The 57,538-nt window shown below is 55.7% G+C and carries 52 protein-coding genes (1 of these 52 cut by a window edge); 13 read left to right on the top strand and 39 right to left on the bottom strand.

The genetic code is table 11. The annotated features are described in order from the left end of the window. From ACOT1A_RS21605 to soxR, 4 genes are all read right to left on the bottom strand, one after another. A protein-coding gene (locus ACOT1A_RS21605) for a Na+/H+ antiporter (protein ID WP_022646758.1) crosses the window boundary here: on the bottom strand, window positions 1-1,240 show its 5' portion. Its footprint begins 407 nt before the window's first position; only the first 1,240 of its 1,647 coding nucleotides appear in the window; the start codon lies at window positions 1,238-1,240; the stop codon falls past the left edge of the window. 153 nt (window positions 1,241-1,393) lie between these two features. After that, on the bottom strand, window positions 1,394-2,743 hold the full coding sequence (ghxP, locus tag ACOT1A_RS21600; protein WP_022646757.1) for a guanine/hypoxanthine transporter GhxP: 1,350 nt from the start codon (window positions 2,741-2,743) through the stop codon (window positions 1,394-1,396). A 297-nt stretch (window positions 2,744-3,040) separates the two neighbouring features. Next, window positions 3,041-3,712, bottom strand: a complete 672-nt coding sequence (locus tag ACOT1A_RS21595) for a glutathione S-transferase family protein (protein WP_276170365.1) — start codon at window positions 3,710-3,712, stop codon at window positions 3,041-3,043. Between the two features lie 310 nt (window positions 3,713-4,022). Next, a complete protein-coding gene (gene soxR / locus ACOT1A_RS21590; protein WP_003860275.1) occupies window positions 4,023-4,481 on the bottom strand; it encodes a redox-sensitive transcriptional activator SoxR in 459 nt (152 codons plus the stop codon). Window positions 4,482-4,579: 98 nt separating this feature from the next. Here soxR and soxS point away from each other — a divergent pair, with 98 nt between their 5' ends. Further along, entirely contained in the window at window positions 4,580-4,906 is a 327-nt protein-coding gene (gene soxS / locus ACOT1A_RS21585) for a superoxide response transcriptional regulator SoxS (protein ID WP_003860277.1), read from the top strand. A gap of 6 nt (window positions 4,907-4,912) precedes the next feature. Here the strand turns inward: soxS and ACOT1A_RS21580 are convergent, their stop codons facing one another. Both ACOT1A_RS21580 and ACOT1A_RS21575 read right to left on the bottom strand, forming a co-directional pair. Continuing rightward, the gene (locus ACOT1A_RS21580; protein ID WP_063147067.1) at window positions 4,913-6,478 is read right to left on the bottom strand and encodes an EAL domain-containing protein; all 1,566 of its coding nucleotides are present in this window, start codon (window positions 6,476-6,478) and stop codon (window positions 4,913-4,915) included. A gap of 265 nt (window positions 6,479-6,743) precedes the next feature. Then, window positions 6,744-8,144, bottom strand: a complete 1,401-nt coding sequence (locus ACOT1A_RS21575; RefSeq protein WP_276170364.1) for a sensor domain-containing diguanylate cyclase — start codon at window positions 8,142-8,144, stop codon at window positions 6,744-6,746. A 440-nt stretch (window positions 8,145-8,584) separates the two neighbouring features. Between ACOT1A_RS21575 and ACOT1A_RS21570 the strand changes: the two genes are divergently transcribed. Continuing rightward, complete coding sequence (locus ACOT1A_RS21570) at window positions 8,585-8,866, top strand: YjcB family protein (RefSeq protein ID WP_022646751.1); 282 nt, start codon at window positions 8,585-8,587, stop codon at window positions 8,864-8,866. 61 nt (window positions 8,867-8,927) lie between these two features. Here the strand turns inward: ACOT1A_RS21570 and ssb1 are convergent, their stop codons facing one another. Continuing rightward, a complete protein-coding gene (gene ssb1, locus ACOT1A_RS21565; RefSeq protein WP_003860284.1) occupies window positions 8,928-9,452 on the bottom strand; it encodes a single-stranded DNA-binding protein SSB1 in 525 nt (174 codons plus the stop codon). A 251-nt stretch (window positions 9,453-9,703) separates the two neighbouring features. Between ssb1 and uvrA the strand changes: the two genes are divergently transcribed. Further along, on the top strand, window positions 9,704-12,526 hold the full coding sequence (gene uvrA / locus ACOT1A_RS21560) for an excinuclease ABC subunit UvrA (RefSeq protein ID WP_003860287.1): 2,823 nt from the start codon (window positions 9,704-9,706) through the stop codon (window positions 12,524-12,526). Window positions 12,527-12,529: 3 nt separating this feature from the next. On the opposite strand, the gene ACOT1A_RS21555 is transcribed toward uvrA, so the two are convergent. The 8 genes from ACOT1A_RS21555 to dnaB all read right to left on the bottom strand — a co-directional run bounded on the left by ACOT1A_RS21555 (window position 12,530) and on the right by dnaB (window position 19,748). Further along, window positions 12,530-12,883: an MmcQ/YjbR family DNA-binding protein gene (locus ACOT1A_RS21555; protein ID WP_108368014.1), complete on the bottom strand. Its 354-nt coding sequence runs from the start codon at window positions 12,881-12,883 to the stop codon at window positions 12,530-12,532. A gap of 2 nt (window positions 12,884-12,885) precedes the next feature. After that, entirely contained in the window at window positions 12,886-13,302 is a 417-nt protein-coding gene (locus ACOT1A_RS21550) for a secondary thiamine-phosphate synthase enzyme YjbQ (RefSeq protein WP_023299095.1), read from the bottom strand. Between the two features lie 111 nt (window positions 13,303-13,413). Next, the gene (gene aphA / locus ACOT1A_RS21545; protein WP_003860292.1) at window positions 13,414-14,127 is read right to left on the bottom strand and encodes an acid phosphatase AphA; all 714 of its coding nucleotides are present in this window, start codon (window positions 14,125-14,127) and stop codon (window positions 13,414-13,416) included. A gap of 258 nt (window positions 14,128-14,385) precedes the next feature. Further along, entirely contained in the window at window positions 14,386-15,579 is a 1,194-nt protein-coding gene (tyrB, locus tag ACOT1A_RS21540; protein ID WP_022646748.1) for an aromatic amino acid transaminase, read from the bottom strand. Between the two features lie 71 nt (window positions 15,580-15,650). Further along, complete coding sequence (locus ACOT1A_RS21535; protein WP_063150899.1) at window positions 15,651-16,664, bottom strand: AAA family ATPase; 1,014 nt, start codon at window positions 16,662-16,664, stop codon at window positions 15,651-15,653. Further along, a complete protein-coding gene (gene pnuC, locus ACOT1A_RS21530) occupies window positions 16,661-17,218 on the bottom strand; it encodes a nicotinamide riboside transporter PnuC (protein WP_038415071.1) in 558 nt (185 codons plus the stop codon). Before pnuC ends, ACOT1A_RS21535 begins: the two co-directional genes overlap by 4 nt. A gap of 21 nt (window positions 17,219-17,239) precedes the next feature. Continuing rightward, complete coding sequence (alr, locus tag ACOT1A_RS21525) at window positions 17,240-18,319, bottom strand: alanine racemase (protein ID WP_063150901.1); 1,080 nt, start codon at window positions 18,317-18,319, stop codon at window positions 17,240-17,242. Window positions 18,320-18,335: 16 nt separating this feature from the next. Beyond that, complete coding sequence (gene dnaB, locus ACOT1A_RS21520; protein ID WP_003860298.1) at window positions 18,336-19,748, bottom strand: replicative DNA helicase; 1,413 nt, start codon at window positions 19,746-19,748, stop codon at window positions 18,336-18,338. A 66-nt stretch (window positions 19,749-19,814) separates the two neighbouring features. Here dnaB and ACOT1A_RS21515 point away from each other — a divergent pair, with 66 nt between their 5' ends. Then, window positions 19,815-20,798 carry a quinone oxidoreductase gene (locus tag ACOT1A_RS21515; RefSeq protein ID WP_022646744.1) on the top strand — a complete coding sequence of 328 codons (984 nt, stop codon included), beginning with the start codon at window positions 19,815-19,817 and terminating at the stop codon, window positions 20,796-20,798. A gap of 185 nt (window positions 20,799-20,983) precedes the next feature. Here the strand turns inward: ACOT1A_RS21515 and pspG are convergent, their stop codons facing one another. The 4 genes from pspG to ACOT1A_RS21495 all read right to left on the bottom strand — a co-directional run bounded on the left by pspG (window position 20,984) and on the right by ACOT1A_RS21495 (window position 24,408). After that, the gene (pspG, locus tag ACOT1A_RS21510) at window positions 20,984-21,226 is read right to left on the bottom strand and encodes an envelope stress response protein PspG (protein WP_017382623.1); all 243 of its coding nucleotides are present in this window, start codon (window positions 21,224-21,226) and stop codon (window positions 20,984-20,986) included. A gap of 136 nt (window positions 21,227-21,362) precedes the next feature. Next, window positions 21,363-22,358, bottom strand: a complete 996-nt coding sequence (gene dusA, locus ACOT1A_RS21505) for a tRNA dihydrouridine(20/20a) synthase DusA (RefSeq protein WP_003860304.1) — start codon at window positions 22,356-22,358, stop codon at window positions 21,363-21,365. Between the two features lie 82 nt (window positions 22,359-22,440). Continuing rightward, on the bottom strand, window positions 22,441-23,727 hold the full coding sequence (gene traF / locus ACOT1A_RS21500; protein WP_400174399.1) for a conjugal transfer protein TraF: 1,287 nt from the start codon (window positions 23,725-23,727) through the stop codon (window positions 22,441-22,443). 192 nt (window positions 23,728-23,919) lie between these two features. Next, on the bottom strand, window positions 23,920-24,408 hold the full coding sequence (locus ACOT1A_RS21495) for a cupin domain-containing protein (protein ID WP_022646741.1): 489 nt from the start codon (window positions 24,406-24,408) through the stop codon (window positions 23,920-23,922). Window positions 24,409-24,525: 117 nt separating this feature from the next. On the opposite strand from ACOT1A_RS21495, the gene zur reads away from it, so the two are divergent. Further along, entirely contained in the window at window positions 24,526-25,038 is a 513-nt protein-coding gene (gene zur, locus ACOT1A_RS21490) for a zinc uptake transcriptional repressor Zur (protein WP_006810484.1), read from the top strand. A gap of 47 nt (window positions 25,039-25,085) precedes the next feature. Here zur and ACOT1A_RS21485 read toward each other — a convergent pair whose 3' ends face one another. The 4 genes from ACOT1A_RS21485 to ACOT1A_RS21470 all read right to left on the bottom strand — a co-directional run bounded on the left by ACOT1A_RS21485 (window position 25,086) and on the right by ACOT1A_RS21470 (window position 27,901). Continuing rightward, window positions 25,086-25,295: a CsbD family protein gene (locus ACOT1A_RS21485; RefSeq protein WP_003860314.1), complete on the bottom strand. Its 210-nt coding sequence runs from the start codon at window positions 25,293-25,295 to the stop codon at window positions 25,086-25,088. A 119-nt stretch (window positions 25,296-25,414) separates the two neighbouring features. Beyond that, the gene (gene dinF / locus ACOT1A_RS21480; RefSeq protein ID WP_276170362.1) at window positions 25,415-26,752 is read right to left on the bottom strand and encodes an MATE family efflux transporter DinF; all 1,338 of its coding nucleotides are present in this window, start codon (window positions 26,750-26,752) and stop codon (window positions 25,415-25,417) included. A gap of 63 nt (window positions 26,753-26,815) precedes the next feature. Next, window positions 26,816-27,424 (bottom strand): transcriptional repressor LexA, encoded by a 609-nt coding sequence (gene lexA / locus ACOT1A_RS21475; protein WP_003860318.1) that lies wholly within the window; start codon window positions 27,422-27,424, stop codon window positions 26,816-26,818. Between the two features lie 108 nt (window positions 27,425-27,532). After that, window positions 27,533-27,901 (bottom strand): diacylglycerol kinase, encoded by a 369-nt coding sequence (locus tag ACOT1A_RS21470; RefSeq protein WP_006810487.1) that lies wholly within the window; start codon window positions 27,899-27,901, stop codon window positions 27,533-27,535. Between the two features lie 154 nt (window positions 27,902-28,055). Here ACOT1A_RS21470 and plsB point away from each other — a divergent pair, with 154 nt between their 5' ends. After that, window positions 28,056-30,476 carry a glycerol-3-phosphate 1-O-acyltransferase PlsB gene (gene plsB, locus ACOT1A_RS21465; RefSeq protein ID WP_023299088.1) on the top strand — a complete coding sequence of 807 codons (2,421 nt, stop codon included), beginning with the start codon at window positions 28,056-28,058 and terminating at the stop codon, window positions 30,474-30,476. An 89-nt stretch (window positions 30,477-30,565) separates the two neighbouring features. On the opposite strand, the gene ubiA is transcribed toward plsB, so the two are convergent. From ubiA to malK, 5 genes are all read right to left on the bottom strand, one after another. Further along, window positions 30,566-31,435 carry a 4-hydroxybenzoate octaprenyltransferase gene (gene ubiA / locus ACOT1A_RS21460; RefSeq protein ID WP_022646737.1) on the bottom strand — a complete coding sequence of 290 codons (870 nt, stop codon included), beginning with the start codon at window positions 31,433-31,435 and terminating at the stop codon, window positions 30,566-30,568. Window positions 31,436-31,447: 12 nt separating this feature from the next. After that, complete coding sequence (gene ubiC / locus ACOT1A_RS21455) at window positions 31,448-31,945, bottom strand: chorismate lyase (protein WP_276170361.1); 498 nt, start codon at window positions 31,943-31,945, stop codon at window positions 31,448-31,450. 172 nt (window positions 31,946-32,117) lie between these two features. After that, window positions 32,118-33,056: a maltose operon protein MalM gene (malM, locus tag ACOT1A_RS21450; protein WP_063152840.1), complete on the bottom strand. Its 939-nt coding sequence runs from the start codon at window positions 33,054-33,056 to the stop codon at window positions 32,118-32,120. A gap of 111 nt (window positions 33,057-33,167) precedes the next feature. Then, on the bottom strand, window positions 33,168-34,535 hold the full coding sequence (locus ACOT1A_RS21445; RefSeq protein WP_032621777.1) for a maltoporin: 1,368 nt from the start codon (window positions 34,533-34,535) through the stop codon (window positions 33,168-33,170). A gap of 42 nt (window positions 34,536-34,577) precedes the next feature. Next, a complete protein-coding gene (malK, locus tag ACOT1A_RS21440; protein ID WP_063449869.1) occupies window positions 34,578-35,687 on the bottom strand; it encodes a maltose/maltodextrin ABC transporter ATP-binding protein MalK in 1,110 nt (369 codons plus the stop codon). A 371-nt stretch (window positions 35,688-36,058) separates the two neighbouring features. Between malK and malE the strand changes: the two genes are divergently transcribed. The 3 genes from malE (at window position 36,059) to malG (ending at window position 39,820) form a co-directional block, all read left to right on the top strand. Beyond that, entirely contained in the window at window positions 36,059-37,249 is a 1,191-nt protein-coding gene (gene malE / locus ACOT1A_RS21435) for a maltose/maltodextrin ABC transporter substrate-binding protein MalE (RefSeq protein WP_022646733.1), read from the top strand. 121 nt (window positions 37,250-37,370) lie between these two features. Next, a complete protein-coding gene (malF, locus tag ACOT1A_RS21430) occupies window positions 37,371-38,915 on the top strand; it encodes a maltose ABC transporter permease MalF (RefSeq protein ID WP_023299085.1) in 1,545 nt (514 codons plus the stop codon). Between the two features lie 14 nt (window positions 38,916-38,929). Next, window positions 38,930-39,820 carry a maltose ABC transporter permease MalG gene (malG, locus tag ACOT1A_RS21425; protein ID WP_003860332.1) on the top strand — a complete coding sequence of 297 codons (891 nt, stop codon included), beginning with the start codon at window positions 38,930-38,932 and terminating at the stop codon, window positions 39,818-39,820. A gap of 96 nt (window positions 39,821-39,916) precedes the next feature. On the opposite strand, the gene psiE is transcribed toward malG, so the two are convergent. From psiE to pgi, 6 genes are all read right to left on the bottom strand, one after another. Next, window positions 39,917-40,327, bottom strand: coding sequence for a phosphate-starvation-inducible protein PsiE (gene psiE / locus ACOT1A_RS21420; protein WP_000202963.1), 411 nt, complete (start codon window positions 40,325-40,327; stop codon window positions 39,917-39,919). A gap of 178 nt (window positions 40,328-40,505) precedes the next feature. Further along, complete coding sequence (locus ACOT1A_RS21415; RefSeq protein ID WP_023299084.1) at window positions 40,506-42,602, bottom strand: YjbH domain-containing protein; 2,097 nt, start codon at window positions 42,600-42,602, stop codon at window positions 40,506-40,508. Next, a complete protein-coding gene (locus tag ACOT1A_RS21410) occupies window positions 42,602-43,339 on the bottom strand; it encodes a capsule biosynthesis GfcC D2 domain-containing protein (protein WP_048966223.1) in 738 nt (245 codons plus the stop codon). Before ACOT1A_RS21410 ends, ACOT1A_RS21415 begins: the two co-directional genes overlap by 1 nt. Further along, on the bottom strand, window positions 43,336-43,974 hold the full coding sequence (locus tag ACOT1A_RS21405; protein ID WP_003860339.1) for a YjbF family lipoprotein: 639 nt from the start codon (window positions 43,972-43,974) through the stop codon (window positions 43,336-43,338). The genes ACOT1A_RS21410 and ACOT1A_RS21405 overlap by 4 nt, the downstream gene beginning before the upstream one ends. Before the next feature lie 63 nt (window positions 43,975-44,037). Next, window positions 44,038-44,280, bottom strand: coding sequence for an exopolysaccharide production protein YjbE (yjbE, locus tag ACOT1A_RS21400; protein WP_003860341.1), 243 nt, complete (start codon window positions 44,278-44,280; stop codon window positions 44,038-44,040). Window positions 44,281-44,646: 366 nt separating this feature from the next. Then, window positions 44,647-46,296 (bottom strand): glucose-6-phosphate isomerase, encoded by a 1,650-nt coding sequence (pgi, locus tag ACOT1A_RS21395; protein ID WP_022646728.1) that lies wholly within the window; start codon window positions 46,294-46,296, stop codon window positions 44,647-44,649. 374 nt (window positions 46,297-46,670) lie between these two features. Between pgi and lysC the strand changes: the two genes are divergently transcribed. The 3 genes from lysC to ACOT1A_RS21380 all read left to right on the top strand — a co-directional run bounded on the left by lysC (window position 46,671) and on the right by ACOT1A_RS21380 (window position 49,381). Further along, window positions 46,671-48,020 carry a lysine-sensitive aspartokinase 3 gene (gene lysC, locus ACOT1A_RS21390; protein ID WP_105322909.1) on the top strand — a complete coding sequence of 450 codons (1,350 nt, stop codon included), beginning with the start codon at window positions 46,671-46,673 and terminating at the stop codon, window positions 48,018-48,020. A 93-nt stretch (window positions 48,021-48,113) separates the two neighbouring features. Next, window positions 48,114-49,058, top strand: coding sequence for a ketopantoate/pantoate/pantothenate transporter PanS (gene panS / locus ACOT1A_RS21385; protein WP_023295757.1), 945 nt, complete (start codon window positions 48,114-48,116; stop codon window positions 49,056-49,058). A 50-nt stretch (window positions 49,059-49,108) separates the two neighbouring features. Continuing rightward, entirely contained in the window at window positions 49,109-49,381 is a 273-nt protein-coding gene (locus tag ACOT1A_RS21380) for a DUF3811 domain-containing protein (RefSeq protein ID WP_017382612.1), read from the top strand. Here the strand turns inward: ACOT1A_RS21380 and rluF are convergent, their stop codons facing one another. From rluF to metH, 5 genes are all read right to left on the bottom strand, one after another. Further along, a complete protein-coding gene (gene rluF, locus ACOT1A_RS21375; RefSeq protein WP_022646725.1) occupies window positions 49,382-50,254 on the bottom strand; it encodes a 23S rRNA pseudouridine(2604) synthase RluF in 873 nt (290 codons plus the stop codon). Between the two features lie 54 nt (window positions 50,255-50,308). Then, complete coding sequence (locus ACOT1A_RS21370; RefSeq protein WP_105322908.1) at window positions 50,309-50,482, bottom strand: CcdB family protein; 174 nt, start codon at window positions 50,480-50,482, stop codon at window positions 50,309-50,311. Beyond that, window positions 50,482-50,775: a type II toxin-antitoxin system CcdA family antitoxin gene (locus ACOT1A_RS21365; protein WP_105322907.1), complete on the bottom strand. Its 294-nt coding sequence runs from the start codon at window positions 50,773-50,775 to the stop codon at window positions 50,482-50,484. The genes ACOT1A_RS21370 and ACOT1A_RS21365 overlap by 1 nt, the downstream gene beginning before the upstream one ends. A gap of 95 nt (window positions 50,776-50,870) precedes the next feature. After that, window positions 50,871-52,502 (bottom strand): Na/Pi cotransporter family protein, encoded by a 1,632-nt coding sequence (locus ACOT1A_RS21360; RefSeq protein ID WP_022646722.1) that lies wholly within the window; start codon window positions 52,500-52,502, stop codon window positions 50,871-50,873. A gap of 217 nt (window positions 52,503-52,719) precedes the next feature. After that, on the bottom strand, window positions 52,720-56,403 hold the full coding sequence (gene metH / locus ACOT1A_RS21355) for a methionine synthase (protein WP_105322906.1): 3,684 nt from the start codon (window positions 56,401-56,403) through the stop codon (window positions 52,720-52,722). A gap of 193 nt (window positions 56,404-56,596) precedes the next feature. On the opposite strand from metH, the gene iclR reads away from it, so the two are divergent. After that, entirely contained in the window at window positions 56,597-57,424 is an 828-nt protein-coding gene (gene iclR / locus ACOT1A_RS21350; RefSeq protein ID WP_022646720.1) for a glyoxylate bypass operon transcriptional repressor IclR, read from the top strand. Window positions 57,425-57,538 lie beyond the last annotated feature (114 nt).

The raw sequence follows: 57,538 nt of genomic DNA, 5'->3' as shown, positions 1-57,538 counted from the left end.
TTACGCCGACAAACAGGGAGAAGAGGATCACGCCCGCCGCCAGGAACACCAGCTCGTAGCGCGCCGGGAAGACGTCGCCCGTCGGCAGAAGCAGAGGAATGGAGAGCACACCAGCAAGGGTGATCGCCCCGCGAACGCCCGCGAAAGAGGCAATCAGCAGCTCGCGCGTGGTCCAGGAGCCGAACTCCATCGGCTTTTTGGTCAGGAAGCGAACGCTGAACTTCTTCATCGTCCACAGCCAGCCGAAACGCACCAGCATCAGCGAAAGGTAGATGAGTACGATATCGGTAAACAGCATCCACACTTCAACGTTTGGATCCGCTTCGGCCGCGATCAGCGAAGATTCCATAATGCCCGGCAGTTGCAGGCCCAACAGCAGGAACACCATGCCGTTAAAGACAAACTCGAGCATCGCCCAGGTACTGTTCGCGCGAAGACGCATCGCCAGCGGCGCCCGGCGCATCACGCCGGAACGGGTGATGGTCATCCCCGCGGCTACCGCCGCCAGAATGCCCGACACGCCGATATGTTCGGCAATCAGGTAAGAGGCGAACGGCAGCAGGAACAGCAGGACGATCTGCGTCGCCGGTTCATCGCCGCCCCAGCGGCTGAGGAAGCGCAGCGAACGACCGTACAGCCAGCTTACAACAAAGCCTGCGAGGATACCGCCAATCGCCACCTTGAAGAATTCGAGGGTTGCACCGCCGACGGTAAAGACCATGGTGCCCATGGCTACCGCCACGGCAAACTTCAGGGCGACCAGGCCGGAAGCGTCGTTCATCAGCGCCTCGCCCTGCAAAATGCCCATGATTTTCTTAGGAATGCGCCCTTCTCCCACAATGCCGGACAGCGCCACGGCGTCGGTCGGCGACAGCACGGCAGCCAGCGCAAAGGCGGGTATAAGCGGGATCCCCGGTACGGCCCAGTAGATCAGGAAACCAATCCCGACCACGGTAACGACCACCAGCGCCAGCGCCAGACCGAAGATCTCTCGCCCGTGCTCAAGAAATTCGCGCGTCGGCGTTTTCCAGCCATCGGCAAACAGCAGCGGCGGGATAAACAGCACGAGGAACAGTTCCGGATCGAACTCCACGTGCAGACCGAACGTCGGCCACGCCAGCAGCGCGCCGATAGCTATTTGCATTAAAGGCAGGGGGACCTGGAAGGGCAGTACGCGTGTAACCACCCCGGATAATGAGACCACAAGGGTCATGATGAGTATTGTGAAGAAAATTTCCATGCGTTCCCTGTTTGCTGTGTTTCTTTTTAAGCCAAACCTGAGGCATCGTGCCTCTTATTCTATCCTCTCCAGAGTAACGTAAAAGACAACGGGATGAGTCCTGAAAATAAAAACGGGCGGCCTGAGCCACCCGTTTTCGCATCAATGGATAACTTAAATTGCCCAGCCGCCCGCGTAGAACGCCACCAGCGCAACGGCGATGACAACGGTACCGATGTTCAGCTTGCGCCACTCACCGGAGACCAGACGCCCAATCACCAGCGAGGCGAAACCGATCATAATGCCGGTCACGATGTTACAGGTCAGCACGATAAAGACCGCGGTGATCAGACCGGACATGGCATCAACAAAGTCAGCAAAGTCGATTTTCGCCACGTTGCTCAGCATCAGCAGGCCGACGTACATCAGCGCAGGTGCGGTCGCGTAAGCTGGCACCAGATAAGAGAGCGGAGAGAGGAACAGGATCAGCAGGAACAGTACGCCAACGGTAATAGCCGTCAGGCCGGTTTTGCCGCCTGCCGCCGTACCCGCTGCGGACTCAATGTACACTGCCGCTGGCGCTGCACCCACCAGGCCAGAGAAAACGCTGCTCAGGGAGTCGGTGGTCAGCGCTTTGCCGCCGTCAATGATCTGGCCGTCTTTGTCCAGCAGGTTAGCCTGCCCCGCCACCGCGCGGATGGTGCCCGTGGCGTCAAACACCGCGGTCATTACCAGCGCCAGCACGCTTGGCAGGATCACCGGGTTCAGCGCGCCCACAATATCCAGGCTGCCAATCAGGGAGTTACCGTTGTCATCGCTCAGCGACGGCATGGCGAAAATCCCGGAGAAATGAACGGACGGGTCGAAAATCAGGCCGACGATGGACACGCCGATAATGGTCAGCAGAATGCCGCCCGGCACTTTCAATTTTTCCAGGCCAATGATCACCGCCAGCCCCACCAGCGACATAATTACCGGGAAGCTCGCGAAGTTACCCAGCGCAACCGGCAGGCCGTCCAGCGGGTTCTTGATGACCAGACCCACGCCGTTGGCGGCGATCAGCAGCAGGAACAGGCCGATGCCGATACCGGTGCCGTGCGCCACGCCCTGCGGCAGGTTGCGCAAAATCCAGCTACGGATGCCGGTAGCAGAGATCACGGTGAACAGTACACCCATCAGGAACACCGCGCCGAGCGCTACCGGGACGCTGATATGCTGGCCCAGCACCAGGCTGAAGGCGGTAAACGCGGTCAGGGAGATGGCGCACCCGATCGCCAGCGGCAGGTTCGCCCACAGGCCCATCACAATCGAACCCACACCCGCAACCAGGCAGGTGGCAACGAAGACCGCCGCTGGCGGGAAACCGGCTTTGCCGAGCATGCCCGGCACCACGATGACGGAGTACACCATCGCCAGAAACGTCGTCAGACCGGCAACAACTTCCTGGCGCACGGTGCTGCCGCGAGCAGAAATTTTAAACATGGCGTCAAGTGAACCGCCGGTACGCGCAGATGGCGTAGACATAGAAAACATCCCCTGAAAATTTTTATTGAAAGTCCGTAAGCGTGGTGGAGACTCCACTGCCAGCGAAACGTCAAATCCTTGTGCTGCGTTTGCGACGAAAGGGGCGTCACAAAAAAAGCAAACGTTTAGCTCCGCGCTTACAAAACGGGTGGTCAAATGTAGGCAAACGATTATCTAGCCTAATACCCGCCCTTTTCAACTGAACTTTCTCGTTTTTCGCTAAAATTTCCTCATGACGATGAAGAATTAAGCAGAGGATGCGCAAACGTTATCGTCCATGCGCAATTTCGTTACATTTCATCCCCCGCCGGGTATCGTCAGCGGGCCGCCTTTCGCAAGCGTTGTCTGCCAGCCCGGACGTGCCTCCACTCTCTGTTTCCACGCCGCTATGTGGTCGAGATTGTCGATGCCGCCTCTCGCCAGCAGGGCGAAGAGGGGAAAACTCATCTGGATGTCCGCCATGGTCAGCGTGTCGCCGGCAAACCAGCTGTTTTCGGCAAGATGATCGTTAATAAAGCGCGCATGCGTTTCCAGCTGGCGGTTGAGATACGCTTTTTGCACCCCCTGCCCCAGCGCCTTACCCAGCGTGCGCAGGCCAAACGGGACGGGGGGTTTGTCGAGGCTGTTAAATACCAGCTTCATTAACAGCAGCGGCATCAAGGACCCTTCGGCGTAATGCAGCCAGAAGCGATACTGCACTTTATGGGCGGGATCTAACGGTTTGAATCGTAACGCCGAATCGTACGTTTCCTGAAGATATTCCAGAATCGCGCCTGATTCAGCCAGAACCAGTCCGTTATCTTCCAGTACCGGGGATTTTCCCAGCGGATGCACTTTTTTGAGCGCGTCTGGTGCGAGCATGGTTTTTTCGCGCTGGTAGCGCACAATCTCATATGTCAGACCCAGTTCTTCCAGCGCCCAGAGGACGCGATGGGAACGAGACTGGTTAAGGTGGTGGACCGTTAGCATGATGTTCTCCGGTGATTCATACTTTTTAACTATAGAAAACTGAACAACTTCACGAAAAAAATTCGGCTAAAATCTCATCATCTCCGGTGGCAAAAACGGCGGCCGGGCATAGAATTAAAGTGTCAGTACAAACCGGAACCTCCTCCACAAGCTCGACACGAGGAGTACTGATGTCGGGGGAAACCCTCCCGTGAGCCAGCGGGATAGAGAGAAAGACAAAGACCGGAAAAAACTAAAGCGCCCTTAGTGGCGCTTTAGTTCTTTATGCTTGTTGCCGGGTGGCGGCTGCGCCTTACCCGGCAAACACCTTTCAATCCTCCTCCAGCAACCGCGCCCCTGTTCCCTGCTCGCCCAGCCTGTCACCCGGGTTACGCAGCGGACAATCGCTACGTGATAAACACCCGCAACCAATGCAGCCATCCAGTTCATCGCGCAGGGCCACCAGCGTGTGAATACGACGATCCAGTTCTTCTCGCCACTGGGACGACAGCTGCTTCCACTCTTTCGCGCTCAGCGAGTGTCCTTCAGGCAATACGCCGAACGCGTCGCCGATGGTAGCCAGGGGGATGCCGATACGTTGCGCAATTTTGATAATCGCCACGTAGCGGAGCACATCGCGGGTATAGCGCCGCTGGTTTCCGGCGTTACGGATACTTTTTATTAACCCTTTGCTTTCATAGAAGTGGAGCGCCGACACCGCCACGCCGCTTCGTTTCGCCACTTCACCGGGGGTTAACAGCGCTTTGATGCGCGGTAATCTCTTTTCCATAAAACCTCTTTACCTCAAGTTAACTTGAGGAATTATACTCCCCCGCAGAGAAAACGACGAATCAACTAGGACAGATGTCTCCACAGAGGGGTAACCTTATGTCGCATCAGCAAATTATTCAGACGCTTATTGAATGGATTGATGAACATATCGACCAGCCGTTGAACATTGATGTGGTCGCTAAGAAGTCGGGCTATTCGAAATGGTATTTACAGAGAATGTTCCGCACCGTAATGCATCAAACGCTGGGTGACTACATTCGCCAGCGCAGGCTCCTGCTGGCGGCGCAGGCGTTACGCTCAACGCAGCGGCCCATTTTTGATATCGCAATGGATCTGGGCTATGTGTCGCAGCAGACCTTTTCCCGCGTCTTCCGCCGCGAGTTTGACCGTACGCCGAGCGACTACCGCCATCAGCTAAATTAATGCGTGTTAACGCAAGGGTTGCTGCTGCCAGGCCATAAATGCCTGGGGCGGCATCGCTTTCGCGAAGTGCCATCCCTGACAATACTGCACGCCACGCTTCAGCAGCCAGCTCACCTGCTCCCCCGTCTCGACCCCTTCCGCAATGGTTTTCAGCCGCAGGCTTTGCGCCATCTCAATGATGTGCTCGGCAATCAGGTGGCTGGTGCTGTTGGTGGTTAAGGTATCGATAAAAGATTTGTCGATTTTCAGGATATCGACGTTCAGCGAATAGAGGTTATGCAGGTTAGAGTAGCCGGTTCCGAAATCATCAATCGCCACTTCATACCCCGCCTGGCGAAACGCCTGAATGACCGGCGTGGTTTTCGGCACGTCAATAAACCCCCGCTCCGTCACCTCAATTTTTATTTGCTGCGCGCGAACCGAGTAAAAGCGGGCTTTGTCGGAGATCAGGGCGATAAGACGCGAAGAGTGAAAATCCGACGCCGACAGGTTAATCGAGACATACAGATCGGGGTGAGCGGCAAGAAAATGGCCCAGATCGGTGAACACCTCCTCCACGACGTAATCCGTAATGCGCTCAATCATCCCCTCTTTTTCGGCCAGGGGAATAAATTCCGCCGGGCTCATAACCTGACCGTTGAATCCTGGCCAGCGCAACAACGCCTCTGCTCCCACGCACTGGTTATTTTTTATATCAATAATGGGCTGATAATGGACGCACAGCTGGCGTTTATTCAGCGCCCGGTGCAGAAGTCGGCCAGGCGAATTGAATTCACGGTGTGTTCGCGACCACACCAGCAAAATAATAATGCTGCAAATCATCCCCAGCGGTAGCGTCAGAGTAGCCTGATGATAAAGCGTTTTATAAAAACGGGCATTGGACGTTGAAACAATAGCCGCAATGGGACGCTGCTCAGATTTCACGATCGTATAAAAACGGTCATCTTTCTGAAAAGTCGTTTCCTGATGTCGGAGCATCGAATGCAATAAAGAAATATCGGCTTTCTGGCTAACAGAAAAGAATGCATTGCTGACGGTGTCATACACTCCCCACGACAGGGAACGATCGTCTGACATCACCTCACTGTACGAAAGCGGGTTGACCACTGCGACATAATTTCCGCGCTGCATATATATCATTTTATAACCATTAAAAAATGGCGTATCGCGAAAATAATAGATAGCAACGTCGGGTTTACGTGTGTAATTGGCAGCGGGGATGATGTAAGGATGATCCGGCGTAAAAAGGGTCGAGCAGAGAAAGTCCTGGCCTTCAGCATAAATTAAATCGGCAACAAAAAGGCGACCGCGGGAAACGTTCAACATATATTGACGATGCTCCGGCGTACACACTTTACCCTGATATTTTTCCGCGTCTTCCCGGGCCATATCAACCTGTTGAATAACCCGTTCAGTTTTGTTTAAAGCAAGTTCAGCAAACGTGCGCAGCTGAGCGCTGATTTCCGACACGGCTCTAAGCTGGGCAAACCATAGCGCAAGCATCACCGGCAGCATAACTACCATGATAATCCCGACCGCTTTGAGCATTTTGCGCCGCGCGCTACGATTCATTTCCCGCTCTGTATCCCTGCATGTTGTACGCCTGTAGCAATGAAGACCGGCTGCTTTGATAAACAGGTGATTACGTTGCATGAATCATGGGAAGTTAGCAACTGACTTTTGGTATTAAAAATCCTAAAATTCGTGATGCCGATAATATTTTCCCGTAAGCCAAACTAAAAGTATTCATTTCGTTTCTGATAAGGATAATAATTACCCGCGACAGGTGTGGAAAATTCGTTGGCTGAAATAGCCTGCTCTTTGTTCTTATGCTGATTTATAAATAATCAGACGCCAGAACCGTTTTTCCTCTTCCCGTACGCTTGGCGTCATATAATGCCTGATCGGCACGCATCAGTATGGCAGAAGTATCCCGTTGCCCGTGACAGACTTCAACCACCCCGGCGCTGAAAGAGAGTACCAGCGTTTTATCGCCCACACGCAGCGGTTTTGAGATCAGCGCGGCACGCAGCCGGGAAGAGAGCAACGTAGCGGCCATACCATCCGTACGCGCCAGCAGAAGAACAAACTCTTCGCCCCCTACCCGTCCCAGTGCCGACCCGGCCGGGCTCACTTCGCGAATACGGTCGCAAAAGTGAATCAATGCCGCATCGCCAACCTGATGTCCCCACCGATCGTTGATCTGCTTGAAATAATCGAGATCGAACATCAGGAGACAGAAATGGCTACTGACATCCTGCGGCGAACTGGCTGCCAGCGCCATTTTGAGCCGCTGTAAAATTGTCGAGCGATTCAGACAGCCCGTCAGATCGTCCGTGGTGGCTTTGACGGTCAGCTGCTGTTCTGCTTTTTTACGTTCGGTGATATCGAGGCCAATATTGAGAATGGAGTTATCCGGTAAAAGGATGTTTGACCAGAGGATGGTTAACGGCGTCCCGTCTTTACGCACCGGGTGCCATTCGTACATATCCTTAAGTGGTGCGAAACGAACCGACTCCTGCACGCGCTGTCGCTCCTCGGGATCCGGGTAAAACAGGGCCAGCGGATCGGGGTGCTCGCCGATTTCAGTCATACTCCAGCCAAAGACTTTTTCGCATTCGGCGTTCCACAATACACACCGGTTATGTCTGTCAAAGGCGTTCATCAATACCGGAGCACGTTCAAATAAAGTTTTATATTGCGTGACGACGCGCTGCATCTCTTGCGCTGTTTTTTCCCGCACGATGATGTCATCAAAATAATCTTTTAGCTTCTCGACCAATACCACCACGATATTTTTCAATATCGGCAACGAGGTCAGTTTTTCATTAAAAGCCAAAAAGAAATAACCACTGCACTGTCTGCCATGCGCTGAGAGTTTACACAGCACGCCGCTTTGCAGCCGCGCATAGCCCGGGTGCTGAGGGGAAAATACCGCCCGGCCAATATGCTCTTTCCAGTAGATAACGCGCCAGGCGCGGTGATGCCGTTGCAACAGGGTGTTGGCAAGAAAATCCGCCACGTTGAAGGCGTGACACGTCACGTCGCCGGCACAAACCACGCGCGGCCCGTCTGCGGATTCGACACTGACCCACGAGAGATTTGCCCCCAGTGCGCTGTTGATGATTTCCAGCATTTCAACCGGCGAACACTGCGCGTTGAGTTGTGGCATCAGCTTCGCCAGGGCGTGCAGAGCCTGCATGCTGTCGTTAATAATCTCGCGTCTTTTTTCTTTCATTATCTTTTCGCAGGTCATTAATCGAGAGAGCAACCGCAATAACTCATATCTGAATAAAAGAATAAGACCACGAAATCAAAGAGTATGCTGAGTGTTAAAAAAGAATAAAAATCCAAAAAAACCAAATAATTCAATGTGATGAATTATTTTTGCGGGTACATTTATTGTTCCACACAAGCATAATCCATAGACATACTGCTGTAAACGCTATACAGCCGAGGGTGTTTTGCAAAGGTTCTGCTATCTGAATGAATTAAAAATAAAAATTCCGGCTAAGCGCCGATCTGAGCGAGTACGATATATTTTCCCCGGTTATAAACCCACTTTTACCTCATACGATACTGGCGAATAAAACAGCGAGTGTGATATAGTTCACACATCTTATGTAACGAGAAACATTGTTTCATTCCAATTCGTCTGTTTTGTCGAGGATGGGTTTTATGGCAACCATTACCACCAGCATGGTGCTCCTGCGCTGGCCGTTGTTGAGCGCGGTTTTGATGTTCCTGGCCAGCACGTTAAACATTCAGTTCCGAAAGTCCGACTACGCAGGTCTTGCTGTGATTAGCACCCTGTTAGGGTTGGGTGCCGCATGCTGGTTCGCGACAGGTTTGCTCGGCATTACGCTGGTGGATATGGCCGCCGTCTGGGAAAACATTAAAGTGGTGATGGTTGAAGCCATGAGCCACACTCCGCCAGACTGGCCGATGGTGATTACCTGATAGCCTGTTATAAAAAAACCCAGACATTGTCTGGGTTTTTTGTGTTTCACGCGTCTGGATATCAGAACGGGATATCGTCGTCGAAGTCCATTGGCGGTTCGTTAGACGGTGCCGGAGCAGACTGCTGCTGAGGACGAGACTGCGCGCCGCCGCTGAACTGATTGCCGCCCTGAGGCTGTTGAGGCTGACCCCAACCGCCCTGCTGCTGGCCGCCACCTGCCGGTGCGCCACCGCCCTGACGACCACCCAGCATCTGCATGGTGCCGCCTACGTTGACCACCACTTCCGTGGTGTATTTTTCCTGACCGGATTGATCGGTCCATTTGCGGGTACGCAGCTGGCCTTCGATATAGACCTGAGAACCCTTACGCAGATACTCACCGGCCACTTCAGCCAGTTTGCCAAACAGCACAACGCGGTGCCATTCGGTCTGCTCTTTCATTTCACCGGTCGCTTTATCACGCCAGGATTCGGAAGTAGCCAGCGTAATGTTGGCAACTGCGCCACCACTCGGCATGTAGCGTACTTCCGGGTCCTGGCCCAGATTACCGACGAGAATCACCTTGTTTACGCCTCTGCTGGCCATGTTCGTGTCTCCTGAATACGTTTCTTAATAGTGTAAACGCGCGAGTGTACCATTTCCATGCGACACTTTGATAGTTGCGTAGCATGTTCCAGAGTTCTCTCGCGGACTCGACATTGTTACACAGTGAATCAGAAAATGCATTCCAATACTGTATATTCAAACAGGTCATTTTGTGTCATAATTAGCCGTTTCTGACAGCCGTTTGTCCTTCAAACAAATCAGGCAATCCGTGTTCCAACCGGGAAAGGTGAATGGATAAGATCGAAGTTCGGGGCGCCCGCACCCACAATCTCAAGAATATCAACCTCATAATCCCTCGCGACAAACTCATCGTCGTGACCGGGCTTTCGGGGTCTGGCAAATCCTCACTGGCTTTCGACACTTTGTATGCCGAAGGACAGCGTCGTTACGTTGAATCGCTCTCGGCGTACGCGCGTCAGTTCCTGTCGCTGATGGAAAAACCGGATGTCGACCACATTGAAGGGTTGTCTCCTGCTATCTCCATTGAGCAGAAATCCACATCGCATAACCCGCGTTCTACGGTCGGTACCATTACCGAAATCCATGACTACCTGCGTCTGCTGTATGCGCGCGTGGGCGAGCCGCGTTGTCCGGATCATGACGTTCCGCTGGCGGCCCAGACCGTCAGCCAGATGGTGGATAACGTGCTGTCTCAGCCGGAAGGCAAACGCCTGATGCTGCTGGCGCCAATCATTAAAGAGCGTAAGGGTGAACACACCAAAACGCTGGAAAACCTGGCAAGCCAGGGCTATATCCGCGCCCGTATCGATGGCGAAGTGTGTGACCTGTCCGATCCGCCAAAGCTGGAGCTGCAAAAGAAACACACCATCGAAGTGGTGATTGACCGCTTTAAGGTACGTGAAGATCTGGCGACGCGTCTGGCGGAATCCTTTGAAACGGCGCTGGAACTGTCGGGCGGCACGGCGGTGGTGTCAGACATGGACGATGCGAAAGCGGAAGAGCTGCTCTTCTCCGCCAACTTCGCCTGCCCGATTTGCGGCTACAGCATGCGCGAGCTGGAACCGCGTCTGTTCTCGTTCAACAACCCGGCGGGCGCGTGTCCGACCTGTGACGGCCTCGGCGTTCAGCAATATTTCGACCCGGACCGCGTGATCCAGAACCCGGAGCTGTCGCTGGCGGGTGGCGCCATTCGCGGCTGGGATAAGCGTAATTTTTACTACTTCCAGATGCTGAAATCGCTGGCAGAGCACTATAAGTTCGACGTTGAAGCCCCGTGGGCCAGCCTGAGCGCGAACGTACATAAAGTGATCCTGTTCGGTTCCGGCAAAGAGAACATCGAGTTCAAGTACATGAACGATCGCGGTGACACTTCCGTGCGTCGCCACCCGTTCGAAGGGGTGCTGCACAACATGGAGCGCCGCTACAAAGAGACCGAATCCAGCGCGGTGCGCGAGGAGCTGGCGAAGTTCATCAGCAACCGCTCCTGCGCCACCTGCGAGGGTACACGTCTGCGTCGCGAAGCGCGTCACGTGTTTGTCGAAAACACGGCGCTGCCGACCATCTCAGACATGAGCATCGGCCACGCGATGGACTTCTTCAACAACCTGAAGCTCTCCGGCCAGCGCGCGAAAATCGCCGAAAAAGTGCTGAAAGAGATCGGCGATCGCCTCAAGTTCCTCGTGAACGTCGGCCTGAACTACCTGACGCTTTCCCGATCGGCTGAAACGCTCTCCGGCGGTGAAGCCCAGCGTATCCGCCTGGCGAGCCAGATTGGCGCGGGCTTAGTCGGCGTGATGTACGTGCTGGATGAGCCGTCTATCGGCCTGCACCAGCGCGACAACGAACGCCTGCTCGGCACGCTGGTTCACCTGCGTAACCTTGGCAACACGGTGATTGTGGTTGAGCACGACGAAGACGCCATTCGCGCCGCAGACCACGTGATCGACATCGGCCCGGGCGCTGGCGTGCACGGCGGACAGGTGGTGGCAGAAGGGACGCTGAAAGACATTATGGCGGTGCCCGAGTCGCTGACCGGCCAGTACATGAGCGGCAAGCGCAAAATTGAAGTGCCAAAACAGCGCGTGGCGGCGAACCCGGAAAAAGTGCTGAAGCTAACCGGGGCGCGCGGCAACAACCTGAAAGACGTGACCCTGACGCTGCCTGTCGGGCTGTTTACCTGCATCACCGGCGTGTCCGGTTCCGGTAAATCGACGCTGATCAACGATACGCTGTTCCCGATTGCGCAGACGGCGCTGAACGGCGCGACGCTGGCCGAGCCTGCACCGTACCGCGACATTCAGGGGCTGGAGCATTTCGACAAGGTTATCGATATCGATCAGAGCCCGATTGGCCGCACCCCACGTTCCAACCCGGCGACCTATACTGGCGTCTTTACGCCCGTCCGTGAACTCTTCGCGGGTGTACCGGAAGCGCGTTCGCGCGGCTACACGCCAGGACGTTTCAGCTTTAACGTGCGCGGCGGCCGCTGTGAAGCGTGCCAGGGCGACGGCGTAATCAAGGTTGAGATGCACTTCCTGCCGGATATCTACGTGCCGTGCGACCAGTGCAAAGGCAAGCGCTATAACCGCGAAACGCTGGAGATTAAGTACAAAGGCAAGACCATCCACGAAGTGCTGGATATGACCATCGAAGAGGCGCGCGAGTTCTTTGACGCCGTCCCTGCGCTGGCGCGTAAGCTGCAAACCCTGATGGATGTGGGTCTGACCTATATTCGTCTGGGGCAGTCAGCGACAACGCTGTCCGGCGGTGAAGCGCAGCGCGTGAAGCTGGCGCGTGAGCTGTCCAAACGCGGTACCGGTCAGACGCTGTACATTCTGGACGAGCCGACCACCGGCCTGCATTTTGCGGATATCCAGCAGCTGCTGGACGTGCTGCACCAGTTGCGCGATCAGGGCAACACCATCGTGGTGATTGAGCACAACCTGGACGTGATTAAAACCGCGGACTGGATTGTCGATCTCGGCCCGGAAGGCGGCAGCGGCGGCGGTGAAATCCTCGTCTCCGGTACGCCAGAGACCGTTGCAGAGTGCGAAGCCTCGCACACCGCGCGCTTCCTCAAACCGTTGCTGTAATCGTTACACGGAGAGCTGCTGTCGGATCGTTTCCGGCAGCAGTTCTACCGCCTGTTGATACGACGCATCTACCAGGTAGTAAATTTGCGAATCTGGCAGCGAGCCGTCGAGAATCACCGTACTCCAGTGTGCTTTATTCAGATGCTTGCTTGGCCTGACATCATCGTGCTGCTGGCGCAGTAAGTCGGCCAGTTCAGGACTGGTTTTCAGCGATGCCGCAGGACGTCCCTCAACCTCTTTTACCATCGCGAACAACACATCACCCACTTTGATCTGCGTGGCTTTCCAGTCGCTGTGAACGCTCTGTTCTGCGCCCGGCTTGCTCATGCAGTACTGAAGTATCTCCGAAATTGTCATCTTTATTCCCCTTGTAGCGTTGCGATAATTTTACGCGAACCACCGTGAATGCGATGTTCTCCCAGCCAGATCCCCTGCCACGTTCCCAGCAGTAGCCGTCCGTTGTGGACCGGCAGCATCAACGAGACCCCCAGCAAAGAGGATTTGATGTGCGAAGGCATATCATCCGCCCCCTCGTAATCATGGTCATACGGGGCGTTATCCGGGACGGTTTTCAGAAAATGCCGCTCCATGTCAGACCGGACGGTGGGATCGCAATTTTCATTGAGCGTGAGAGAAGCAGACGTGTGCTGAAGCAGCAGATGCAGCAAACCCGTTTTGACGCGCGGCAGGTCGCGGATTTGCCCGATGACTTCGTCCGTCACCAGGTGAAATCCGCGTGGTTTTGCGCTTAAGGTCAGGGTCTGTTGATACCACATGTGCTGCTCCGTGTTGAAAGATGAATCTTTCTAAGTGTGCAGCAAGAAAGCGAAAGGTAAAACCCGCGCGGCGAGATTTGCTTAAAAAAGCATTCACCCCGCGTTAATGCATCAGTATTCGGAGTTAACGATCACCTCTTCACCAAATTTACCGGCCATTGGCAGCGGTCGGTAGGTGGAGTTCGAGGCGCGTAACACCCGGATGCCTCTTGCTCCCACGTCGTGCGCCGCGGTGATGTCGTTATCTGAATCACCGTAGAACACCTTGATATTTTTCTTTTCCAGCCACTGGGTTTTGGTGTTTTGCCCTTCCTGGTCCCCGGCAAAAATGACCGGATTCATGCTGGCCGCCGGGATCAGAAAATCATCCTGTAGCGTTTTCGAGACGGTTTCGGTTTTGGTCTGGCTACGTCCTGTCACGAAGTAAATGCTGTCGCCGCGCTTTACGTGCATGGCGATCAGCGCGCGGGCAACCTCTTTCGGGATACTGAACTCATCCCAGCCGTTGTTCATCTTTTCCCAGAATTCCGGGTTTTTCAGATAGGCTTCGCTGTCCGGGGAGTACGTTTTTTTGCCGCGCCAGAAACCGGGGCTGGAGAAGAGAACGGTATCGTCAATATCGAAGCCCACGGCCATCGGCGGGCGACCCGTCAGGCTGTTTTCGATTTGTGCCACTGAAACCCAATGAATGGGGGCCTGTTCGGCAAGAATGGCGGCGGTGGTTCCGGTGTAAAGCGGCGTGGGTGCAGAAGCCCGCGCAACAACGGTACTATTAAGCGAGAACAATAAGCAGGCGGCGCTGAGCGCCAGTGTGATCTTGCGCATGTTTTCCCCTGAATATTCAGTTTGTTATCTTTTTATTTTGAGCGAATGGTCAAAAACTATCCGACCATAACCCCAGCGGGAGGGGAAGAAAAGGAGTTTTTGCTTATGAAGCTGAATAAAAAGAAGACGATCACAAAGTGTGGATGAGTGATGTAGGCCCGGTAAGGCGCAGCCGCCACCGGGCAAGATTTTCTGCGGCCTGATGCCCTCACCCCAGCCCTCTCCCACAGGGAGAGGGAGATAATAAGTAGTGAGTACTTACATCACAGCTGCAAACGCCTGCGCCACGCGCTGGACGTTGCCAGCATTCAGCCCCGCCACACACATACGGCCGCTGGCGATCAGGTAGACACCGAACTCTTCCCGCAGGCGATCGACCTGCGCCGCGCTCAGTCCGGTATAGCTGAACATCCCGCGCTGCTTGAGAAGATAATCAAAGTTATGTCCAGGCACGGCTTCTTTCAGAACGTTAACCAGCTCCTGACGCATCGACAGGATGCGCTTACGCATGCCTTCCACTTCCGCAAGCCAGGTGGCTTTCAGCTGATCATCGCCCAGTACGGTCGCGACCACCTGCGCACCAAAGTTCGGCGGGCTGGAGTAAATACGGCGGACCGTCGCTTTCAGCTGACCGAGTACGCGTCCCGCGGCTTCGGCGTCTTCACACACCACGGACAGACCGCCGACGCGCTCGCCGTAGAGGGAGAAGATTTTTGAGAAAGAGTTGCTGACCAGCGCAGGCAGACCCGCGCTGGCAATCGCGCGAATGGCGTAGGCGTCCTCCTCCATGCCCGCCCCAAAGCCCTGATAGGCGATGTCGAGGAACGGGATCAGGTTACGCGCCTTCAGTACCTCGATCACCGCATCCCACTGGGCATTGGTGAGGTCCGCACCGGTCGGGTTATGGCAGCACGGATGCAGCAATACGATACTGCGCTCCGGCAGGGTGTTCAGTTTTTCCAGCAGCGCATCAACGCGTACTCCGTTGGTTTCGCTGTCGAACCATGGATAGGTCGCAACCTTAAAGCCCGCGCCTTCAAAGATGGCCACGTGGTTTTCCCACGTCGGGTCGCTGACCCACACGCCGGAATCCGGGAAGTACTTTTTCAGGAAATCTGCGCCTACCTTCAGCGCACCCGAGCCACCCAGCGTCTGGATAGTCGCTACACGCTTTTGCGCGAGCACCGCGTGATCCGCACCAAACAGCAGCGGCGCAATGGTATTACGGTAGGTATTTAACCCTTCCATCGGCAGATAAAGCGAAGCCCCGTGCGGGGTTGCGTTAAGACGCGCTTCGGCTTCGGCAACGGCTTTCAGTTGAGGAATGATGCCGTCCTCGTTGTAATAAAGACCGATGCTGAGGTTCACTTTGTCGCTGCGAGGATCTTCTTTGAAACGCTCCATCAAGGAGAGGATAGGGTCGCCGGCGTAGGCGTCTACTTTCTGAAACACGCGATGTTCTCCGGATTGTTATGAGGCAGGATTTTCAACAATAAACCGGAAGCAGGAGAAGGTCGAGAAGGTTATGAAAACCGTTTCTGGATATGCCCACGAATTTGTTCGATACGCTCAGACGTCGACCCTGTGACGCGTAAATACGGGATGTTTCGGCGCGCCAGTTCAGCGATATACCACGACTGCTGCCTGCGGCGAAACGCCGCGCCTTGCCTGGTACCGTCCTGTACAAAGGGAAATTCATCGCCGCACAGTACAACCAGCGAATAGTCCCGCCCGGCTAAGTCGTGCAGCGCCTGAGGCGCCGAGCCATACTGGTCGAGGGTATAAAACAGCGTGGTTAAGGGCGACGTATCACAAATCAGATAAGGCGCCGTGCTGGCTGCGTCCTCACGCCGCACCTGCTCGCGCGCAATATGCAGGAGATCGTCGCATTCCAGTACTCCGTTCTTTTCTTCCCAGTATTCGCGCCCGAACTCAGCGACATAGGGCGCGTTAAGCGCTGCTGCCAACGCCTGGGAAAGCGTGCTTTTGCCCGTCGACTCGCCGCCCAATAAGCAAATTCGAAAGACAAAACTCCGGTAAACCTCCGCCGAGAGCATCTCGCGGTAGCGATGAACATCAGAGCGAATAAGCGTGCCTGAGGGCGCATCAGGGCCCTCCGGGCGCTGAAGCCGCACGTGCGTGACCGGTTTGCCAAAACGCTGGCTTAATACGCGGGCAAAGCCATCGCCGTAATCCTCCGCAGTGAATACGGCGTCCGGTCGGCAGTGAAAGAAGCGTTCGCACAGGGTAGCCACGTAGTGTCGGTGGCGATCGGCATCTGCGTCGTTGGGCGGCGGCGGTTCAATATCATGGCCCGCCGCGATCTCTGGCGAAAACACCAGGTGACGACACCGCGGGAAACGCGTCTGTAGCCACTGAAGGCGCTTTTCGGGTTCGCACCCCGGCATTTCCGGTAGCGAATAGCTGATGATAAATACCGTCTCGCACCGGGCAAGCGCAGCGTTGATAAGCAATTCATGTCCTGCGTGTAAGGGCGCGAACTTGCCGACAATCAGACCCTCTGCGTAAGGTTTCATCGCGCGCGGATCTCCTTACGCCATTGATATAAACCGTGCCAGGCGTTAAACCAGAACACCAAATACAGAACCGCGGTCAAATGCAGGCCCCTCATCGCATACAGCGGCACGGCAAGGGTATTGACGGCAAGCCAGACGTACCAGTTCTCCAGGCGTCGGCCCATTAGCATGAACTGCGCCAGGATGCTGAAGGTTAAAATAATGGAGTCCAGCCAGGGCGCCCAGGCGTTGGTATACCGATGCAATAAAAGCCCGTACAGCGCCGCTACTGCCACGGCACAGGCCAGCAGAAGGAGAAAATGTCTGGGGCGGGTTCGCCGCACCGGCAATACCTCTCCCCGGTTTCCTTTCAGCCAGTGCACCCAACCCGTTATGCTCGTGATAATGAAAAAGAGCTGTAGGGTAACATCGGCATAGAGCTGCACTGAATAGAAGACCCAGGCGTATAGCCCGCTGCCGAGAATACCGATCCACCACGTGTTGATATTATTTCTGGCCGCCAGCCAGACAGAGAGCGCATAGGCCAGACAAGCAGCCATTTCAGATGGTGACATATCCCTTCCCGGATACTGTGATTAGTCGACGTATTTCATCGCTACCCTTGAGGTAAGGCGCGTAATAAGTTCGTAAGCACTCACTTTTGTTATTTCAGCAATACGCTCTACCGGCAGGCCTTCGCCCCACATCACCGCATCGTCCCCCGCTTTATCCTGCGCGTCGGGTCCCAGATCGACACAAATCATGTCCATCGCCACACGGCCGACAATCTTCACTTCGCGACCATTGACCAGTACCGGCGTACCCGTTGGCGCGGCGCGCGGATAGCCGTCGCCGTAGCCCATCGCTACCACGCCAAGCCGCGTGTCGCGCTCACTCGTCCAGGTGCCGCCGTAACCTACCGGCTCGCCTGCTTTGTGCTCACGCACGGCAATCAGCTTTGAAACCAGCGACATCACCGGCTTAAAGCCGAAGTCCGGTCCCCAGGGTTTGTTCTCAAGCGGGGAAACGCCATACAGGATAATCCCCGGACGCGCCCAGTCGAAGTGCGACTGCGGCCACAGCAGAAGGCCGCCGGACGCCGCAATGGAGCGCATCCCCGGTTTGCCTTCGCAGAAGGTGGTGAAGATATCAAGCTGCTGTTCCGTTGCGCCGCATTCAGGCTCATCGGCGCGGGCAAAGTGGCTGACGATATTCACCGGCTGACGCACGTTCTTGCACTGGCACAACCGCTGATAAAACGCTTCGGCATTCTCCGGGCGCACGCCCAGGCGGTGCATGCCCGTGTCGAGCTTCATCCACACGGTGACCGGCTCGCTCAGTTCGGCCGTTTCCAGCGCGGCCAGCTGTTCTTCGTTATGCACCGCCGTCTGCAGGTGCTGATCGGCAATGGTCGGCAGGTCCGAGGCTTCAAAAAAGCCTTCGAGGAGCAGAATCGGTTGCGTAATTCCACCTGCGCGCAGGCGGAGAGCTTCTTCGAGACGGGCGACGCCAAAAGCGTCGGCATCGGGGAGCGTTCGCGCGGTCTCAAGAAGACCGTGTCCGTAAGCGTTCGCTTTCACGACTGCAACGAGCTTACTGGCGGGCGCCAGTTCTCGCAGACGTTGCAGGTTGTGTCGCAGAGCGCGGCGGTTAATCACAACAGTTGCCGCTTGCATTTGAATTCCTTAGAAATTACTCATCATCATATTGAGGACCGGCATAGTTGTCGAAACGCGACCACTGGCCGTTAAAGGTCAGACGTACCGTACCGATGGGGCCGTTACGTTGCTTACCAATAATAATTTCGGCGATCCCTTTCAGATCGCTGTTCTCGTGATAAACCTCATCACGGTAGATGAACATGATTAAGTCGGCATCCTGCTCGATGGAGCCGGATTCACGCAGGTCGGAGTTGACCGGTCGCTTGTCTGCACGTTGTTCCAGAGAACGGTTTAGCTGCGACAGCGCCACCACCGGCACGTGCAGCTCTTTGGCTAACGCTTTGAGCGAGCGGGAAATTTCGGCAATCTCCAGCGTACGGTTGTCGGAAAGCGACGGAACGCGCATCAGCTGAAGGTAGTCGATCATGATGAGACCGATACCACCGTGTTCACGGGCGATACGGCGCGCGCGGGAGCGCACTTCCGTCGGCGTCAGGCCGGAGGAGTCATCAATATAGATGTTCCGTTTTTCCAGCAAAATCCCCATGGTGCCGGAGATCCGCGCCCAGTCCTCATCGTCGAGCTGACCGGTACGGATGCGGGTCTGATCCACACGCGACAGGGATGCCAGAGAACGCATCATGATCTGTTCTGAGGGCATCTCAAGACTGAAGATAAGAACCGGTTTATCCTGCAACATCGCCGCGTTTTCGACGAGGTTCATCGCAAATGTCGTTTTACCCATCGACGGACGCGCCGCGACGATAATCAAATCCGATGGCTGAAGACCTGCCGTTTTCTTGTTGAGATCGTCATAACCGGTGTTCACCCCCGTCACGCCATCGTGCGGCTGCTGGAAAAGCTGCTCAATACGCGCAACGGTGGCGTCGAGCACATCGGCGATGTTTTTCGGGCCTTCGTCTTTGTTCGCACGGCTTTCGGCGATTTTAAAGACGCGGGACTCGGCAAGATCAAGTAGATCTTCGCTGGTACGCCCCTGGGGATCGAAACCGGCCTCGGCGATCTCATTCGCCACCGAGATCATCTCGCGGACAACGGCACGTTCACGGACGATATCAGCGTAAGCGCTGATGTTCGCGGCACTTGGCGTGTTTTTTGACAGTTCTGCCAGATAGGCAAACCCGCCGACACTGTCGAGCTGTCCCAGACGCTCCAGCGATTCTGCGAGTGTAATCAGGTCGATCGGGCTGCCCGACTCCTGCAAACGCGCCATTTCAGTAAAGATGTGGCGGTGCGGGCGGGTATAGAAGTCTTCCGCAACAACGCGCTCGGCGACGTCGTCCCAGCGTTCGTTATCCAGCATTAAACCGCCCAACACCGACTGTTCCGCTTCAATCGAGTGCGGCGGGACTTTTAACCCGGCGACCTGATAATCACGTTCACGGGGTTCAGTCTGTTTGTTGAAGGGTTTGTTTCCTGCCATAGTGAATGGAGTTACCGAGATAAAGAGTGGGTCGAAAGATTACCATAATTTTCTAACGGAGGGAGCATGGCAACACGCATTGAGTTCCAGAAACATGGCGGGCCAGACGTACTGCAAGCCGTGGAGTTTACCCCCACGGCACCTGGCGAGAACGAAATCCAGGTTGAAAACAAAGCGATCGGCATTAACTACATCGATACCTATATTCGCGGCGGTCTCTATCCGCCTCCGTCGATGCCGAGCGGACTGGGCACCGAGGCGGCCGGTATCGTCAGCAAAGTGGGCAGCGCGGTTAAGCACATTAAGGAAGGCGATCGCGTGGTGTACGCGCAGTCGGCGCTGGGCGCTTACAGCTCCATCCATAACGTTCCGGCCGAGAAAGCGGCGCTTTTGCCAAATGCGATCGGCTTCGAGCAGGCTGCCGCCTCATTCCTGAAAGGGCTGACGGTCTATTATCTGCTGCGCAAAACCTACGAAATTAAGCCTGACGAGCAATTCCTGTTTCACGCAGCCGCAGGTGGCGTAGGGCTGATTGCCTGCCAGTGGGCGAAAGCCCTGGGGGCGAAGCTGATCGGCACCACAGGCAGCGCGCAAAAAGCGCAGCGCGCGCTGGACGCGGGCGCATGGCAGGTGATCAACTACCGGGAAGAGAGCATCGTTGAGCGGCTGAAAGAGATCACTGGTGGCAAAAAGGTACGCGTGGTGTATGACTCGGTGGGGAAAGACACCTGGGAATCTTCGCTGGACTGCCTGCAACGTCGCGGGCTGATGGTGAGCTTCGGTAACGCCTCCGGGGCTGTCACCGGCGTGAACCTGGGCATTCTGAATCAGAAAGGGTCACTGTATGTCACCCGCCCTTCCCTGCAAGGTTACATCACTAATCGGGAAGAACTTGAGGAAGCCAGCAACGAGCTGTTCTCGCTGATCGCCAGCGGGGTGATCAAAGTGGATGTGGCAGAAGCGCAGAAATATCCGCTGACCGATGCGCAACGTGCGCATGAGGTGCTGGAGAGCCGGGCAACCCAGGGCTCAAGTCTGTTAATTCCCTGAGCCATAAAAAGAAATTGGGCTTCCCATGGGAAGCCCTTTCTTTTTTTTAGTTCGGCTGTATGTAGGGTACAGCTCGATGAATTCTTTAGCGGCAGCCATAGTGACAGATTCGATAAGTAAATCCTATTCTGTTCTAAAGATTGCTGCCGGAAAAGTTGCAGGTATGTGACGTACCCCTCAATACCTTAGTAACGGAAGCGGTTATTACGCTGATAAGTCGGCAGTTTTGGTGATTTAATCGCCCGTATGGCCCATACCACCGCAATCGCCAGAAGTAACCACGGCAAGAGTTTAATCGTCAGGGCAAATAAACCGCCGACAAACATCACCACCGTGGCCACAACGAGCGCGGCCAGAATACCGAGCAGCGACACGCCCGTGACCATCAGCATGATAAAGAAGCCAATCACAAAAAGTAGTTCCAGCATGGTGCTCTCCCACGAGTTCCCGAATGATGCTGCGATCATTACAAGAATCATGCCAAAAATAAGTTGTTGTTCTGAAAGCAAAACGCCCCGCAATGTGTTGCAGGGCGTGGCGTATTTGACCATCTTTTAGCGAAATTTAACGTTTATCCGCAACCAGACGCAGCGCGTGTTCCAGTACCTCAATATCCGCACCGGCTTTATGCGCGTTCTCGCTGAGATAACGACGCCACTGGCGCGCACCAGGAATGCCCTGGAACAGGCCAAGCATATGGCGGGTAATGTGGCCCAGATACGTACCATGACTCAGCTCGCGCTCAATGTACGGATACATGGCGCGCACTACGGCCACGGGATCGGTGTCAGCACCCTCAACGCCAAAGATTTCCCGGTCAACCGTCGCCAGAATGCCCGGATTCTGATACGCCTCGCGTCCGACCATCACGCCATCCATATGTTCGAGGTGCGCTTTGGCCTCGTCCAGCGACTTAATACCGCCATTGATCGACATGGTCAGGTGTGGGAAGTCGCGTTTCAGCTGGTACACGCGCGGGTAGTCCAGCGGCGGGATCTCGCGGTTTTCTTTCGGGCTGAGGCCTGAGAGCCAGGCTTTACGGGCGTGGATGATAAACATCTCGCATTCACCCTTCCCTGATACCGTGTTGATGAAATCACACAGAAACTCATAGCTATCCTGGTCGTCTATGCCGATACGGGTTTTGACCGTGACCGGGATAGAGACGACGTCGCGCATCGCTTTGATGCAGTCCGCCACCAGGTGCGCATTTCCCATCAGACACGCGCCGAACATGCCGTTTTGCACACGGTCGGACGGACAACCGACGTTGAGGTTAATCTCGTCATAGCCGCGTTCTTCGGCCAGCTTCGCGCACTGCGCCAGCGCAGCCGGATCGCTGCCACCGAGTTGCAGCGCAACCGGATGCTCCTCTTCGCTGTACGCCAGATAGTCGCCTTTGCCGTGAATAATTGCGCCGGTAGTGACCATTTCGGTGTATAGCAGCGTATGGCGGGAGAGCTGACGCAGGAAATAGCGGCAGTGTCTGTCCGTCCAGTCGAGCATTGGCGCAATGGAAAAACGGTGTGCAGGGAAAGCGGTCTGGAATTCTGACGACATGGCGAACTTTTAAGCATCTGGTGGAAAAGGGGCGCTACTATAGCACAAAGAAAAGCCGGAGGCGCAGCGCCTCCGGTGTACTTTAGAACGTCATGCTCAACTGTGCCCCTGCGCCCCAGGTCTCGTCTTCGCCATAAAGCCCCATCAGGTCAACATGGACGGAGTTGAACGGCGCAAAACCGACACCGCCGGTAAAGACGTTGCTGTCGTTCCCCTTCATATCCGCACGATAACCGGCGCGCACTGCCAGCCAGCTCAGCGGCGTGACTTCAGCACCAATGCCGGCGTATTGGGAGGTATCTTCGCTTTTAAAGCCCTTGGTTTCGGTCAGATCCCCGTCCGCGGTCAGCGTCACCAGATCGTTGTGCCAGGCGGCCCCGGCAGTGACCAGCGGACGGATCTGATAGGTGTCTTTATAACTCACCACCTCTCCTGTGCGCCCGTTGCGAATGCGGATATCTTTGGTATCGATATCGCGCGACATCAGGTTTTGCCCGCTCACGCCGAGCGTCCAGTTTTCACCGAAATCAGCAGCAATACCGGCATCGACGTTGAAGCCAGTGTCGTCGGTACGGTAGCGGCTGTCGTTCCACTTATTACTGTCGTAATCGTAGATTGAGGTGGTGTAGTTATAGAGCCAGGTTTTTTGCAGCTTCGGCGTGACGCCAACGGAAACCGGAACGCCGCCAAGATCGAACTGACGGGCTACCGCAATACCGTAGTCGGACACAATCGCCGCCCGGCCAGACGCCGTAGAGTTAAGGTTTTTGGTGATCTGATCGGAACCGTTTAGCGCGGCATCCAGCGCCACACCGGCAGCCACCGCATCGCTTCGTTGTATACCGCGCAGATAATCAATGTCCTGCTGATCGATTGAAGAGCTGACGCGGCCATGTGCATAGCCTTTGGCCATAAAGGCCACGGAAAGGACATCGTTAGGGATACTGACGGCAATCCCCGCCCCTGCGGTGGCGTGTGCGGTTTTGCCTTTCAGGTAGTCCAGCTCATCAGCGAGATCTTTCGCTGCGCCCTGGAACTGATTGATCGAACCTAATGGATCCGTGATGATATCAATGGGGGTCAGACTATCAACCACGTCCTTGTAATGATTGATTTTATCGTTAATGGTATCAATCTCGTCCTGAAGATTGTCTTCATCGGTCACCTGCACGCCAACGGACGGCAAAATGACCGTCACATCATCCTCGGGCTTAGATTTTGCCAGTAACGCGGGGTTGATTAACGCCCCGCTGCCATAGCTGCCTGCTGCCACGCCCGTGCCGCCCATTGCGTCACTACGCGCTTCCGTCCAGGTATTGGCTGCTCCCGCCTGATTTGCCATAAAAAAGGAGACAGCAATGCTAACCATCGAAAATTTAAAATGTTTTTTCACAGTGTGCTCGTAAATAGTTTGTTATTAGTTAACCCTGTCTGTTATCACCCAAACAGGAACGAACTATTGCTGTGAATAAGTACAAAAAGACCCGCTATTTCCCTAAGTTAAATTCCATCCCGGCCTGTTCTAATGTGTGACGACCATCAATATTTATAGAAGAGGAAATTATTTTCGCCCAGGTTTTCCATCGTGCGGGCCAAAAAACTGAGGCGGATGGTCTACCCAGTGGTCTTCGCGCGTCACGGCATACACCGGATTGAGGGGATAGTAGATGCGGTTATGTTTTTTATTAGCCTCACCCACCACCAGTAAGCGCACCTCTTCATCGGTGTTGTTGATAAAGGTATGGCACACCCCCGTGCCGGCAGGAAATCCCACGCTGTCTCCGGGTTCAAGCTTCCACAGATAACCATTGATCCAGGCCTCAGGGTAACCCTCCAGAACGTAAACAAACTCCTCTTCGTCGCTTTCCGCATGCGGATAAGAAGTACGGCGTCCGGGCGGCAGCCGTTCATGGTGAATACCAATGCGGCCGAGACCCAGCTTGCGGGCCAGCGGCGCGCCAATAGAAAACCGTTCATTGCTGTCCGGATACGTTGCGTCATCGGCGCCTTCCACGTCCCGCCAGTGCCGAATACAGTCAGGTCTTTTCATCATGCGATCTCCCGATTTGCGATGCGTCAGGTATAGCACAGCCTGGCGGATCTCGGTGTTTTTAGCAGAACATGATAAAGTGAGGGTTTTCACCCCTTACCACATCCGAGGTGCCCGATGGACAAGTCCACAAAAGAGCTGTTAGCGCAAGCTGAAAAGCTCTGTGCGCAACGCAATGTGCGCCTGACCCCGCAGCGCCTTGAGGTACTGCGTCTGATGAGCCTGCAACAGGGTGCCATCAGCGCTTACGATCTGCTCGACCTGCTGCGTGAAAGCGAGCCGCAGGCAAAACCGCCGACCGTCTATCGGGCGCTGGATTTTCTGCTGGAGCAAGGGTTTGTGCATAAAGTGGAATCAACAAACAGCTATGTGCTGTGCCATCTTTTTGACCAGCCTACTCACACGTCCGCCATGTTTATCTGCGATCGCTGTGGCGTGGTGAAGGAAGAGTGTGCGGAAGGTGTGGAAGATATTATGCATACGCTGGCAGCCAGAATGGGCTTTGCGCTGCGCCATAACGTGATCGAAGCCCACGGCTTATGTTCTGCCTGCGTGGAGGTGGAGTCATGCCGTCATCAGGATGCCTGTCAGCACGATCACTCTATCCTGGTGAAGAAAAAGCCGCGTTAAGGCCAAAGAAAAAGGCGGCTCAGAGCCGCCCTTGGGGATAGTGCCGGTTACCAGCGGTAGTCGTTACGGGTTTCCCAGTCTTTGACTTCGTTTTCCGCCTGATCTTTTTCGTAACCGTAGCGCTCCTGGATTTTACCTACCAGCTGATCGCGCTTACCTTCAATGACGGTCATATCGTCATCTGTCAGCTTACCCCACTGTTCTTTCGCTTTACCTTTGAATTGCTTCCAGTTGCCGCCGATTTCATCTTTATTCATAATCGTGTCCTCGTGTTAAGCGTCTATGAGTGTCGTCCGCTTCGTTCTTTTCTGCTGGACGTGATTATTATTATAGTTAAGGATTCGGCATTTATTTTTATATTCGGAATCTTTAACCGTTACGATAAATCGTGCGGGGCTGGAAACCAGGTATTGTTTCGCCAGTGACGACGCCAGATAACGGCCAGCGAAAGGCCACGCAGTGAGAGAAACACCGCCAGCGCGAGCCACAGACCATGATTGCCGAGATATGGCAAGGTCAGCAGCGTCAGGCCGAACCCCGCCGCAGCGACGGCCATGCTGTTGCGCATCTCCGCCCCTCGCGTCGCACCAATAAACATGCCGTCCAGCAAATAGCACCACACGCCCACCACCGGTAATACTACCTGCCAGAGGATGTAGCGATCGGCCAGCTCACGTAGCGCGGGCAACGAGGTGAGAAGCGCGACAATATGCCCACCAAAACAGGCGTAAACCAGAGCAAAGACCAGCGCCACCAGACCCGCCTGACGACAGGCTGCACGCCAGACTTCGCGTAACTGGCCGCTTTCACGCGCGCCATAAGCCTGCCCTGAATGCGCCTCGACGGCGTAAGCAAAACCATCCAGCGCGTAAGCGGTAAAGGTCAGTAACGTCATGAGCACTGCGTTGACGGCGACGATCTCAGGCCCAAGACGCGCACCAAAAACGGTTAATGCGCCGAAGCAGAGTTGCAGCAGGAGCGAACGGAGCATGATGTCGCGATTAAGCGCCAGCAGCTTACGCATATTGCCGCGCCAGGCCGATTTCAGCAGATCCAGGGTGATACCGCGCATCGCCAGCACGCGCCAGACCATCCCCAAACCGATCAGCAGCGTCCCGTACTCGGCAATTGCCGTAGCCAGCGCCGCGCCCCGGACGTTCATGTGCAGTCCCATCACCAGCCAGAGATCGAGCACAATGTTTAGCAGGTTACCCACCACCAGCAAGATCACTGGCGCGCGGGCGTACTGCACGCCCAGCAGCCAGCCCAGAAGGACCAGGTTTGCCAATGAAGCGGGCGCGCTGAGCCAGCGAATTTCGAGGAACCGCCGGGCTTGTTCCAGTACGGCATCGCTGCCGCCTACAATATGGAGCGCAAGATCAATCAGCGGCGTACGCAACAGAACGATTAACGCGCCAGCACCGAACGCCAGAATGAGCGGCTGAACCAGCGCACGCGCCAGACGCAGGGGATCTTTTGCACCATACGCCTGGGCCGTAAGGCCTGTCGTACTCATGCGCAGAAAAAGTAGCAGCATAAAGAGGAAGCTGGTCGCCGTTGCGCCAATCGCGACGCCGCCCAGGTAAATCGGCGAATCCAGATGCCCGATTACCGCCGTATCAACCAGCCCCAGCAGAGGAACGGTAATATTGGAAAAAATCATCGGTAGCGCAAGACGCCACAACGCCTTATCGGCAGAAGTTAGCAATGCCATGGAAATTACCGGAATCAGAAAACAGGCCAGGCTGTAGAGGAACTACAGCCTGTCAGGAAGAGATTACAGCCATTCACCGTTGCGGATAACGCCGACCGCCAGCCCTTCAATAGAGAAGCTCTGCTCGCGGAGATCCACCACAATCGGGGAGAATTCATTGTTTTCAGGCAGAAGCTGCACGGTATTGCCTTGTTTTTTCAGGCGCTTAACCGTCACTTCATCATCAATGCGCGCCACGACCACTTGTCCGTTACGCACGTCCTGGGTTTTGTGTACCGCCAGCAGATCGCCATCAAGAATACCGATATCTTTCATGGACATTCCGCTAACGCGCAGCAGGAAATCAGCGCTCGGCTTGAACATGCCTGGGTCAACCTGATAGTGCCCTTCGATGTGCTGTTGCGCCAGCAGAGGTTCACCTGCGGCTACGCGGCCCACCAGCGGAATACCGCTCTCTTCTTCCACCAGCAGACGGATGCCGCGTGAGGCGCCGGAAACAATCTCAATCACGCCCTTACGCGCAAGCGCCTTAAGGTGCTCTTCGGCAGCATTAGGAGAACGGAAGCCCAGACGCTGCGCAATTTCTGCACGCGTGGGTGGCATACCCGTCTGGCCGATATGATCCCGAATGAGATCAAACACCTCTTGCTGCCTGGTCGTTAACGCTTTCATACCGCCCCCTGGGTGTATATACAGTTATGCTGTGAGTATATACAGTCAAAGGCGATTTTGGAACCAAAAACTGCACAAAAAACCAGGGACTTAATTATTCCTCGAGGCTCATCGGAAATGCGACCAAAGTAGCGTGACCCAGGTGATCGCCGCCGTGATAATCGACAGCAGTACGGCAGCGGAACCCATGTCTTTCGCCCGGCCAGACAGTTCATGGAATTCCGACCCGATTCGGTCAACAACGGCCTCAATAGCGCTATTCAGAATTTCCACTATCATCACCAGAAGGACAGATCCGATGAGCAGTACGCGGGTGATAGCATCAACATCAAGGAAGCAGGCGATGACAACGGCAACGATTGCGGCAACCGCTTCCTGGCGGAAAGCGGCTTCATTAACCCATGCGGCGCGGAAACCTTTCCATGAATAACCGGCAGCTTTAATGATTCGAGTTAACCCAGTGGTATTATTGGCCATTAAAAGAACCTTTTATGATAAATAGCGTCAGTAACTAAAGCCGCAGCGCGTTTTGCTGCGACCTGAAGTATGACGGGTAACAACAGAAATTTTGCGCGCTTTCTGTTATCCTTGCGCCGCAATTGCATTATTAACCAGAGGCTTTACATCGTTTATGTCCGGCTGGCCACGAATTTACTACAAATTACTTAATTTACCATTAAGCGTACTGGTAAAAAGTAAGTCTATCCCAGCAGAACCTGCGCTGGAATTAGGGCTCGATACGTCGCGCCCTATTATGTACGTTTTGCCTTATAACTCGAAGGCAGACCTGCTAACGCTTCGCGCTCAATGTCTGGCGCACGATTTACCTGACCCGCTTGAACCGCTGGAAGTCGACGGTACGCTGCTGCCGCGCTACGTGTTCATCCATGGCGGACCGCGCGTGTTCACCTATTACACGCCGAAAGAAGAGTCCATTAAGCTGTTCCATGATTACCTCGATCTGCACCGCAGCAACCCCGATCTGGACGTGCAGATGGTGCCGGTGTCGGTGATGTTTGGCCGTCGTCCGGGGCGTGAAAAAGGGGAAGAGAACCCGCCGCTGCGTATGCTCAACGGCATTCAGAAATTCTTCGCCGTCTCATGGCTGGGACGCGACAGCTTTGTTCGCTTCTCGCCTTCCGTTTCACTGCGCCGCATGGCGGATGAACACGGTACTGACAAAATCATTGCGCAAAAGCTGGCGCGCGTTGCGCGTATGCACTTTGCACGTCAGCGTCTGGCGGCCGTTGGGCCTCGTCTCCCGGCGCGTCAGGATCTGTTCAACAAGCTGCTGGCTTCCAAAGCGATTGCCCGTGCCGTAGAAGACGAAGCGCGCAGCAAGAAGATTTCGCACGAGAAAGCGCAGCAGAACGCAATCGCGCTGATGGAAGAGATCGCCGCGAACTTCTCCTACGAGATGATTCGTCTCTCTGACCGTATCCTCGGTTTCACGTGGAACCGCCTCTATCAGGGGATTAACGTCCACAACGCCGAGCGCGTGCGTCAGTTAGCGCATGACGGCCACGAGATTGTCTATGTGCCCTGCCACCGCAGCCACATGGACTACCTGCTGCTCTCTTACGTGCTCTATCACCAGGGCCTGGTGCCGCCGCATATTGCTGCCGGTATCAACCTGAACTTCTGGCCAGCAGGTCCGATTTTCCGCCGTCTGGGTGCGTTCTTCATTCGTCGTACCTTCAAGGGTAACAAGCTCTACTCCACCGTTTTCAGGGAGTATCTGGGCGAGCTGTTCAGCCGCGGTTATTCCGTGGAGTACTTTGTTGAAGGCGGTCGCTCCCGTACCGGTCGTCTGCTCGATCCTAAGACCGGCACGCTGTCGATGACCATTCAGGCCATGCTGCGTGGCGGTACGCGTCCTATTACGCTGGTGCCTATTTACATCGGTTATGAACACGTGATGGAAGTGGGCACCTACGCGAAAGAGCTGCGCGGTGCGACCAAAGAGAAAGAGAGTCTGCCGCAGATGCTGCGTGGTCTGAGTAAATTGCGCAACCTCGGTCAGGGCTACGTGAACTTTGGCGAGCCCCTGCCCCTGATGACATATCTGAACCATCATGTTCCGGAGTGGCGCGAGTCTATTGATCCTATCGAAGCGGTACGTCCGGCCTGGCTGACGCCAACGGTCAACGGCATTGCATCCGAGCTGATGGTACGCATCAACAATGCTGGTGCGGCAAACGCCATGAACCTGTGTTGTACCGCGCTTCTGGCCTCTCGCCAGCGTTCACTGACTCGCGAGCAGTTGACCGAGCAGATTGATTGCTATCTGGATATCATGCGCAACGTGCCGTATTCCGTGGATTCGACCGTGCCGTCTGCCACCGCCAGCGAACTGATCGATCACGCGTTGCAGATGAACAAGTTCGAAGTCGAGAAAGATACGATTGGTGACATCATCATTCTGCCGCGCGAGCAGGCCGTGCTGATGACCTACTACCGTAATAACATCACTCACATGCTGATGCTGCCGTCACTGATGGCTGCCATTATTACCCAGCACCGCCGTATTTCGCGTCAGGAGCTGCTGCGCCATATTCAGGCCATCTATCCGATGCTGAAAGCGGAGCTGTTCCTGCGCTGGAGTAAGGATGAGCTGGCGGCAGAGCTCGATAAAATGTCCGCAGAGATGCGTCGTCAGGGGCTGATTACCATCAGTGATGACGAACTGCATATCAATCCGTCACGTTCCCGAACCTTGCAGCTCCTGGCTTCCGGTGCGCGTGAGACGTTGCAGCGCTACGCCATTACCTTCTGGTTATTGAGTGCTAACCCGTCAATCAACCGCGGTACGCTGGAAAAAGAGAGTCGGACGCTGGCCCAGCGCCTGTCCGTTCTGCATGGCATTAACGCCCCGGAATTCTTCGACAAAGCGGTATTCAGCTCCCTGGTGCTGACGCTGCGCGACGAAGGTTACATTAGCGATACGGGCGATGCTGAGCCGGAAGAGACGATGAAGGTTTACCAGATGCTGGCAGAGCTGATTACCGCGGATGTGCGTTTAACGATTGAGAGTTCGACGCAGGGCGAGTGATGTTAAAGCCGGGTGGCGCTAACGCTTACCCGGCCTACATGTTCTGCTAAATCGTAGGCCGGGTAAGGCGAAGCCGCCACCCGGCTTTTTTATGACCAATAACTCATCGCCAGCCCCATAAACAGCACCAGCCCGACGTAGTTATTATTCAGAAACGCTTTAAAGCAGGCTTCACGCTCGCGCTTCACGATCAGCTTCTGCTGATACGCAAACAGCAGACCCGCCACCAGCACGGACCAGTAAAACTCCCAGTTCAGCCCGTTCAGGCGACCAATCGCCACCATCAACGCCAGCACCGCCACCTGCAATATGCCGATGATCAGTTTGTCGTGACGGCCAAACAGGATCGCTGTCGATTTGATGCCAATCTTGAGATCGTCATCGCGATCGACCATCGCGTATTGGGTATCGTACGCAACGGCCCAGAGAATATTCGCCAGGAACATCAACCAGCAGCTGAGCGGAACGGACTCGCTGACCGCGGCAAACGCCATGGGAATCGACCAGCCAAATGCCGCACCCAATACCACCTGCGGCAGATGGGTGTATCGCTTCATAAATGGGTAGACCCAGGCCAGCGCCAGAGCAGCGACGGACAGCAGAATGGTCATGGTGTTAAGGGTTAACACCAGCATGAAAGAGAGAAGCACCAGCACCACAAACAGGATGCGCGCCTCTTTCCCGGTCACCTGACCGCTCGGCAAAGGACGATTCGCGGTGCGCTTAACATGTCCATCAAATTTCCGGTCAGCATAGTCGTTGACCACACAGCCCGCAGCGCGCATCAGCCAGACACCCGCCACAAACACCGCCAGGATCCACAGCGGCGGTACGCCCGGCGTGGCAACCCACAGCGCCCATAAGGTCGGCCACAGCAGCAGCAGCGCGCCAATGGGTTTATCAGTACGCATCAGGCGGTGATAGGCCAGCAGCTTATTCTGCGTCAGACTCCACTCCATTTTTTCTCCCTCTTAGTACAACGGCGATGCAGGCAAAAAGAGTTCCGTCAGTATTAACGGCTTGCCACTCAAACGAAGGCGGGAACGGCGCCCCCACAAATCGGCATCGCAACCAATTTCAATAAAATCACGGGTCAGTTCAGACGAGGTGAACAGATAGCGCCCCAGCGGCGTTTTGCCGAGGCGTTGCAGTGCAAGCTCCGGCCCGGAAAGTGTAGACTCAGGAACCACCGTTCGCCCGGCAAGCCACGGCTCGCCATCCGCACAGAGTAAAATTTCACGCAGCCAGTAGCGTTCTTCCTGCGGCAGCAGCGGCAGCTCGCTGGCAATCGCTTCAGCCAAGACAAAACCTTCCTGAATCATCGTCACCGTGACCGTTTTACCCTGTTGCTCAAAACGTTTTGTCATGGAATCTTCCAGCAGCAGCCAGTCCAGCTGTTCCGGGTCAAGCGCAGGGATGTGGTCGAAATAGCGTAGCGCACGCAGCTGCGTTAGCGCGGGGTGTGACATGCCAGACTCTCCGATACATAACGTAAAAGCATTGTATCGCAGATTGGCAAAATGAGGACGGACAAACAGAATTTAACGATCACTATCGCAACAAAGGTGCAACTTAGCCAAAAAAAGTGCGCCCGCGAAGGCGCACCAAACGACTAACAAAATCAGCACTGTGGGGAGACGGTTACCCCTTGCCTTTTACACTGCTGATAAAGGTGGAACGGGCAGTGGTTGAACCTAAACGCTCGGCTTCATCAAGCAGTTTCAGCGCTTTATCGACATCGCCGTTTTTAACTGCCTGCTTGATGGCGTTGTTAAAGTAAGTTTCAGTATCGTTAAGCACCGGCTCGGCTTTTTTCGCCGGGGCCGGGGCTGCGGCTGGTGCTGCGGCTGGCGCGGCATACACAGGCGCGGCAGTATTACCCACCGTTACCGGACCCGGGCCAGATGAGCCAAACAGTGGGCCTACGAGTACGCTGGAGCTGCTGTTGGTTTTCACCTTCAGCTTAAGCAGGCCGTCGGTGGTATGGCGCGCAATCGGATCGGGAATATCGGGAATGGCGTTACCGACCCCTTTGGCATAGGCTTTTGCCGGATCGAGCAGAGTGGTGGTTTGCTGCAAATCTTTTTCAGTGGTGAAGACCAGTACGTAGAGCTTTTGCTGCCCGAGCGCCGGGGTCAGACGCATTACCCCTTCCAGGCGGTCCGCGCTCATTACACCCGGCTCTTGATAGGTAAAATAGCTGCTGGGGAAATAGGCGGAAGGCGTCATGTTCTGATCGAGGATCAGAACGTTCGGCGCAAAAACGCTGGTCTGTTTGTTAACTTCACTGGATAAAGTCAACGTTAGCTCACCGATATTAGCCGGTACGCTATAGGCGGCTACCGGCCCGGTAATGCCAGCCACATTGAGCTGTTGGCCACCCGTCGCAAGCTGTGTGCTCTGCGTTTTGGACTGATCCACCGGCGTCCAGGTTAATTGCTGTAGAGCGGCTGTCGGAATGGCAGGCGCTGCGCTGGTATTCTGCGGTACATAATTGACGTCAGCGAGCGTAACGCCAGGCACACAGGCCAGCAGACCCGCTGTCAGGCACAGCGCGACGAGATTTTTCTTCATTTTCATTGTTATCACCTCAGAAAGCGTAAGCACTGCGGTGGCCAGGCAATAGCGCGCAGTACCTCAGGAATTGAGGGGCTTTCGCCCCCCAGATTACATCGTCAGATCAGGATGCGGTTACCACCAGATTTCCATCTGGGCGCCGAAGGAGAACTCATCGTCATCGCCGCGGCTGGTAGAGAATCGACCGTTACCGGTGGAGTCAGAGATCGCGTAACGGGTGGCATCGCCGTTACCGTTCTTCGCGTAGCCCCATTTCTCATCCCACTTCGCGTAGGTTGCGAAGACACGGATGGCCGGACGAGACCAGATGCTGTCGCCAGCCTGCCACTGTTGCGCCAGGGTGATTTTGTACTGGCTGTTGCGATCGCCGGTTTCCTGGGATTTGACATTGTCGTAGCCCACTTCCAGCAGGGTGCTCATGATTGGCGTCCATTTGTACATCGGACGTACACCCACGGTCCACCAGTCACTCCCCTGGTTATCATCCATGTCGAGTTTCTGGTACATACCGACATACATCAGGTCCCACTTGTCGGCCAGGGTGATTGCACCGTGGTCCAGGATGCGCCAGAGGCTGCCGTTGTTGTTAATCACATCGTTGGCGTAATTGGTCGTCGTGCCATCAGGATTCGTGATGGTAAAGCTGGAAGAACCATAGGAACCCTGGCTCAGACCTTTACCCTGCGTGGTCATTGAGTCCATCGCATACTGCAGCACAAACTTGTTGTAGCCTTTCAGCATGCTCTGGGTATGTTCAGCGGTGAACATCCAGCCATCTTTCGACGCGCCGTCGGCAAGATCATAGCCGTCGGTCGTGTTCGCGCGGCCATAATCCACACCCAGTTCCAGCACGCCGTCCGGGTTAGTTTCCAGGCCCGCTAAACGCACGTCAAATACGTCGTTCGCGGTATCTTTGGTACGGTCATAGATGTTCTGGCTGCTGAAGGCATAAGAACCGCCAGCTTCCTGGGAACGCGTCGCTGCCAGAGACAGTTTACCGAAGCCCAGATCGATGTTTTCAATACCGGCACCAGGACCAGAGATATCCCAGTAGTAGAAGTCGATCATGTGTACGTCATGACGCTGATAGAAGCGCTTACCGGCCCAGATGGTAGAGCCAGGCAGCCATTCAATCAGGTTTTTACCCTGCACGTTAGCTTCACGGAACGCCGGATCGGTACCTTCCCAGTCATTCTGCTGTGCCACGGAGTACGCTACGTTGGTGTCGAAATAGAAGCTCTTGTCGCCTTCTTTCCACACTTCCTGGCCCAGTTTCAGTTCGGCGTAGGTTTCACATTCGTTACCGAGACGGTATTTACTTTGTGCGCCTGTTGCCTGGAAACATTGTTGTTCACCGCCACTACCCGTCCAGCCGATACCAGAACGAGCATAACCATGGAAATCCACTGCCAGTGCCTGAGCAGACATTACGCCCGCTGCGACGGCAACTGCCAAAGGAAGTTTGCGCAGAGTAATCATTATTCTATCTCCTGAGATCATTGCTTTTCTTTGTAATTGGAATGCTTAAACGCCTGGCTCTTTGTGCAACCGACGACATGCAGTGCCATCCTCACGGAACAGATGGCAACGCTCTGGCGGCAAACCGATAGCGAATGTGGCACCCTCTTCTACCAACACCACGTCATTCTGGCGGTAGACCAGGTTCTGACGGATGGCGGGGATCTGGATATGAATCTGTGTTTCGTGACCAAGCTGTTCGACGACCTGAACTTCACCTTCCAGCGTCACATCAGCGATGTGGCTCGGCAGTAAATGCTCAGGGCGGATACCGAGGGACATATTGGCCCCCACCTGTACGTTGGCGCTGTCGACCGGCAGCCAGACTTGCTGACGGTTTGGCAGCTCCACCTGTACCTGTTCGATTGCCGTCGCGGTCACTTTTACGGGCAGGAAGTTCATCTTTGGCGAGCCAATAAAGCCCGCAACAAAGCGGTCTGCCGGGTAGTGATACAGCTCCAGCGGTTTGCCCACCTGCGCCACGCGACCGGCGTCCAGTACCACGATTTTGTCGGCCAGCGTCATCGCTTCGACCTGATCGTGGGTGACGTAAATCATCGTGCGCCCCAGGCGCTTGTGCAGACGGGAGATTTCGATACGCATCTGGACGCGCAAGGCGGCATCCAGGTTAGAGAGAGGTTCATCGAGCAGGAACACGCGCGGCTCGGCCACCAGCGTACGGCCGATCGCCACACGCTGACGCTGACCACCGGAGAGCGCCTTCGGTTTACGCTCCAGCAGATGTGCCAGCTGGAGCACTTCCGCCACCTGGGTGACGCGCTGGTTAATGATCTCTTTTTTCGCGCCGGCCAGCTTCAGGCCAAAGGACATGTTCTCGGCAACGGAAAGATGCGGATAAAGCGCATAAGACTGGAACACCATGCCCACGCCGCGTTCAGCTGGCGGGATGTCGTTCATTCGGGTATCACCAATAAATAAATCGCCACTGGTGATGGTTTCAAGACCGGCAATCATACGCAGCAGAGTAGATTTACCACAGCCTGATGGACCAACGAACACCACAAACTCACCTTCGTGGATGTCCAGATTGATGTCTTTTGACACCACAACGTCGCCCCAGGCTTTCGTTACATTACGCAGCTGTACGCTCGCCATGCCCTTCTCCCTTCGTTACAACCTGTCACCGACAGAAACATTCAAGATAAGTTCACTATGCGTGTTCCATTACTTTCGTGAATCCTCCACCCCCCGGCTTTTTTATGGGGGAGGAGGCGGGAGGATGAGAGAGCAGGCTCTGCGACCGCAGCGGAGGGGCTGAGGCGAAAATCGTGAAGCGGCCTGCAAAATTCAGTGGGTTTTTATGTGCGCCAGCACTCATAACTTAAATTTATGTTACAGGGATCACACAAACAGGGGGTGGGGCGTAGGGACTGGGAGGATGGAAAGAGGATGTCAAATAAGGAGACTGAGTCACGTTGAACCACCTTATGTATCCACGAGCACATCACCAATAAAGGATGGCAGATATGAAGATCAAGACTGGCGCACGCGTTTTCGCATTGTCCGCCCTCGCAGCAATGATGATTTCCGCACCGGCTCTCGCCAAAATTGAAGAAGGTAAGCTGGTTATCTGGATTAACGGCGACAAGGGCTATAACGGTCTGGCCGAAGTGGGCAAAAAATTCGAGAAAGACACCGGTATCAAAGTCACCGTAGAACACCCGGACAAACTGGAAGAGAAGTTCCCGCAGGTTGCGGCAACCGGCGATGGACCGGACATTATCTTCTGGGCGCATGACCGTTTCGGGGGCTACGCGCAGTCTGGCCTGCTGGCAGAAGTTACGCCAGACAAAGCCTTCCAGGACAAACTGTTCCCGTTCACCTGGGACGCCGTTCGCTATAACGGCAAGCTGATCGCTTACCCAATCGCGGTTGAAGCCCTGTCACTGATTTACAACAAAGACCTGGTGCCAAATCCACCGAAAACCTGGGAAGAGATCCCTGCTCTGGATAAAGAGCTGAAGGCGAAAGGTAAATCCGCTCTGATGTTCAACCTGCAAGAGCCGTACTTCACCTGGCCGCTGATTGCTGCCGACGGCGGCTACGCGTTCAAGTTTGAAAACGGCAAATATGACGTGAAAGACGTGGGCGTGGACAACGCGGGCGCGAAAAAAGGCCTGACCTTCCTGGTTGACCTGATTAAGAACAAACACATGAACGCGGATACCGACTACTCCATCGCGGAAGCGGCGTTCAACAAAGGCGAAACCGCGATGACCATCAACGGTCCGTGGGCCTGGACCAACATCGACAAGAGCAAAGTCAACTACGGCGTGACCCTGCTGCCAACCTTCAACGGCAAGCCGTCTAAACCGTTTGTTGGCGTGCTGAGCGCGGGTATCAACGCCGCCAGCCCGAACAAAGAGCTGGCGAAAGAGTTCCTCGAAAACTACCTGCTGACCGATCAGGGTCTGGATGAAGTGAACAAGGACAAACCGCTGGGCGCCGTTGCGCTGAAATCCTTCCAGGATCAGTTAGCGAAAGATCCACGCATTGCGGCCACCATGGATAACGCCCAGAAAGGCGAAATCATGCCGAACATCCCACAGATGGCTGCGTTCTGGTACGCCACCCGTACCGCCGTCATCAACGCGGCAAGCGGTCGCCAGACTGTTGATGCCGCGCTGAAAGATGCTCAGGGTCGTATTACTAAGTAAGTCTGAAAAACGGCGGGTGGCGCGTGCGCTTACCCGCCCTACGACTACGGCACGATCCGTAGGTCAGGTAAGCCCAGCGCCACCTGACGATAAGTTTCCACCGTTGTAGAGGAAGAACCCCATGGATGTCATTAAAAAGAAACGCTGGTGGCAAAGCGACGCACTGAAGTGGTCAGTGATAGGTCTGCTGTGTCTGCTGGTGGGTTACCTTGTTGTTTTAATGTACGTGCAAGGGGAATACCTTTTTGCCATCATGACGCTGATTTTAAGCTCGGTTGGCCTGTATATTTTCGCCAACCGTAAAGCGTATGCCTGGCGCTATGTCTACCCCGGTGTTGCCGGGATGGGGCTGTTTGTCCTCTTTCCGCTGATCTGCACCATCGCGATTGCCTTTACCAACTACAGCAGCACCAACCAGCTCGCGCAGGAGCGTGCCACCCAGGTGCTTCTGGATCGTTCTTATCAGGCGGGTAAAACCTTTAACTTCGGCCTGTATCCTGCGGGAGATGAGTGGAAGTTAGCGCTCACTGACGGTGAGAGCGGCAAAAACTATCTTTCCGACGCGTTCAAATTTGGCGGCGAGCAGAAGCTGGTCTTAAAAGAGGCCGCGGCCCTGCCGGAAGGTGAACGTGCCAACCTGCGTATCATCACTCAAAATCGCCAGGCGCTGACCCAGCTCACCGCCGTGCTGCCCGATGACAGCAAAGTAACCATGAGCTCGCTGCGCCAGTTTTCCGGCACGCAGCCGCTTTATACTCTGGCGGATGACGGCACGCTGACCAACAACCAGAGCGGCGTAAAATACCGCCCGAACAACGATATCGGTTTCTATCAGTCGGTGAATGCCGACGGCAGCTGGGGCGACGACAAGCTCAGCCCGGGCTATACCGTTACCATCGGCTGGGATAACTTTACCCGCGTGTTTACCGACGAAGGCATCCAGAAACCGTTCTTCGCCATCTTCGTCTGGACGGTAGTCTTCTCCATACTGACCGTGATCCTGACCGTGGCCGTGGGCATGGTGCTGGCCTGTCTCGTTCAGTGGGAGTCCCTGAAAGGGAAAGCGATTTACCGCGTGCTGCTGATTCTGCCGTACGCCGTGCCGTCGTTCATCTCGATTCTGATTTTCAAAGGGCTGTTTAACCAGAGCTTCGGTGAAATCAACATGATGCTGAGCGCGCTGTTCGGCATCAAACCGGCCTGGTTCAGCGACCCGACCACCGCCCGTTCGATGATTATCATCGTCAACACCTGGCTGGGTTATCCGTACATGATGATCCTGTGCATGGGGCTGCTGAAGGCCATCCCGGATGACCTGTACGAAGCCTCGGCGATGGACGGCGCGGGTCCGTTCCAGAACTTCTTCAAAATTACCCTGCCGCTGCTCATTAAGCCGCTGACGCCGCTGATGATTGCCAGCTTCGCCTTTAACTTTAACAACTTCGTGCTGATTCAGCTGTTGACCAACGGCGGTCCGGACCGTCTCGGCACCACCACGCCGGCAGGCTATACCGACCTGCTCGTGAGCTACACCTACCGTATCGCCTTCGAAGGCGGCGGCGGTCAGGACTTCGGTCTGGCGGCAGCGATTGCCACCCTGATCTTCCTGCTGGTGGGCGCCCTGGCGATCGTGAACCTGAAAGCTACACGTATGAAATTTGACTAAGGAGGGCACTGAACATGGCAATGGTACAACCCAAATCTCAGAAACTGCGCCTCCTCGCGACGCACTTAGGCCTGCTGATTTTCATCGCGGCGATCATGTTCCCGCTGCTGATGGTTATCGCCATCTCCCTGCGTTCGGGGAACTTCGCCACCGGGAGCCTGATCCCGGATGAAATCTCCTGGGAGCACTGGAAACTCGCGCTGGGCTTCAGTGTGGAACACGCGGATGGCCGAGTCACTCCGCCGCCGTTCCCGGTGCTGCTGTGGTTGTGGAACTCGGTAAAAGTGGCGACCATTACTGCCATCGGCATCGTGACGCTCTCCACCACTTGTGCTTACGCCTTCGCCCGTATGCGTTTTCCTGGCAAAGCGACCCTGCTGAAAGGGATGCTGATTTTCCAGATGTTCCCGGCGGTGCTGTCACTGGTGGCGTTGTATGCCCTGTTTGATCGTCTGGGCCAGTACGTGCCGTTTATCGGCCTGAACACCCACGGCGGCGTAATCTTCGCCTATCTTGGCGGCATCGCCCTGCATGTGTGGACCATCAAGGGCTATTTCGAAACCATCGATGGTTCACTGGAAGAAGCCGCCGCGCTGGATGGCGCCACCCCGTGGCAGGCGTTCCGTCTGGTGCTGCTGCCGCTGTCGGTGCCGATTCTGGCGGTGGTGTTCATCCTGTCGTTTATCGCGGCGATCACCGAAGTACCGGTCGCCTCTCTGTTACTGCGCGATGTGAACAGCTACACCCTGGCCGTCGGTATGCAGCAATACCTCAACCCGCAAAACTACCTGTGGGGCGACTTTGCCGCGGCGGCCGTACTCTCTGCCATCCCGATTACCGTGGTGTTCCTGCTGGCCCAGCGCTGGCTGGTCAACGGCCTGACGGCGGGCGGTGTGAAAGGTTAAGTTTCATCTGTTATGCCACTGCAACCCTCAACTTTAGACGTATTGTATTGAACCAACTTGTGACTGTTGTTAGGCGCTCTTCGGAGCGCCCTTTTTTTATTCGCGTTTCAGCCGCTTTGAGTTGCACAGCCAGAGGGTGATCACCAGCAGCAGGATCGCCGCCGAGTAGATCAGCACGTCGAGCGGGGATTTATGATCGACGATGATCAGCCGCACAATGGCGGTGATGCCAATATAGACAAAATAGCGCAGCGGGAAGTGAAAGCCGGACTGAAAGTACTTCACAATCAGGGCGATAAATTCAAAGTAGAGAAAGTAGACCACCAGGCCTTCCACCAGCGCGTATTTGCTGGTTTGCTCAGGTGCGAACAGCACATCCGCCAGATGCACCGTCTCTTTACCCAGAAACACGACCAGGATCAGGCCAAGGCTCAGCAGACCGAGGTTCAGCACGGTCTGGAGTATCGTTGAGATAAACTCAACACGCGGACGAGTCAGGGATGTCATACAGCACCTCATTCTCCAGGGCGAGGTTCCTGTATAACGCAAAAATGTGACGGGGATCTATATTTTTTGTTTATGTTTTGTCCACATGAACATTCTTGCCGGGCGGCACTGCGTTTGCCCGGCCTACAAAAATACTCTCGTAGGCCCGGTAAGCGCAGCGCCACCGGGCAAACAAGCATCAGCGGAAGTTAATGTTCTTATCGCTGGTCATATCATACAGCTGGAACTTACGTCCAAGCTGCTGACCGCCGTCGCGCGTCAGCGGCGTCCAGCCCACTGCCGCACGGCTGCGGGTTGGGCCTGACGAGAACAGATCCAGCGGAATCGACACGTACACCCCTTTGGTGAAGTCCCCTTCCCCGTACTCGTCTGGCGAAACGTTGGTAATGGTGGCATAACCGCCTACCACAACGCCGCTGTCGAAGTGTTTGGAGATATCCAGCGTGCCGCCCTTATCGCCCGCCAGGTACTGCCCGACGCTGGCTTTCACCAGCACATCCTGTGCGAACGACGGCGTCCAGTAGGCGGTCAGGTGGCCGGTTTTGACGCTGTAGTCGGTGAACTTCATCATGTCCTGCGCGCTGCGCCAGTCACGCTGTTTCACGTAGTTGGCATCAATCCCAAACGCCCAGTTACTGTCGACGGGACGATAAAGCACCTCCGCCCCCGCGCCGCCGAACATGGTTTCCAGATAGCCACCGTAAACCTGGCCGTAGAAGCCGTTACCGAAGTACTGGAAGTAGTTGGCCTGCAGGTTATTCACGTAGATATCGTTCTGCACATATTCGCGAACGCGGGTACGCACGCGCGGCAGTTTTGAATCGTTCGGCGGGTTGGTGTAGTTAAATTTGTCGTAGTTGTTGGCAAGGTTGCCGAACAGACTACCGGTGGTCAACAGGTGGTCGGTCACCCACAGATCCGCCGTCGCCATCGCGCCCAGCTGATACATGTAGAAGTTTTCCGGCCCACCCACGGACTGGTTCAGCACCGGATCGATATGGAAATCGAAGCGGGATTTATCGATATACCAGCCCTGCTCGGTGCTCTCTGGCACCACCGGCTCAACGCGTTTTTGCACCAGCTCGGTTTCATGTCCCAGCGGTTCGCCTTCAAGATGACGCTTAAGGCTGGCAACATCGGTTTCAGTGGTGACCTGCGGCAGGTTGAGACGGTTCTCCGTCACGCGGATCGTGCGGATCCCCTCCGGCAGATCGTTCATGACGATCCGGTTGGCGCGCTCGATCCCTTCGCGGGAGTCGCGGTATTTTACCTGCTCGCCGGTGACGTACAGCGTATCGCCTTTGGTCTGGATCTTCGGATCCGCCAGGCCTGCGTTATATTTCAGCAGCGTCAGCTGGTTCGCTACCACGGAGTGCTGAATGATCGCATCCTGCGGCTCCGGCTGGTATTTGGGCCGCGGGTTGTCATTGTAGCGCGGCCGCATGTCGTTAAAGTTGGTGCGCAGCGTAAAGCCAAACATCAGGGTATTACCGCGCTCATAGCTGAGGTTAACGTCGGCCCAGTCGGTGACGCGGTAAATGGCGCCGACGTTAAACTTGCTTTTCTGCTCAATCTTGCCGGCAAAATCTTCGCTGTAGTTATTGCCTTCGTACTCCAGCTTCAGGCGCAGCGGCTGCCATGGCGTTTGATACTCTACGCCTCCAAACAGCGAGGCCGGGCCGTGGAACATCTGGTCACCGTTGATGGAACCCGCTTTTTTGTAGCTGTTATCGCGGTAGCAGTATTTGTCGCTGTAGGTACAGAACGGGTTGGTTACGTTGCCGCTGGTGCCGAGGTAGCCCCAGCCAAGACCCAGCGAGAAATCAAACGGTCCCCAGGCTTTGCTGGCAACGATGTATTCCGCATCAAACAGGCCGGTCCCGCCAATGTCTTTCGCCCCGACGGAGACCTGCGGCATCCAGTAGCTCTCTTCCCACAGGCGCAGCTTCACGTCGAAGGCTTTGTCTTTATAGGTCTGATCGCCGGAGAAGGCGTCCACGCTGCTGTACTGTTTTGTACGCACGTCGGTGTAGCGCAGCGTGGTCTCCAGCCAGGGGAATAGCTGCACGGACGCAGAGTAGTAACGGTACTGATCGTTATCGCGATAGTTAAGGCTGATTTCCCCCTCGCGGGCCATACGCGCGGTCGGGGTTTGCAGTAAGCCCACGCCGCCAAAATCGGACTGCGACGGGCCGATGGGTGCCGGATACGTTTCTGCATGACAGGCGGCACTCACGCACAGTGCAAGCATGCTGTAGAGATAGGTTTTTTTCATTATTCCGGTATCCGCTGTATCAGGGAGCGAAGGATATCGGCATTAAGCCCGTCATACGCTTTCGTCCAGAAATGGTCGGCAAAACCGACAAAAATGATGCTGCCTGGCATAGGTTCGATATGGCGTTTATTCCAGTAAGCCACCGGCGCTTTTTGCGTATGCCCGTCCGGATAGACCACCCAGGCATAGCTGTTATCCGCACCGCTGAGCAAGCTTTGCTCGTCGAGATAGCTCACGACGTCCCGGCCCGGCGTAAACGGCTTTTTGCCAGGGCTGCTGATAAGCCCCATCACGGTGACGGTGGAAGGCTGAGCCGGCAGCCACAGGGTATAGTCCCCTTCCAGCGACGGATTGCCGTTTTCGGCGACGCGCACCTCATCCGGATCGAGATTCACCTTCTGGCGACCCGTCACCTTAACCGCCTGAAGCTGCTGACGCAGGCTAGTAATGGCCGCGGCATCGTCAGCATCTTCCTGTTGTGCCAGCCCGCTCAGTCGGGCGAGCAGCGCCTGATGTTTTTGTTCCGCTACAATCGTCGCCTGACGCTCGCTGATAACCGCCCCGGTCCACCAGCTTTTCGCCAGCCTCGGCTGCCCCACCAGATCGAGCAGATGCCCGGCATTGGTTAAGGTTTTAGGTTTTTCGCTGTCCGGGGTGTAGACCTGTACCGTTCCCGCAGACCACGCCAGCGGCGAGGCCAGGCTGGCGAGAAGCGCAACGTGAATGAACATTTTCATGATTTCGCCGCCTTGATCAGGGTGGTCTTCACCGGGAAGAAACCGGCACCGAGATACTGTAAGGACTGGCGGATTTGCCCCTCTTCGTCCACCCAGAAGCGGTTATGCCAGGTGGCCTGATCGGTTGTCACCTCTTCATCCAGCACGCGCACCTGCGTTTCGTCGCTGCCCACTTTGACGCTGTCCGTACCATCCCAGCGGAAGGTGGAGCGGGCCGTGGCGTAGCGCACCTGTTTGTGCTCGGTCCAGCCCATTGTGCGCGTCCAGCTTGCGCCATCGACGATCTGATTCGGCTTGATGAGCGGATCTTCAGCCAGGTTGTTTACCTCAAGCAGGTTGTCGCCGCCGAGCAACGTTTTCACGATGCGGGAATGCTGAGTCACGATGGTGGCCTGATCCTGCGTCACCCATTTCTGCTGCCCGTTTTCATCGAAAGCGAGCACCACAAACAGTTGCGGACCATCGTTTAGCTGCATGTACTGGCTGGCATACGGCATGTTCTGAAGTTCGTCATCGGTCAGGTGCACGCCCGGCGTGCCGAACATGCTGTCCCACAGTGAGTGGCCCAGCCCTTTGGTGGTAGCTGAGCACGCCTGCAACAGCAGGCAAATCAGGATGATTGCAGGTCGCTTCACGACTCTTCTCCGAAGGGGCGAAATAACCACACCGAAGTGTGGTTATGATTAAAACACCCGGTATTACTGGGTGCTGGTCGTCGTAGTGGTCGTGGTTCCGGTATTGGAGCCATCACCGCCACCGGTTGCCGCCAGCGCGACACCCACGGCTGAACTTACGGCGCTGGTGCTGGCTGCGGTAGAACTCCCCGCAGACGCAGACGTCGCTGCCGACCCTGCTGCTTCCCCGACCTGGACCGGAGCTGCATAGACAGACGTCGCCGCAAGCGCAGATATGGCAAAAATGCCATACAGTACTTTCTTCATAACAATTTCCCTTCAATGAATGAATGGAGATTTGCCCGAAAAGAAATTCAGGCGGATTCGAGTATACACAACTAAAGCAGTGGGTTTACCGTGGGGGTAAATAGGGATGAGGTTTTCAGACTAATGGTTAAAAATGAAAAGAAAAAATAATTATTGAAATAAATAACCATTCATTATCAAACAGTTATAATATAAACCCATTAAAGTATCACTCCGTATTTTCTTAAAATAACCCTCAGCAATTAACGGGGTAACCGTGTTTTTCGGATTAAACTCAGATTCAGAATTTGAGATAACTAACAGACATCAGGAATTATCCGATAAAAAAATGCCGGCATATCGCCGGCATTGTTCATGACATATTTATTACGCACGCCATGCTTTATAACGGTTAATCAGACCATTGGTGGAGCTGTCGTGGCTGTCGATTGCTTTATCGTCACCCAGCTCTGGCAGAATGCGGTTTGCCAGCTGTTTGCCCAGCTCAACGCCCCACTGGTCAAAGGTGAAGATGTTCAGAATAGCGCCCTGAGTGAAGATCTTGTGCTCGTAGAGGGCAATCAGCGCGCCCAGGCTGAACGGCGTAATTTCACGCAGCAGAATGGAGTTAGTTGGACGGTTGCCTTCGAACACTTTGAACGGCACAACGTGTTCCAGCGTAGCCGGATCTTTACCCTGGTCACGGTACTCCTGCTCAACCACCTCGCGGGATTTACCGAACGCCAGCGCTTCGGTCTGGGCGAAGAAGTTAGACAGCAGCTTCGGATGGTGGTCGGAAAGCGGGTTGTGCGTAATCGCCGGGGCGATGAAATCGCACGGTACCATTTTGGTGCCCTGATGGATCAGCTGGTAGAACGCGTGCTGACCGTTGGTGCCCGGCTCGCCCCAGATGATTGGGCCAGTCTGATAATCCACCGCGTTACCGTTACGGTCAACGTACTTGCCGTTGGATTCCATGTTGCCCTGCTGGAAGTAGGCCGCAAAGCGGTGCATGTACTGGTCGTACGGCAGAATCGCTTCGGTTTCTGCGCCGAAGAAGTTGTTGTACCAGATCCCGATCAGCGCCAGCAGCACCGGCAGGTTTTTCTCAGGCGCGGTGGTGGAGAAGTGTTTGTCCATCGCGTGCGCACCGGAGAGCAGCTCAACGAAGTTGTCGAAGCCCACGGACAGGATGATGGACAGACCGATCGCAGACCACAGTGAGTAGCGGCCGCCCACCCAGTCCCAGAACTCAAACATGTTCGCGGTATCAATACCGAACTCACCCACCGCTTTACCGTTGGTGGACAGCGCCGCGAAGTGTTTCGCCACGTGCTTTTCGTCGCCCGCGGTTTTCAGGAACCAGTCGCGCGCGCTGTGGGCGTTGGTCATGGTTTCCTGAGTGGTGAAGGTTTTAGACGCCACCAGGAACAGCGTGGTTTCCGGGTTCACCTTTTTCAGCACTTCAGCGATGTGGGTCCCATCGACGTTGGACACGAAGTGCATGTTGAGGTGGTTTTTGTACGGGCGTAGCGCCTCGGTCACCATGAACGGGCCGAGGTCAGAGCCGCCGATACCGATGTTTACGACGTCGGTGATCGCTTTGCCGGTGTAGCCTTTCCACTGACCTGAGATGATCGCTTCAGAGAAGGTTTTCATCTTTTCCAGCACCGCGTTCACTTCCGGCATCACATCTTTGCCGTCAACGATAATTGGAGTATTGCTACGGTTGCGCAGCGCCACGTGCAGCACGGCACGGTCTTCGGTGCGGTTGATCTTCTCACCGGAGAACATGGATTTGATGGCATCTGCCAGCTCAGTCTCTTTCGCCAGATCTTGCAGCTTCGCCAGCGTCTCTTCGGTGATACGGTTCTTAGAGAAATCCACCAGCATCAGGTCATCGAAGGTGGCGGAAAACTTGCTGAAACGATCGGCATCTTTCGCGAACAGATCCGCGATAGTGACGTCTTTCATTTCATCAAAATGTTTCTGTAGTGCCTGCCATGCAGCGGTCTGCGTTGGGTTGATGTTTTTCATAGCAATACTCTTCTGATTTGAGAATTGTGACTGCGGTCGATTGTAGCGCCTGCAAATAAAAATTGTGATGGTTTTTATGCCATTGCCCTGGTCTGCATCAAACGCAGGTGAAAAGACCCGAAAAGTATAGCTGCTGTCGCGCCCTTCCGGCGTGGCGAAATGTTGGTCAAAAAGGGGTAAAAAGGAGCATAAAATATGGGCCTGTTATAAGTCCTGTTTCTGAGGGGTACCCCCCCATGAAAAATCCGCATAATCCCAGCATTGACAGGACCTCCCCCGCATTTTATTTATAGGGCCGTATTTTGCGCCTGCACCTGTTCTCGCTTCATTCTTGTGCCAAGGTCGCTCTATTCATTCCCTGACACGAGGTTGTTATGACGAGTTTTGTGGTCGCCAAGTTTGGCGGCACCAGTGTGGCAGACTACGCTGCCATGAACCGCAGCGCCGATGTGGTGCTGGCCGATCCGAATACCCGCCTGGTGGTGCTCTCCGCCTCAGCCGGCGTGACGAACCTGCTGGTTTCTTTGTCTGAAGGACTGGAAGCGACCGAGCGTTTCGTGAAGCTGGATGCACTGCGCAAAATTCAGTTCGACATCCTTGAGCGTCTGGAAAACCCGAACGTCATTCGTGAGGAAGTGGAACGCCTGCTGGAAAATATCACTACCCTGGCAGAAGCCGCTTCACTGGCAACCTCTACCGCCCTAACCGATGAACTGGTCAGCCACGGCGAACTGATGTCCACCCTGCTGTTCGTTGAGATCATGCGCGAGCGCAATATTCAGGCGCAGTGGTTCGACGTGCGTAAAGTAATGCGCACCAGCGATCGCTTTGGCCGCGCCGAGCCGGACGTTGAAGCTTTGGCAGAGCTCACTAACCAGCAGCTTGCCCCGCGTCTGGATGAAGGCATAGTGATCACCCAGGGCTTTATCGGCAGCGAAGCCAAAGGGCGCACAACCACGCTGGGCCGTGGCGGCAGCGACTATACCGCCGCCCTGCTGGGTGAAGCCCTGCATGCCACCCGCGTGGATATCTGGACGGACGTGCCGGGCATTTACACCACCGACCCGCGCGTGGTCTCTGCGGCAAAACGCATTGACGTGATCGCCTTTGAAGAAGCGGCTGAAATGGCCACCTTCGGCGCAAAAGTGCTGCATCCGGCCACGCTGCTGCCTGCCGTGCGCAGCGACATTCCGGTCTTCGTTGGCTCCAGTAAAGATCCAAAGGCGGGCGGGACGCTGGTCTGCAAGAAAACCGAGAACCCGCCGCTGTTCCGCGCGCTGGCCCTGCGTCGTAAGCAGACGCTGGTTACCCTGCACAGCCATAATATGCTGCACTCCCGCGGATTCCTGGCGGAAGTGTTTGGCATCCTGGCGCGCCACAATATCTCCGTGGACCTGATCACCACGTCAGAAGTCAGCATTGCGCTGACGCTCGACACCACCGGTTCAACCTCAACGGGTGATACCCTGCTGACGCAGTCGCTGCTGATTGAGCTTTCCGAGCTGTGCCGCGTGGAGGTGGAAGAAGATCTGGCGCTGGTTGCCATCATCGGTAATAAGCTGTCGCGCGCGTGCGGCGTGGGCAAAGAGGTGTTCGGCGTGCTCGACCCGTTCAGCATCCGCATGATTTGCTACGGCGCGTCCAGCTACAACCTCTGCTTCCTGGTCCCTGCCGATCAGGCCGAGCAGGTTGTGCAGAAACTTCATCAGAATTTGTTTGAATAAAATTCGTTAGCACGATAAACATTATCCATAAGCCGGGCACAGACCCGGCTTTTTTATAACAAAACAACACGACAATACTGCAAGGAATTCACTATGCTCTCCGCTATCACCCGGCTGTTCCCGTTATGGGCGCTGCTGCTCTCCGTACTCGCGTATTACACTCCCACCACGTTCACGGGCATTGGTCCGTGGGTCACCACGCTACTGATGCTGATTATGTTCGGCATGGGCGTGCATCTAAAAATTGACGATTTCAAACGCGTGCTGTCTCGCCCGGCACCGGTTGCCGCAGGGATTTTCCTGCACTACCTGGTGATGCCGCTCGCGGCCTGGCTGCTGGCGATGGCCTTTAAGATGCCGCCCGACCTTTCCGCCGGGATGGTGCTGGTGGGGAGCGTCGCCAGCGGCACGGCATCTAACGTCATGATCTATCTGGCGAAAGGCGACGTGGCGCTCTCCGTCACTATCTCTTCCGTTTCCACGCTGGTGGGCGTGATTGCCACGCCGCTGTTAACCCGCCTGTACGTGGACGCGCATATCCAGGTGGATGTGATGGGCATGCTGCTCAGCATTCTGCAAATCGTGGTGATCCCGATTGCGCTGGGACTGGTGATCCACCATCTCTTCCCGCGGGTGGTGAAAGCGGTTGAGCCGTATCTGCCCGCGTTTTCGATGGTCTGCATACTTGCCATTATCAGCGCCGTGGTAGCCGGTTCCGCATCGCACATTGCTTCGGTGGGCTTTGTAGTGATCGTCGCGGTTGTGCTGCATAACACCATTGGTCTGCTGGGCGGATACTGGGGTGGAAAGCTGTTTGGTTTCGACGAATCCACCTGCCGCACGCTGGCGATCGAAGTGGGGATGCAGAACTCTGGCCTGGCGGCGGCGCTGGGTAAAATTTACTTCTCACCGCTGGCGGCGCTACCGGGAGCGCTGTTCTCCGTCTGGCACAACCTGTCCGGTTCGCTGTTAGCAGGGTACTGGTCCGGTAAGCCGATTGATGACCAACCGAAAAAAGATGCGGTGAAACAGGGTTAATTGAGCCGGCTTGCTTTACACTGAAGCCTCCCCATCAGGAGGCTTCAGCAATGGCTACACCACGTTTGACCCAGAAAGACATGACCGAAGCCGAGCAGCGCGAACTTAAAACGCTTCTCGACCGCGCCCGCATCGCGCATGGCCGCACGCTGACGAACGCCGAAACCAATCAGGTTAAAAAAGAGTACATCGATAAGCTGATGGCGCAACGTGATGCCGCGGCGAAAAAAGCCCGCAAGCTGAAAAAAGAGCAGGCGTATAAACCCGACGCAGAGGCGACTTTTTCCTGGTCCGCCAGCACATCAACCCGTGGAAGGCGCTAATCAGCGCCCTTTCTTTTTGCGCCCCGGCTGGGTAAAGCGTTTTCCGTTGCCCGGCTTGCCTCGCCCTTTCTCTTCCGCCTGCGGTGCCTTCACCACCGGACGCTTAATCGCCTGCGTTTTCGGTTTGGCTTTAGCTTTCGGCTTCGCTTCGGACGAGGAGTTCTCGATAAGTTTGAACAGCTCGATCAGCTCGTCATCCGTTAAGTCACGCCACTCGCCCAGCGGGATGCCAGACAGGCTGACGTTCATGATGCGCGTGCGTTCCAGCTTCGTCACTTCATAACCGAAGTACTCGCACATGCGGCGGATCTGGCGGTTCAGGCCCTGAACCAGCGTGATGCGGAACGCGAACGGTGCTTCTTTTTTGACTTTACACTTCTTCGTCACGGTGCCCAGAATCGGCACGCCAGCGCCCATTCCGCGGATAAACTCGTCCGTCACCGGCTTGTTCACCGTCACGATGTACTCTTTCTCGTGGTCGTTACCGGCACGCAGAATTTTGTTGACCAGATCGCCGTGGTTGGTGAGGAAAATCAGCCCCTGAGAGTCTTTATCCAGACGGCCAATCGGGAAAATGCGGCTGCTGTGGTTCACGAAATCAACAATGTTGTCCCGCTCGCCATCTTCCGTGGTGCTGACAATCCCAACCGGTTTGTTCAACGCGATAAACACCAGGTCTTCGGCATCACGCGGTTCGATGACCTGACCATTCACTTTCACCACATCGCCAGGTACCACCTGATCGCCAATGGTGGCGCGTTTGCCGTTAAGAAACACGTTACCCTGTTCAATGTAACGGTCAGCCTCGCGACGTGAGCAGATCCCGCTCTCGCTAATGTATTTGTTTAATCGGGTTGATTGAGTTGGCAGCATAGTTTCTCCTGTGAAGGGCGAAATATACCTTACCTTGCGCCTGACAAAAAAGTCCTAGTAACCGCTGATCAGAAAATCGAGAGCATCCCGCAATGAAGCCCGGTTTTGCGTAAGCTCGGCAACGCGTTCACCTAACTCTTTTAGCGATATGCCTGCCATCATGTGCATCATCACCACGCAGGGTTTTCCCGCGACCTCAACGGCGGGAGCGACCAGTACATGCTTCATCAGAACGACCTCTGAAAGTCACTAAAGGAGCCGTTTTCATCAACCCACTGGTTAATGGCGTCAGTAGAAGCTTTATTTTCTTCAAGCCACTCTGCGCGCCGATGTTCACGAAATTGCTCCTGCAAAGCAGCCGTTAGCACGGCAGAAAGGTTAAGTTTAAGCCTTCGCGCCTCTTCAAGGATGTCCGGCGACAGGGAAACATTCACTGATTTTTTAATGCTATTAGCACCGCGCATGAGACCCCCCATTGGAATGCGCATGAACTGGCGAAGTGTAGCGTAATAATTGAGCACTTCCTATTCCCTTAAAAAGGTAAGGGTTGAAGAATAAATTGCTCTTTATGGGGAGTCACGCCTCACAAAACCGTTTTGCGAGGCGCTTTCAGAGATTAGTACTCATCCCGCTCGTCATCTTCATCCGGTTGCTCCATCACGCTGTATGCCACCGCGCAGAACAATGAGTTAAGACGCTTCATATCTCCCAGCAGCCCCAGGTGGAGCGAGCTGGTTTCGATACTCTGCACGTTCTGCTGGTGCAGACGCTCAACGTGGGCGTGCGAGTAGCGCCGGTTGAGGATGCGGAAACGGTGCTTGTTGCGGCGCAGGCGGCGCGCGCTCGGCACGTCGCTGGAGAAGAAGACCGACATCGCCAGCTTCAGGTTGCTGACCAGCTGTTCGTGGAGCGCTTCCAGTTCCTTCAGCCCTTCGACAGAAAACGCCCGACGTGCGGCCAGGGATTTGTCTGCGATTTCACTGCCCATACGCTCGACAATATCCGAAGCCTGCTCCAGGTTAAGCGACATCTCAATGATTTCCGCCCAGCGACGCGACTCCTCTTCCGCCAGCTCGTCCTGCGGGATCCGCGCCAGATAGAGCTTGATGGCGGTATACAGCACGTTGATATCGTCCGCCAGCCTGCGCAGTTCTTTTTCTTCGCGCGGCTCGCCGTGCATCACCTTTTGCAACCCTTCCAGCATGGTTTCCATCGCGTCACCCATGCGCAGCGTTTCGCGGGCGGCATTGGCGATAGCCAGCGCGGGCGTGTCCAGCACCGAGGTGTCCAGATGCTTCGGTTTAAGGCGCGCGTCCAGCTCCGGTTCATCACGAATAAGCCGCTCGCAGAAGCGGGCCATCGGCGCGGCAAACGGCACCATCGCCAGGCAGCGTACCAGGTTGTAGAAGACGTGGAAGTAGATCACCAGCTCCGCTTTCGGCAGAGAGAGGTTGTCCATCAGGTTCGCCAGCGGGTGCACAAACGGCAGAATGATCAGGCTACCCACCAGCTTGAAGAGCAAACTCCCCAGCGCCACCCGGCGGGCGGCAGCATTGGCTGCGCTGTTGTTAAGCATCGCCAGCAGGCCAGAGCCAAGATTCGCACCGATGACCAGGCATAGCGCCACCGGGAAAGAGATCGCGCCCGCAGCGGTTAGCGTGGCCGTCAGCAACACGGCCGCCAGGCTGGAGTAGCTGACAATGGCAAACACCGCGCCGATCAGCGCATCCAGCATAATATCGCCGGTTAACGAGGCGAAAATGACCTGCACACCGTTGGCCTGGGTAATCGGCGTAACTGCCTGCACAATCAGCTCCAGCGCCAGCAGGATCAGCCCGAGGCCAATACCGACGCGGCCAAGCTGCCCGGCACGGCTTTGCTTACGACCGAGGAAGAAAATGACGCCGATAAAAATCAGCAGCGGCGACAGCCAGGAGAGATCGAAGGTCAGGATACGTGCCATCAGCGCGGTACCGACGTCGGCGCCAAGGACAATCACCAGCGCCGGGGCGAGCGCCACCAGATCCTGCGCCACGAACGAGGTGACGAGCATGGTGGTGGCGTTGCTGCTTTGCACCAGCGCCGTGACGCCAATACCCGCACAGAAGGCGAGCGGCTTCTTCTCAACGCTGCCGCTGAGAACGGTACGTAAACGTGCGCCAAACACGCGCATCACGCCGGTACGAACGATATGGGTGCCCCATACCAGCAGTGCGACTGCGGAGAGCAGGTGTAACAACGTCAACACAGTGGGTTTTCCTCCTTATCGTTATCTGTTTTCCTGAGGCTTGTTGCGCTTTATCTTGCCGGATGGCGGCTACGCCTTATCCGGCCTACGCGCAGGCCCGGTCAGCGCAGCGCCACCGGGCAATGTAGTAAGAACCTTCTTCCAGTATAAGGGTTTAAACGTAAGAAAGAGACAAGGCACCATAGCGGTGCCCTGTTTGTTGTAAGGAAAAGTGACGTTAGTCTGCGTCGTAGCCTAAATTCGGCGCCAGCCAGCGTTCCACCTCAGACACGCTCATGCCTTTTCGCAGGGCGTAGTCTTCAATCTGATCCCGCTGAAGCTGTGCCACGGCGAAATACTTGCTGTCCGGGTGGCTGAAATACCAGCCGGAAACGGACGCGCCCGGCCACATGGCGAACGACTCGGTAAGTTTCATGCCGGTATGCGCTTCCACGTCGAGCAGTTTCCAGATAGTGCCCTTCTCGGTGTGTTCCGGGCAGGCCGGATACCCCGGCGCCGGACGAATGCCCTGGTAGTTTTCGCGGATCAGCTCCTCGTTGCTGAGATTCTCATTCGCCGCGTAGCCCCAGTGCACCTTACGTACGCGCTCGTGGAGGTACTCAGCAAAGGCTTCCGCCAGGCGATCGGCGATCGCTTTCACCATGATTTTGTTGTAATCATCGTGCTGTGCGTCGTACGCGTCCGCCAGCGCGTCTTCTTCCAGACCACCGGTTACGGCAAAGGCGCCGATATAGTCGGCTTTACCGGAGAGTTTCGGTGCGACGAAATCCGCCAGGCAGTAGTTGGCAAAGCCCACTTTCTCGGTTTGCTGGCGCAGATGGTGGCTCACGGCCAGCACATGGGTGCGGGTTTCATCGCGGTAAATTTCGACATCGTCGCCCACGCGGTTCGCCGGGAACAGCCCCACCACGCCGCGCGGGTTGAGGGCTTTCTCTGCGCTCAGTCTGTCGAGCATATCGTTGGCATCTTTAAACAGGCGTTTCGCCTCTTCGCCTACTACCTCATCTTCAAGAATGCGCGGATATTTGCCCGCCAGCGACCAGGTCATGAAGAACGGCGTCCAGTCGATGTAGTTACGCAGCGTTTCGATGCTGGCCGTCACGTCCTGCACGCCCAGACGGTGCGCGACCGGCGGCGTATAGCTGGACCAGTCGAACGCCAGATCGTTATCGCGTGCCGCCTGAAGCGAAACCGGCGGCGTGCGCGGTTTCTTACGTCCATGCTGAATGCGGACGGTTTCATACTCTTTGCGGGTGCGGGCGACAAAGTCATCGCGCTGGGTGTCAGACAGCAGCGCGGAGACCACGCCCACGGTGCGCGAGGCGTTTTGGACATACACCGTCGGCCCACTGTAGTTCTGCTCGATTTTCACTGCGGTGTGGGCTTTCGAGGTGGTTGCCCCGCCAATCAGCAGTGGAATAGTGAAGCCCTGGCGCTCCATCTCTTTTGCCACGTTGACCATTTCGTCCAGCGACGGCGTAATCAGCCCGGAAAGACCAATCAGATCCGCATTCACTTCGCGAGCGGTCCTGAGGATTTTATCCGCCGGGACCATCACGCCAAGATCGATAATTTCGTAGTTATTGCATTGCAGTACCACGCCGACAATGTTTTTGCCGATGTCGTGTACGTCGCCCTTCACAGTGGCAATGACCATCTTACCGTTACTGGAGCCCTTCTCTTTGCTGGCTTCGATAAACGGCTCAAGATAAGCCACGGCCTGCTTCATGACGCGGGCGGATTTCACCACCTGCGGCAGGAACATTTTGCCCTCGCCGAATAGATCGCCGACCACGTTCATGCCGTCCATCAGCGGCCCTTCGATCACTTCAATCGGACGGGCTGCCTGCTGACGCGCTTCCTCGGTATCCTGCTCAATGAACTCAGTAATGCCTTTTACCAGCGAGTATTCCAGACGCTTTCTCACATCCCAGGAACGCCATTCGGCCTGTTGAACATTGGCTGATTCGTCAGCTTTACTGCCGCGGTATTTTTCCGCCAGATCCAGCATGCGTTCGGTGGCGTCGTCGCGACGGTTGAGGATCACATCTTCTACTGCGTCGCGTAGTTCTGCGGGCAGGTCGTCGTAAATCGCCAGCTGTCCGGCGTTAACGATCCCCATGTCCATCCCGTTGCGGATGGCATAGTAGAGGAACACGGCGTGGATGGCCTCACGCACCGGGTCGTTGCCGCGGAACGAGAACGAGACGTTCGACACGCCGCCGGAAATTAGCGCATGCGGTAGCTCGCGTTTGATGTCTTCACACGCGCCGATAAAGTCCTGGGCGTAGTTGTTGTGCTCTTCAATGCCGGTTGCGACAGCAAAGATGTTCGGGTCGAAAATAATGTCTTCCGGCGGGAAGCCCACCTCTTCGGTCAAAATGTTGTACGCGCGGCGGCAAATCTCAATCTTGCGCTCGCGGGTATCGGCCTGGCCCACTTCATCGAAGGCCATCACCACCACGGCGGCCCCGTAGCGACGCACCAGCTTCGCGTGGTGGATAAAGGTATCGACGCCCTCTTTCATTGAGATGGAGTTAACGATGCCTTTGCCCTGAATGCACTTCAGCCCCTTTTCGATGACTTCCCATTTGGAGGAGTCAATCATGATCGGCACGCGGGCGATATCCGGCTCACCGGCAATCAGGTTGAGGAAACGCACCATTGCCGCTTCGGCATCAAGCATCCCCTCGTCCATGTTGATATCGATGATCTGCGCGCCGCTTTCTACCTGCTGGCGGGCAACGTCCAGCGCTTCGCTGTACTTCTCTTCTTTGATCAGGCGCTTGAACTTCGCAGAACCGGTAACGTTAGTACGTTCACCCACGTTCACAAACAGGCTGTCGTCGCCGATGGTCAACGGCTCCAGGCCGGACAGACGACAGGCTACCGGAAGCTCGGGTAGCTTGCGCGGTGGAAGCCCGGCGACGGCGCGGCTCATGGCGGCGATATGCTCCGGCGTGGTGCCGCAGCAGCCGCCGACGATGTTGAGGAAACCAGATTCGGCCCATTCGCGGATTTGCGCCGCCATGGTATCGGCATCCAGATCGTACTCACCAAACGCGTTCGGCAGACCGGCGTTCGGGTGGGCGGTGACGTAGCACTCTGCGATGCGCGAAAGCTCCTGCACGTACTGGCGCAGCTCGTCCGGCCCCAGCGCGCAGTTCAGGCCGAAGGAGAGCGCTTCGGCGTGGCGCAGGGAGTTATAAAACGCTTCGGTTGTCTGGCCGGACAGTGTACGGCCAGAAGCGTCAGTGATGGTGCCGGAAATCATGATCGGCAGGTCAACACCCAGCGCTTCGAACTCCTCTTTCACCGCGTAAATTGCGGCTTTGGCGTTGAGAGTGTCGAATACGGTTTCAATCAGGATCAGGTCGGAACCGCCTTCCACCAGCGCTTTAGTGGACTCACGATACGCGGCCACCAGTTGGTCAAAGGTGATATTGCGGAAGGCTGGATCGTTCACGTCCGGAGAAATCGACGCGGTGCGGTTGGTCGGGCCCAGCACCCCGGCAACATAGCGCGGCTTGTCCGGCGTGCGGGCCGTCCACTCGTCGGCGCAGGCGCGGGCGAGTTTCGCCGCTTCAAAGTTGATCTCCGCCGACAGGGATTCCATCTGGTAATCCGCCATGGCGATGGTTGTCGAGTTGAAGGTGTTGGTTTCTACAATATCCGCACCCGCTTCGAAGTAGGCGTTGTGGATATCCCTGATGACAGAGGGTTTGCTCAACACCAGCAGGTCATTGTTTCCTTTCAGGTCACAAGGCCAGTCGGCAAAGCACTCGCCGCGGAAATCGTCTTCACTCAGACGATAGCCCTGGATCATGGTGCCCATGCCGCCGTCCAGCACCAGAATTCGTTCATTTAACTGCGCACGCAGTTGCTCTACTTTGCTGCTCACACTTGCTCCCGACAACGTTCAACATGGCCAAAAGGCTGCGATCCATACTGGCATAATCTCTAAGGGTCGAAAAGTCACACAGCGGTAACATGAGACATGTTCACTATCACTCCTCCGATCAGTCAGGAAAGCGGTTGCAAAACCACCAAATAAAACGAAAATGATTTCCACGATACAGAAAAAGGAGTTCGTCATGGTTACGACCGTTCCCGCTAAACGCGGCAGAAAACCTGCTGCAACCACCGCTGCACAACCTGGCGGACAGGTTCAATCCCTGACGCGCGGCCTGAAGCTGCTGGAATGGATAGCCGAATCGCATGGTAGCGTGGCCCTGACGGAGCTGGCGCAGCAGGCGGGACTGCCGAACTCCACCACTCACCGCCTGTTAACCACCATGCAGCAGCTGGGCTTCGTACGTCAGGTGGGCGAGCTGGGTCACTGGGCGGTTGGCGCGCATGCCTTTATCGTCGGCAGCAGCTTCCTGCAAAGCCGCAACCTGCTGGCGATTGTCCACCCGATTCTGCGCAAGCTGATGGAGGAGTCCGGCGAGACGGTAAACCTGGCCGTGCTGGATCAGAGCGATCATCAGGCGATTATCATCGACCAGGTGCAGTGTACGCAGCTGATGCGCATGTCTGCACCGATTGGCGGCAAGCTGCCGATGCATGCCTCTGGCGCAGGGAAAGCGTTTCTCTCGCAGCTTAGCGAAGAGCAGGTGACGGGTCTGCTGCACCGTAAAGGTCTGCACGCCTACACCCACGCCACCCTGGTGTCGCCGGTGCATCTGAAAGAAGATCTGGCTCTGACCCGCAAGCGCGGCTATTCGTTTGATGACGAAGAACATGCCCTCGGGCTGCGCTGCCTCGCGTCCTGTATTTTCGACGAACACCGCGAGCCGTTTGCCGCCATCTCCATCTCCGGGCCGATTTCACGTATGACCGACGACCGCGTCACCGAGCTGGGTGCGCTGGTGATTAAGGCCGCGAAAGAGGTGACGCTGGCGTATGGTGGGATTCGCTAGGATTGAGGGCGGTCTGGTGCCCTCACCCCGGCCCTCTCCCACAGGGCTGAGGGTTCCCCACAAATTAATGCGAGCACTGAGCAATCCCCTCGCCCCTCCGGGGAGAGGGTTAGG

Origin of the sequence: Enterobacter cloacae complex sp. SYL003 (assembly GCF_049236925.1) — a bacterium.
In the GTDB taxonomy this organism is placed as follows: domain Bacteria; phylum Pseudomonadota; class Gammaproteobacteria; order Enterobacterales; family Enterobacteriaceae; genus Enterobacter; species Enterobacter intestinihominis.
The sequence above is the reverse complement of the archived record's forward strand: the minus strand, read 5'-3'. Positions and strand labels throughout refer to the sequence as shown.

What these genes read in the sequence shown, in the direction of transcription:
- dusA (WP_003860304.1), bottom strand. Translation starts at nt 22,358, where the DNA reads ATGTCGTCAGAATTCCAGACCGCTTTCCCTGCACACCGTTTTTCCATT.
- panS (WP_023295757.1), top strand. Translation starts at nt 48,114, where the DNA reads ATGCTCTCCGCTATCACCCGGCTGTTCCCGTTATGGGCGCTGCTGCTC.
- ACOT1A_RS21550 (WP_023299095.1), bottom strand. Translation starts at nt 13,302, where the DNA reads ATGTGGTATCAACAGACCCTGACCTTAAGCGCAAAACCACGCGGATTT.
- ubiC (WP_276170361.1), bottom strand. Translation starts at nt 31,945, where the DNA reads ATGTCACACCCCGCGCTAACGCAGCTGCGTGCGCTACGCTATTTCGAC.
- soxR (WP_003860275.1), bottom strand. Translation starts at nt 4,481, where the DNA reads ATGGAAAAGAGATTACCGCGCATCAAAGCGCTGTTAACCCCCGGTGAA.
- malM (WP_063152840.1), bottom strand. Translation starts at nt 33,056, where the DNA reads ATGAAAATGAAGAAAAATCTCGTCGCGCTGTGCCTGACAGCGGGTCTG.
- pgi (WP_022646728.1), bottom strand. Translation starts at nt 46,296, where the DNA reads ATGAAAAACATCAACCCAACGCAGACCGCTGCATGGCAGGCACTACAG.
- ACOT1A_RS21380 (WP_017382612.1), top strand. Translation starts at nt 49,109, where the DNA reads ATGGCTACACCACGTTTGACCCAGAAAGACATGACCGAAGCCGAGCAG.
- malF (WP_023299085.1), top strand. Translation starts at nt 37,371, where the DNA reads ATGGATGTCATTAAAAAGAAACGCTGGTGGCAAAGCGACGCACTGAAG.
- iclR (WP_022646720.1), top strand. Translation starts at nt 56,597, where the DNA reads ATGGTTACGACCGTTCCCGCTAAACGCGGCAGAAAACCTGCTGCAACC.
- alr (WP_063150901.1), bottom strand. Translation starts at nt 18,319, where the DNA reads ATGCAAGCGGCAACTGTTGTGATTAACCGCCGCGCTCTGCGACACAAC.
- psiE (WP_000202963.1), bottom strand. Translation starts at nt 40,327, where the DNA reads ATGACATCCCTGACTCGTCCGCGTGTTGAGTTTATCTCAACGATACTC.
- ACOT1A_RS21410 (WP_048966223.1), bottom strand. Translation starts at nt 43,339, where the DNA reads ATGAAAATGTTCATTCACGTTGCGCTTCTCGCCAGCCTGGCCTCGCCG.
- zur (WP_006810484.1), top strand. Translation starts at nt 24,526, where the DNA reads ATGGACAAGTCCACAAAAGAGCTGTTAGCGCAAGCTGAAAAGCTCTGT.
- malE (WP_022646733.1), top strand. Translation starts at nt 36,059, where the DNA reads ATGAAGATCAAGACTGGCGCACGCGTTTTCGCATTGTCCGCCCTCGCA.
- ACOT1A_RS21570 (WP_022646751.1), top strand. Translation starts at nt 8,585, where the DNA reads ATGGCAACCATTACCACCAGCATGGTGCTCCTGCGCTGGCCGTTGTTG.
- ACOT1A_RS21415 (WP_023299084.1), bottom strand. Translation starts at nt 42,602, where the DNA reads ATGAAAAAAACCTATCTCTACAGCATGCTTGCACTGTGCGTGAGTGCC.
- yjbE (WP_003860341.1), bottom strand. Translation starts at nt 44,280, where the DNA reads ATGAAGAAAGTACTGTATGGCATTTTTGCCATATCTGCGCTTGCGGCG.
- ubiA (WP_022646737.1), bottom strand. Translation starts at nt 31,435, where the DNA reads ATGGAGTGGAGTCTGACGCAGAATAAGCTGCTGGCCTATCACCGCCTG.
- ACOT1A_RS21515 (WP_022646744.1), top strand. Translation starts at nt 19,815, where the DNA reads ATGGCAACACGCATTGAGTTCCAGAAACATGGCGGGCCAGACGTACTG.
- uvrA (WP_003860287.1), top strand. Translation starts at nt 9,704, where the DNA reads ATGGATAAGATCGAAGTTCGGGGCGCCCGCACCCACAATCTCAAGAAT.
- plsB (WP_023299088.1), top strand. Translation starts at nt 28,056, where the DNA reads ATGTCCGGCTGGCCACGAATTTACTACAAATTACTTAATTTACCATTA.
- ACOT1A_RS21575 (WP_276170364.1), bottom strand. Translation starts at nt 8,144, where the DNA reads ATGAAAGAAAAAAGACGCGAGATTATTAACGACAGCATGCAGGCTCTG.
- aphA (WP_003860292.1), bottom strand. Translation starts at nt 14,127, where the DNA reads ATGCGCAAGATCACACTGGCGCTCAGCGCCGCCTGCTTATTGTTCTCG.
- pnuC (WP_038415071.1), bottom strand. Translation starts at nt 17,218, where the DNA reads ATGTCACCATCTGAAATGGCTGCTTGTCTGGCCTATGCGCTCTCTGTC.
- dinF (WP_276170362.1), bottom strand. Translation starts at nt 26,752, where the DNA reads ATGGCATTGCTAACTTCTGCCGATAAGGCGTTGTGGCGTCTTGCGCTA.
- malG (WP_003860332.1), top strand. Translation starts at nt 38,930, where the DNA reads ATGGCAATGGTACAACCCAAATCTCAGAAACTGCGCCTCCTCGCGACG.
- ACOT1A_RS21495 (WP_022646741.1), bottom strand. Translation starts at nt 24,408, where the DNA reads ATGAAAAGACCTGACTGTATTCGGCACTGGCGGGACGTGGAAGGCGCC.
- traF (WP_400174399.1), bottom strand. Translation starts at nt 23,727, where the DNA reads ATGGTTAGCATTGCTGTCTCCTTTTTTATGGCAAATCAGGCGGGAGCA.
- ghxP (WP_022646757.1), bottom strand. Translation starts at nt 2,743, where the DNA reads ATGTCTACGCCATCTGCGCGTACCGGCGGTTCACTTGACGCCATGTTT.
- pspG (WP_017382623.1), bottom strand. Translation starts at nt 21,226, where the DNA reads ATGCTGGAACTACTTTTTGTGATTGGCTTCTTTATCATGCTGATGGTC.
- rluF (WP_022646725.1), bottom strand. Translation starts at nt 50,254, where the DNA reads ATGCTGCCAACTCAATCAACCCGATTAAACAAATACATTAGCGAGAGC.
- ACOT1A_RS21555 (WP_108368014.1), bottom strand. Translation starts at nt 12,883, where the DNA reads ATGACAATTTCGGAGATACTTCAGTACTGCATGAGCAAGCCGGGCGCA.
- ACOT1A_RS21370 (WP_105322908.1), bottom strand. Translation starts at nt 50,482, where the DNA reads ATGAAGCATGTACTGGTCGCTCCCGCCGTTGAGGTCGCGGGAAAACCC.
- dnaB (WP_003860298.1), bottom strand. Translation starts at nt 19,748, where the DNA reads ATGGCAGGAAACAAACCCTTCAACAAACAGACTGAACCCCGTGAACGT.
- ACOT1A_RS21470 (WP_006810487.1), bottom strand. Translation starts at nt 27,901, where the DNA reads ATGGCCAATAATACCACTGGGTTAACTCGAATCATTAAAGCTGCCGGT.
- ssb1 (WP_003860284.1), bottom strand. Translation starts at nt 9,452, where the DNA reads ATGGCCAGCAGAGGCGTAAACAAGGTGATTCTCGTCGGTAATCTGGGC.
- lexA (WP_003860318.1), bottom strand. Translation starts at nt 27,424, where the DNA reads ATGAAAGCGTTAACGACCAGGCAGCAAGAGGTGTTTGATCTCATTCGG.
- ACOT1A_RS21535 (WP_063150899.1), bottom strand. Translation starts at nt 16,664, where the DNA reads ATGAAACCTTACGCAGAGGGTCTGATTGTCGGCAAGTTCGCGCCCTTA.
- malK (WP_063449869.1), bottom strand. Translation starts at nt 35,687, where the DNA reads ATGGCGAGCGTACAGCTGCGTAATGTAACGAAAGCCTGGGGCGACGTT.
- lysC (WP_105322909.1), top strand. Translation starts at nt 46,671, where the DNA reads ATGACGAGTTTTGTGGTCGCCAAGTTTGGCGGCACCAGTGTGGCAGAC.
- ACOT1A_RS21580 (WP_063147067.1), bottom strand. Translation starts at nt 6,478, where the DNA reads ATGAATCGTAGCGCGCGGCGCAAAATGCTCAAAGCGGTCGGGATTATC.
- soxS (WP_003860277.1), top strand. Translation starts at nt 4,580, where the DNA reads ATGTCGCATCAGCAAATTATTCAGACGCTTATTGAATGGATTGATGAA.
- ACOT1A_RS21485 (WP_003860314.1), bottom strand. Translation starts at nt 25,295, where the DNA reads ATGAATAAAGATGAAATCGGCGGCAACTGGAAGCAATTCAAAGGTAAA.
- ACOT1A_RS21595 (WP_276170365.1), bottom strand. Translation starts at nt 3,712, where the DNA reads ATGCTAACGGTCCACCACCTTAACCAGTCTCGTTCCCATCGCGTCCTC.